Source organism: Janthinobacterium sp. UMAB-60, assembly GCF_900095235.1.
Lineage (GTDB): Bacteria > Pseudomonadota > Gammaproteobacteria > Burkholderiales > Burkholderiaceae_D > Janthinobacterium.
Map to the genome: position 1 here is coordinate 1 of NZ_LT607503.1, position 57,671 is coordinate 57,671.

The 57,671-nt window shown below is 62.0% G+C and carries 48 protein-coding genes (1 of these 48 running past the window's edge); 19 read left to right on the forward strand and 29 right to left on the reverse strand.

The genetic code is table 11. The features are described from left to right. Window positions 1-396: 396 nt before the first annotated feature. The 3 genes from K0F86_RS24990 (at window position 397) to K0F86_RS25000 (ending at window position 3,005) form a co-directional block, all read left to right on the forward strand. The gene (locus K0F86_RS24990) at window positions 397-669 is read left to right on the forward strand and encodes a hypothetical protein (RefSeq protein WP_219136831.1); all 273 of its coding nucleotides are present in this window, start codon (window positions 397-399) and stop codon (window positions 667-669) included. A 44-nt stretch (window positions 670-713) separates the two neighbouring features. Then, window positions 714-1,601 (forward strand): MurR/RpiR family transcriptional regulator, encoded by an 888-nt coding sequence (locus K0F86_RS24995; protein ID WP_219136832.1) that lies wholly within the window; start codon window positions 714-716, stop codon window positions 1,599-1,601. Between the two features lie 81 nt (window positions 1,602-1,682). After that, a complete protein-coding gene (locus K0F86_RS25000) occupies window positions 1,683-3,005 on the forward strand; it encodes an aspartate aminotransferase family protein (protein ID WP_219136833.1) in 1,323 nt (440 codons plus the stop codon). Here K0F86_RS25000 and K0F86_RS25005 read toward each other — a convergent pair. From K0F86_RS25005 to tssF, 6 genes are all read right to left on the reverse strand, one after another. After that, the gene (locus K0F86_RS25005; RefSeq protein WP_219136834.1) at window positions 3,002-3,265 is read right to left on the reverse strand and encodes a PAAR domain-containing protein; all 264 of its coding nucleotides are present in this window, start codon (window positions 3,263-3,265) and stop codon (window positions 3,002-3,004) included. The genes K0F86_RS25000 and K0F86_RS25005 overlap by 4 nt on opposite strands. A 28-nt stretch (window positions 3,266-3,293) precedes the next feature. Continuing rightward, window positions 3,294-4,637, reverse strand: coding sequence for a hypothetical protein (locus tag K0F86_RS25010; protein ID WP_257572355.1), 1,344 nt, complete (start codon window positions 4,635-4,637; stop codon window positions 3,294-3,296). Window positions 4,638-4,709: 72 nt separating this feature from the next. After that, entirely contained in the window at window positions 4,710-6,959 is a 2,250-nt protein-coding gene (locus tag K0F86_RS25015) for a DUF3274 domain-containing protein (protein ID WP_219136835.1), read from the reverse strand. 24 nt (window positions 6,960-6,983) lie between these two features. Further along, window positions 6,984-9,728 (reverse strand): type VI secretion system Vgr family protein, encoded by a 2,745-nt coding sequence (locus K0F86_RS25020; RefSeq protein ID WP_219136836.1) that lies wholly within the window; start codon window positions 9,726-9,728, stop codon window positions 6,984-6,986. A gap of 48 nt (window positions 9,729-9,776) precedes the next feature. Continuing rightward, window positions 9,777-10,805, reverse strand: coding sequence for a type VI secretion system baseplate subunit TssG (gene tssG / locus K0F86_RS25025; RefSeq protein ID WP_219136837.1), 1,029 nt, complete (start codon window positions 10,803-10,805; stop codon window positions 9,777-9,779). After that, window positions 10,766-12,607 carry a type VI secretion system baseplate subunit TssF gene (gene tssF, locus K0F86_RS25030; protein ID WP_219136838.1) on the reverse strand — a complete coding sequence of 614 codons (1,842 nt, stop codon included), beginning with the start codon at window positions 12,605-12,607 and terminating at the stop codon, window positions 10,766-10,768. The genes tssG and tssF overlap by 40 nt, the downstream gene beginning before the upstream one ends. Window positions 12,608-12,903: 296 nt before the next feature. On the opposite strand from tssF, the gene K0F86_RS25035 reads away from it, so the two are divergent. From K0F86_RS25035 to K0F86_RS25050, 4 genes are all read left to right on the forward strand, one after another. Next, a complete protein-coding gene (locus K0F86_RS25035; RefSeq protein WP_219136839.1) occupies window positions 12,904-15,144 on the forward strand; it encodes a serine/threonine-protein kinase in 2,241 nt (746 codons plus the stop codon). Continuing rightward, complete coding sequence (locus tag K0F86_RS25040) at window positions 15,141-15,698, forward strand: hypothetical protein (RefSeq protein ID WP_219136840.1); 558 nt, start codon at window positions 15,141-15,143, stop codon at window positions 15,696-15,698. The genes K0F86_RS25035 and K0F86_RS25040 overlap by 4 nt, the downstream gene beginning before the upstream one ends. Window positions 15,699-15,945: 247 nt before the next feature. Continuing rightward, window positions 15,946-18,639, forward strand: a complete 2,694-nt coding sequence (gene mutS / locus K0F86_RS25045; protein ID WP_219136841.1) for a DNA mismatch repair protein MutS — start codon at window positions 15,946-15,948, stop codon at window positions 18,637-18,639. After that, window positions 18,636-19,679 carry a hypothetical protein gene (locus K0F86_RS25050; protein WP_219136842.1) on the forward strand — a complete coding sequence of 348 codons (1,044 nt, stop codon included), beginning with the start codon at window positions 18,636-18,638 and terminating at the stop codon, window positions 19,677-19,679. Before mutS ends, K0F86_RS25050 begins: the two co-directional genes overlap by 4 nt. Before the next feature lie 54 nt (window positions 19,680-19,733). Here K0F86_RS25050 and K0F86_RS25055 read toward each other — a convergent pair whose 3' ends face one another. Further along, complete coding sequence (locus tag K0F86_RS25055; RefSeq protein ID WP_219136843.1) at window positions 19,734-20,279, reverse strand: peptidylprolyl isomerase; 546 nt, start codon at window positions 20,277-20,279, stop codon at window positions 19,734-19,736. Window positions 20,280-20,372: 93 nt separating this feature from the next. Here K0F86_RS25055 and K0F86_RS25060 point away from each other — a divergent pair, with 93 nt between their 5' ends. Further along, the gene (locus K0F86_RS25060; RefSeq protein WP_219136844.1) at window positions 20,373-21,494 is read left to right on the forward strand and encodes a cupin domain-containing protein; all 1,122 of its coding nucleotides are present in this window, start codon (window positions 20,373-20,375) and stop codon (window positions 21,492-21,494) included. Between the two features lie 354 nt (window positions 21,495-21,848). Next, window positions 21,849-22,106 (forward strand): hypothetical protein, encoded by a 258-nt coding sequence (locus K0F86_RS25065; protein ID WP_219136845.1) that lies wholly within the window; start codon window positions 21,849-21,851, stop codon window positions 22,104-22,106. A gap of 170 nt (window positions 22,107-22,276) precedes the next feature. Here K0F86_RS25065 and bamC read toward each other — a convergent pair whose 3' ends face one another. The 8 genes from bamC to K0F86_RS25105 all read right to left on the reverse strand — a co-directional run bounded on the left by bamC (window position 22,277) and on the right by K0F86_RS25105 (window position 29,363). Then, window positions 22,277-23,470 carry an outer membrane protein assembly factor BamC gene (bamC, locus tag K0F86_RS25070; RefSeq protein WP_219136846.1) on the reverse strand — a complete coding sequence of 398 codons (1,194 nt, stop codon included), beginning with the start codon at window positions 23,468-23,470 and terminating at the stop codon, window positions 22,277-22,279. 80 nt (window positions 23,471-23,550) lie between these two features. Further along, entirely contained in the window at window positions 23,551-24,429 is an 879-nt protein-coding gene (dapA, locus tag K0F86_RS25075; protein ID WP_219136847.1) for a 4-hydroxy-tetrahydrodipicolinate synthase, read from the reverse strand. Window positions 24,430-24,513: 84 nt separating this feature from the next. Then, a complete protein-coding gene (locus K0F86_RS25080) occupies window positions 24,514-25,086 on the reverse strand; it encodes a bifunctional 2-polyprenyl-6-hydroxyphenol methylase/3-demethylubiquinol 3-O-methyltransferase UbiG (protein ID WP_219136848.1) in 573 nt (190 codons plus the stop codon). A 43-nt stretch (window positions 25,087-25,129) separates the two neighbouring features. Continuing rightward, window positions 25,130-25,807: a site-2 protease family protein gene (locus tag K0F86_RS25085; protein ID WP_219136849.1), complete on the reverse strand. Its 678-nt coding sequence runs from the start codon at window positions 25,805-25,807 to the stop codon at window positions 25,130-25,132. A gap of 94 nt (window positions 25,808-25,901) precedes the next feature. After that, window positions 25,902-26,525 (reverse strand): L-threonylcarbamoyladenylate synthase, encoded by a 624-nt coding sequence (locus tag K0F86_RS25090; RefSeq protein WP_219136850.1) that lies wholly within the window; start codon window positions 26,523-26,525, stop codon window positions 25,902-25,904. A gap of 36 nt (window positions 26,526-26,561) precedes the next feature. Continuing rightward, window positions 26,562-27,446, reverse strand: a complete 885-nt coding sequence (htpX, locus tag K0F86_RS25095; RefSeq protein WP_219136851.1) for a protease HtpX — start codon at window positions 27,444-27,446, stop codon at window positions 26,562-26,564. 102 nt (window positions 27,447-27,548) lie between these two features. Then, on the reverse strand, window positions 27,549-28,382 hold the full coding sequence (locus K0F86_RS25100) for a 3',5'-nucleoside bisphosphate phosphatase (RefSeq protein ID WP_219136852.1): 834 nt from the start codon (window positions 28,380-28,382) through the stop codon (window positions 27,549-27,551). Between the two features lie 102 nt (window positions 28,383-28,484). Then, window positions 28,485-29,363 (reverse strand): alpha/beta fold hydrolase, encoded by an 879-nt coding sequence (locus K0F86_RS25105; protein ID WP_219136853.1) that lies wholly within the window; start codon window positions 29,361-29,363, stop codon window positions 28,485-28,487. A gap of 229 nt (window positions 29,364-29,592) precedes the next feature. Between K0F86_RS25105 and K0F86_RS25110 the strand changes: the two genes are divergently transcribed. The 5 genes from K0F86_RS25110 (at window position 29,593) to K0F86_RS25130 (ending at window position 35,244) form a co-directional block, all read left to right on the forward strand. Beyond that, window positions 29,593-30,117: a gamma carbonic anhydrase family protein gene (locus tag K0F86_RS25110; protein ID WP_219136854.1), complete on the forward strand. Its 525-nt coding sequence runs from the start codon at window positions 29,593-29,595 to the stop codon at window positions 30,115-30,117. Window positions 30,118-30,121: 4 nt separating this feature from the next. Next, a complete protein-coding gene (hslO, locus tag K0F86_RS25115) occupies window positions 30,122-31,102 on the forward strand; it encodes an Hsp33 family molecular chaperone HslO (RefSeq protein ID WP_219136855.1) in 981 nt (326 codons plus the stop codon). Between the two features lie 154 nt (window positions 31,103-31,256). Further along, window positions 31,257-33,668 (forward strand): TonB-dependent receptor, encoded by a 2,412-nt coding sequence (locus K0F86_RS25120; protein ID WP_219136856.1) that lies wholly within the window; start codon window positions 31,257-31,259, stop codon window positions 33,666-33,668. A gap of 23 nt (window positions 33,669-33,691) precedes the next feature. Then, the gene (locus K0F86_RS25125) at window positions 33,692-34,810 is read left to right on the forward strand and encodes a glycerophosphodiester phosphodiesterase (RefSeq protein WP_374197325.1); all 1,119 of its coding nucleotides are present in this window, start codon (window positions 33,692-33,694) and stop codon (window positions 34,808-34,810) included. Between the two features lie 152 nt (window positions 34,811-34,962). Continuing rightward, window positions 34,963-35,244 carry a hypothetical protein gene (locus K0F86_RS25130; protein ID WP_219136858.1) on the forward strand — a complete coding sequence of 94 codons (282 nt, stop codon included), beginning with the start codon at window positions 34,963-34,965 and terminating at the stop codon, window positions 35,242-35,244. A gap of 204 nt (window positions 35,245-35,448) precedes the next feature. Here K0F86_RS25130 and ftsB read toward each other — a convergent pair whose 3' ends face one another. From ftsB to K0F86_RS25145, 3 genes are all read right to left on the reverse strand, one after another. Then, window positions 35,449-35,772, reverse strand: coding sequence for a cell division protein FtsB (ftsB, locus tag K0F86_RS25135; RefSeq protein ID WP_219136859.1), 324 nt, complete (start codon window positions 35,770-35,772; stop codon window positions 35,449-35,451). A gap of 61 nt (window positions 35,773-35,833) precedes the next feature. Continuing rightward, window positions 35,834-37,117 carry a phosphopyruvate hydratase gene (gene eno / locus K0F86_RS25140; protein WP_102123247.1) on the reverse strand — a complete coding sequence of 428 codons (1,284 nt, stop codon included), beginning with the start codon at window positions 37,115-37,117 and terminating at the stop codon, window positions 35,834-35,836. Window positions 37,118-37,258: 141 nt separating this feature from the next. Then, entirely contained in the window at window positions 37,259-38,911 is a 1,653-nt protein-coding gene (locus K0F86_RS25145) for a CTP synthase (protein ID WP_219136860.1), read from the reverse strand. A 247-nt stretch (window positions 38,912-39,158) separates the two neighbouring features. Here K0F86_RS25145 and K0F86_RS25150 point away from each other — a divergent pair, with 247 nt between their 5' ends. Beyond that, a complete protein-coding gene (locus tag K0F86_RS25150; RefSeq protein ID WP_219136861.1) occupies window positions 39,159-39,566 on the forward strand; it encodes a PRC-barrel domain-containing protein in 408 nt (135 codons plus the stop codon). Between the two features lie 30 nt (window positions 39,567-39,596). Here K0F86_RS25150 and K0F86_RS25155 read toward each other — a convergent pair whose 3' ends face one another. From K0F86_RS25155 to K0F86_RS25175, 5 genes are all read right to left on the reverse strand, one after another. Continuing rightward, entirely contained in the window at window positions 39,597-41,852 is a 2,256-nt protein-coding gene (locus K0F86_RS25155) for a TonB-dependent receptor domain-containing protein (RefSeq protein WP_219136862.1), read from the reverse strand. A 40-nt stretch (window positions 41,853-41,892) separates the two neighbouring features. Continuing rightward, a complete protein-coding gene (locus tag K0F86_RS25160) occupies window positions 41,893-42,672 on the reverse strand; it encodes an energy transducer TonB (RefSeq protein WP_219136863.1) in 780 nt (259 codons plus the stop codon). Next, a complete protein-coding gene (gene exbD, locus K0F86_RS25165) occupies window positions 42,669-43,097 on the reverse strand; it encodes a TonB system transport protein ExbD (RefSeq protein WP_219136864.1) in 429 nt (142 codons plus the stop codon). Before exbD ends, K0F86_RS25160 begins: the two co-directional genes overlap by 4 nt. Window positions 43,098-43,100: 3 nt before the next feature. Next, window positions 43,101-43,847 carry a tonB-system energizer ExbB gene (exbB, locus tag K0F86_RS25170; RefSeq protein ID WP_219136865.1) on the reverse strand — a complete coding sequence of 249 codons (747 nt, stop codon included), beginning with the start codon at window positions 43,845-43,847 and terminating at the stop codon, window positions 43,101-43,103. A gap of 105 nt (window positions 43,848-43,952) precedes the next feature. Further along, entirely contained in the window at window positions 43,953-44,858 is a 906-nt protein-coding gene (locus tag K0F86_RS25175) for a ChaN family lipoprotein (RefSeq protein WP_219136866.1), read from the reverse strand. Between the two features lie 189 nt (window positions 44,859-45,047). Between K0F86_RS25175 and K0F86_RS25180 the strand changes: the two genes are divergently transcribed. Further along, a complete protein-coding gene (locus tag K0F86_RS25180; RefSeq protein ID WP_257572356.1) occupies window positions 45,048-46,457 on the forward strand; it encodes an FAD-binding oxidoreductase in 1,410 nt (469 codons plus the stop codon). Between the two features lie 75 nt (window positions 46,458-46,532). On the opposite strand, the gene K0F86_RS25185 is transcribed toward K0F86_RS25180, so the two are convergent. The 4 genes from K0F86_RS25185 to K0F86_RS25200 all read right to left on the reverse strand — a co-directional run bounded on the left by K0F86_RS25185 (window position 46,533) and on the right by K0F86_RS25200 (window position 51,070). After that, window positions 46,533-47,006 carry a GNAT family N-acetyltransferase gene (locus K0F86_RS25185; RefSeq protein WP_219136867.1) on the reverse strand — a complete coding sequence of 158 codons (474 nt, stop codon included), beginning with the start codon at window positions 47,004-47,006 and terminating at the stop codon, window positions 46,533-46,535. Between the two features lie 39 nt (window positions 47,007-47,045). Continuing rightward, window positions 47,046-50,192: an error-prone DNA polymerase gene (locus K0F86_RS25190; RefSeq protein WP_219136868.1), complete on the reverse strand. Its 3,147-nt coding sequence runs from the start codon at window positions 50,190-50,192 to the stop codon at window positions 47,046-47,048. A 165-nt stretch (window positions 50,193-50,357) separates the two neighbouring features. Further along, a complete protein-coding gene (locus K0F86_RS25195) occupies window positions 50,358-50,708 on the reverse strand; it encodes a transcriptional regulator (RefSeq protein WP_219136869.1) in 351 nt (116 codons plus the stop codon). After that, window positions 50,705-51,070, reverse strand: a complete 366-nt coding sequence (locus tag K0F86_RS25200) for a DUF6516 family protein (RefSeq protein ID WP_219136870.1) — start codon at window positions 51,068-51,070, stop codon at window positions 50,705-50,707. The genes K0F86_RS25195 and K0F86_RS25200 overlap by 4 nt, the downstream gene beginning before the upstream one ends. Before the next feature lie 142 nt (window positions 51,071-51,212). Here K0F86_RS25200 and K0F86_RS25205 point away from each other — a divergent pair, with 142 nt between their 5' ends. Next, window positions 51,213-51,998, forward strand: coding sequence for a PhzF family phenazine biosynthesis protein (locus K0F86_RS25205; RefSeq protein ID WP_219136871.1), 786 nt, complete (start codon window positions 51,213-51,215; stop codon window positions 51,996-51,998). Window positions 51,999-52,121: 123 nt separating this feature from the next. Continuing rightward, complete coding sequence (locus K0F86_RS25210) at window positions 52,122-54,566, forward strand: TonB-dependent receptor plug domain-containing protein (protein WP_374197326.1); 2,445 nt, start codon at window positions 52,122-52,124, stop codon at window positions 54,564-54,566. 73 nt (window positions 54,567-54,639) lie between these two features. Here K0F86_RS25210 and K0F86_RS25215 read toward each other — a convergent pair whose 3' ends face one another. Further along, a complete protein-coding gene (locus K0F86_RS25215) occupies window positions 54,640-55,029 on the reverse strand; it encodes a GNAT family N-acetyltransferase (protein WP_219136873.1) in 390 nt (129 codons plus the stop codon). Window positions 55,030-55,191: 162 nt separating this feature from the next. Here K0F86_RS25215 and K0F86_RS25220 point away from each other — a divergent pair, with 162 nt between their 5' ends. Further along, entirely contained in the window at window positions 55,192-57,390 is a 2,199-nt protein-coding gene (locus K0F86_RS25220) for an OsmC domain/YcaO domain-containing protein (protein WP_219136874.1), read from the forward strand. A 56-nt stretch (window positions 57,391-57,446) separates the two neighbouring features. Here the strand turns inward: K0F86_RS25220 and coaD are convergent, their stop codons facing one another. Next, on the reverse strand, window positions 57,447-57,671 hold the 3' end of the coding sequence (gene coaD / locus K0F86_RS25225; RefSeq protein ID WP_219136875.1) for a pantetheine-phosphate adenylyltransferase. It continues 924 nt past the right edge of the window; only the last 225 of its 1,149 coding nucleotides appear in the window; its start codon lies beyond the right edge, outside the window — the gene reads right to left on this strand; the stop codon is at window positions 57,447-57,449.

The following is a 57,671-nucleotide window of genomic DNA, read 5'->3' on the forward strand; positions in this document are numbered from 1 at the left end:
GGGGATCGACGGCGTACGCGTTCTGGATCAACAGCAGCAGAGTCAGGGGCAGGAGTTTGGTGCGCAAAAGAATCCTCTCGATTACGATAGGCGGGGCAATGAAATTGCCATATAGACATATATATTTATATATATTTAATAATTTTAACATTGCATATATAAAACCTGACTATCTTTATTTGCCTCAAGCCAAGAATTGTAGGAATGAATTATTTTGGCTCACACAAAATTAGCCGGCAACAGAGCGTGCCAGAGGGGCATAGGGGTGGCGCCCAATTCACCGTCCTTCTTTTGCCTTGTGGAATTTATCCGACACATGAATTGATTTCGCACAAAGTGCTGGCGCCGCAGCGCTTTTATTCTGCTAGCTTGACCAGCGAACCCGGCGGGGACAGCATGCGCGATGCACGGCAAGTCGATGCACAGTTATTTCAACCCGACATCCCGGTGCGGCTCGACATGCGCACGGCGGCGCTGGTCGAACATGCGCTGGCCTTGCAGGAAATGGCCGGCACGGGCGCCGCCGCGCTGTTTTTGCACTGCCACGACGTGCCGCTGCCCACCGCCTTGCGCGTGCTGACGACGGGTCCGCGCCGCAAACCGGCCGGGCCGCACCTGTTTGCCCGCCTGCGTCCACGCACGGCCGCCCTGCCGCTACCGGCGCGCTGACGAATCCTGTACCATCGCCGCACCCTATCAAAAGAGGCACGGCGATGCAGGCAGCGACACCCCACGACTCCTATGCGGCACTGATGGACCTGATCAAGGCGCGCCATGCGGAACTGAGCCCGCAATTCCAGGCCGGCGCCCGCTACCTGGCCGACCATCCGGACGAAGTGGCCGTGTCGTCGATGCGCAGCATCGCCGCGCGCGCGCAGGTGCAATCGGCCGCCCTTGTGCGCCTGGCGCAGCAACTGGGCTTTGCCGGCTGGCCGGAACTCAAAGCCATCTTCGTCGAGCGCCTGCGCGCGGGGCCAAGCGGCTACGCGGCAAAGGCGGGCGCGCTGGCTGGCAAGGAAGGGAATCTGGTCACCGAAATGTTCACGGTGCAGCAGCGCAACCTGGCCGCCACGGAAAGCGCCAACCACGCCGCCCTGGACGCGGCCGCCAGCCTGCTGCAGGCGGCGCCCCGCGTGCACGTGGCGGGCTTTCGCGCCGCCCACCCGATCGCCTACACCCTGCACTACCTGTACCGGCTGCTGCGCCCCAGCGTGCAACTGCTGAGCGGCCAGGGCGGCACGCTGGAAATGGATTTGCGCGCCCTGCAGGCCGGGGAGGCCGTCGTCGTCGTCAGCTTCGCGCCGTATTCGAGCGAAGCGCTGCTGGTGGCGCAGGCGGCGCGCCAGACCGGCTGCCGGGTGCTCGCCATCAGCGACAGCGCCATGTCGCCGCTGGCCCTGCAAGCCGACGCCAGCATCGTCATCGCCGTCGACAGCCCCTCGTTCTTCCCCTCCATCGTGGCCGGCGTCGCGGCCGTGGAAAGCCTGGTGGAATTGCTGGTGGCGCGCGCGGGACAGGACGCCGTGCAAGCCATCGGCGCGGCGGAAAGCCAGCTGCGGGCGCTGGGCGCCTACGCAAAAACATCGAATGATGTAAATTAAAAACAAATACATCAAACGTTGCAATACGGCGCGGTGCATCCTATAATCGGCCATCTCCCTTGCCGACAAGAAAGCGATGCCATGAGCCATGTCTTCCACCGCAGCCTGACCGCCAGCTATCCCGTCGCCACGGGCGGCGATGGCCCCTACCTGATCGATGCAGATGGCAAGCGTTATCTGGATGCCTGCGGCGGCGCGGCAGTGTCTTGCCTGGGCCATGCGGATGCGGCCGTCATCGCCGCCGTGCAGCAGCAGATTGCCAGCATGGCGTATGCCCACAGCTCCTTCTTTACCAGCGAGCCGATGGAGCAGCTGGCCGATTTTCTCGTCGCCCGTGCGCCTGCCGGCATCGACAGCGTGTATTTCGTCTCGGGTGGCTCGGAAGCGGTGGAAAGCGCGCTGAAAATGGCGCGCCAGTATTTCGTCGAGCGGGGCCAGCCGCAGCGCCGCCACGTCATCGCGCGCCGCCAGAGCTATCACGGCAACACCCTGGGCGCGCTGGCCACGGGCGGCAACGCCTGGCGGCGCCAGCAGTTCGAACCGCTGCTCATAGGCGTGACCCACGTATCGCCCTGCTATGCCTGGCGCGACCAGCAGGCGCATGAAACGGATGCCGACTACGTGGCGCGCCTGGGCCAGGAGCTGGAAGACAATATCGCCGAGCTGGGCGCGGACAACGTCATGGCCTTCATCGCCGAACCCGTCGTCGGCGCCACGGCCGGCGCCCTGCCCGCCGTCGCCGGCTATTTTGCGCGCATGCGCGCCATCTGCCAGCGTCACGGCATCCTCTTGATCCTCGACGAAGTCATGTGCGGCATGGGGCGCACGGGCAGCCTGTTCGCCTGCGAGCAGGAAGCCATCACGGCCGACCTGATCTGTATCGCCAAGGGCCTGGGCGCCGGCTACCAGCCCATCGGCGCCGTGATGGTATCGAAGGACATCCGCGAGACCATCCGCGCCGGCACGGGCTTCTTCCAGCATGGCCACACGTATATCGGCCACGCTACGGCCTGCGCCGCCGCCCTGGCCGTGCAGCGGCAGATCGAGGAACGCGATTTATTGGCCAACGTGCGCGCCATGGGCAGCTTGCTCAAGGAGCGCCTGCAGCAACGTTTCGATGGCCATGCGCACGTGGGCGACATCCGCGGACGCGGCCTGTTCCTGGGGCTGGAACTGGTGCAGGAGCGCGCCAGCAAGCAGCCGTTCGACCCGGCCCGCCGCCTGCACGCGCGCATCAAGGCACGAGCCATGCAAAACGGACTGATGTGCTACCCCATGGGCGGCACCATCGACGGCCTGCACGGCGACCACATCCTGCTGGCGCCGCCGTACATCATCGACGCCAGCCATGTCGATGAGATCGTCGACAAGCTGGGCACGGCCATCGACGCCAGTCTGGCCTAAGCCCGCCCGCTGTTGCCCACGGTGGATATCAGGCTGGCGCCGCAGCTGGTCTTGTGCCCGTCAAACGCCACGGGCACGCCATCGATCAGCACCTGCGGATCGCCCTCGGCGATCACGCAGCGCACGTGACCTTTTATCGGACACACGCAAGGGTCGCCCTTGCGCGCCACGGCCACGCCCAGCACCGTGCTGTTCGGCGCCGCCCCCACCACCTTGCCGCCGTGGCTGGTGGGGTCGTTCAAGCGGATCACGCCACGCATGCTCTTCTCCTTGAATAGGTAAAACGCCTCATTGCGAAAACCCCTGGTAATACTCGCGCGCATCGTGGCGCAAGCCCCACCAGGGCAGATACGCATGATTACCGCTGCGCGCGCGGAACCACGGTTTACCGGGCTGTATCGGCCGCACGACGGCCGGCGGCGCCACCACCAGCGCCACGGGGGCGGACAGGTCGCTGGTGCCGGCCACCAGCACGGGTTTCCCGAAATGGTGCGCGTAGGCGATGCCCAGCGCCACGTTCGTCAGCGCCGTGCCCGCGCCCGTCTCGCCCAGCACGGCCGTCAGATTGAAGCTTTGTTTGAGAAAATCGAATTCCGGCAATTGCAGGGTGAGCGTCTGCGCCAGCGCACCGAGCCGTGCGGACGAATCCTGATGTGTATTGCCGGCGTCGTGGATCAGATAGCCGATCTCGCTATCGCGCCTGTTCACCTTCGCCGCCGCTTCCTCGATGGCCGCCGTCCACGCCTGCACCAGGCGCGGCGGTTCGCCCTTCTTGACTTCGAAATCCGCCACAGCCTTGCTGCTTGGATACCCTAGCCACGCCAGCGGCGCCCGCTCCGTCTTGTAGTCGGGACCGGCCAGCACCAGCAGCACCAGGTTCTCGTTGATCTGCCGGTCCAGAGGACGGCTGGGCGCATCCCAGTTCATGGCCCAGACGGTTTCCTTGGGATGGCTTTGCAGGTAGTCGAGCGCGGCGGCCAAGGAGGTAAAACCGGCGTTGGGGCCGCCCGTGGTGATGCGGACGTCGGGTGGAGTGGAGCGGGTCCAGAGGGTGGGGAAGTTGGGATTGCCGATGTCAAAGGTATCACCAATGTACTCGCGCACAAAATCCGTCGCATCCGCAAGATCCAGCTTTCCTTCAGGAATCGCATACTCAACATGGATGCCGGCCAACTCACGCCAGCGCGACCTGTCCTTGGCTGAATGAACGTTATAGAAATACTCGGGATCTGAAAAATACGGGCTACGCAACAAATTCATTACCTTTCGAATATACTTGCGATGATAGCCACGAAACGTTTCCTCACCTTCATTTCCCCCGGCAACCGGTGAAACAGCTTGCAACTTGGAGTATTTCCCTGGATTTTCCTTGACCATGTCATCGGCAGGATTTGGCTGTACCAGTCCCAAGGCCCACAACAATTGCCATTGTGTAGGGTAATCCCGCCGTTGCAAAGGGTTAAGCCATTGAACGGCGACCACTTGTGCCATGTACGGTCGCTTGACCGTGTCAGGTGAGGCGGCAACGGCATTTTTTGGCGTAATAGGCGATGCACGAAGACGCGCGCAGGCCGTCAGAAAAATTAGCGCCAAAAACACAAGCAATGCATACAAAAAAATGGATTTCAACATGCGAGATTCTCCATGGTGGAAAAAACTTGTGTGCAACATTCTTCTTAATAAGGGGAATCAATCGACATGGAGTTACCCATGCGCCATTTCACCCGACGTCGGCCTCGGATCCGGTGGCGAATTTTCACGCCTATCGATGATTAAAGTCGGCATACCAGCCTCGCAGTCGGATCGCATCACCCAAGCAGCAATAGCTTCTCGACGAAATTCTCCTTTGTAAAAATATTCCAGGAATTCGATGGCAGAGTTATTGTCACCCACCCACTCCAACAACCGCCAATCCGCCGCCACCCTCAACTTGCGCAACTGGTCGGCCTTGATGCGGCACACGCCCACCGCCACGTCGTACGCGAGCGCCCGCTCTGAGTGCATGGGGTTGGTCAGGATGGTGGAATGGTCGGTGGCGTAGGCGCCCGCCTGGCTGGACATCATTTCCTCTATCCGCGTGCTGCGCCATGCTTGGTATTCGGCGTCAGGCGTGGTGTTGGGCATTTCCTGCTGCACTTTTTGGCCCGCGGGACTTTTCCCTTCCCGTACGGCCAGCGCGCGTATCACGGCGCGCTGCTCGAATCGCAGGCGCGCCTCGTCATCGGCCGTGCCCCTCGCGCTGTCCATGCGTTTGGCTTCGCTTTTCGCCGCCTGCCCCTGCAGGCCGCCGGGCGGAATCTCATGATTGGCAAGGTAATCGTCGCCGGGCGCGCGCTGCTTGCCGGCCTGGCGCGATTCGCCGGGCGGCTCGTAGCCTTCGTCGAATTCCTCGCTTGTCTGGCCAAAGCGCAAGGACTGCGGCTTGAAGGGCGGCAGCAGGTCAGGTGCGTTCAGTTCGATTTTCCAGTCTTTGTGGGGAGAGGCATTGCAAGGGCTTTGAACCAGGCCCGTTGCCACGATAAACAAGGGCGCAAACCCGACCGTCAGGATGGTGGAAAAGGAGCCTTCGCTGGCCTCGACGCCCTGCTTGATGGAATACGACGCATATTTCTGCGCCGGAAACCAGAAGTCCTTGCCGCCCGGCGCAGGCTTGCGCCAGTGATCGCTCCAGTAGTGATAGCTGCCCTGCTTGCCCACCTCAAAACCCTGGGCAAACACGCGCTGCACGCACACGCCTGCGGCCTCGGTGGCAGCCAGCTCGCCGCCGTCCTTGCTGTCCTTGGCCAGCGAACCCGACAGTCCGCGCCAGCCGATGCCCTCGATGGCCACGGACGACACCACCACGTCGTGCGGATTGCAATAGATAGTCACCCTGCCATACGATGATTTCTTGCCGCCCCGGGCGGCGCCGGCAATCCCGTATTGTTCACGATCTTTGGCGGCGGAAAAACCGTGCTGCGCGTTGGCCATGCAGCGGTCGATTTCCTCGTCTGTCTGCACCTCGCCCAGGCTGGCGCGCTGGCCGATGATGGCAAAGAAGTTTTTCAAGGTGGCGATGCGCGCCTGCACCGTCACCCTGCCCGTGCTGCCGTCCGCCGCACGCAGATTGCTGGCCACCCAGTTCTCGGCGCTATTGCTTTTCGCCAGGCTGTACGGCGAATTGCAAATGACATAGTTGTCGGCCACGCAGGGAAAATTGTCTTTCACCTTGGGCAGGTTTGCGCCCAGAAAGGCGGCCGCCATCGCCACCATCGTGCCCTGGCTGTGGCACACGATGGTGACGGGCACGTCGGCCTGCTGCTGGCGGATGGCTTCGACCAGCCTGGCCAGACGATAGGCGGCCAGCACGAAATACGCTCGCGGCGGGCAGCTGTACACTTGCCGTTCCGGGAAGGGATTCATGTGCTGGATGGTGTTCCACAAGAATAAACCCTCGCTCAGCCCATCCTTCCACAAGTCGGCCAGCGCGCTGCAGCCATTGGCAAACGGGCCGCCGCCCCAGTAATCCTGTTCGTTCAGGTAGATGCCCTTGCCGTATTGCTGCAGTTCCACGCCGCAAGCCTTGTAGCCCCAGCGAAAGCGGATCACGGGAGAAAAAGTGCCGGCATCGCGGATCAAGGTATCGGCCGACATCTCCGGATGGAGAAAGCCTTCGGCCGTGATCTCGGCGCCATAATTGACCGCCTTCAGTTCGCCGCCCTCCACGCCACGGTGCTGCATATGATGGCAGGAACGCTTGAGCCGCTCGTTCAGGCCGTTGCACAGTCCCTCTTCGGCTGCCGCGTACCACTCGCCATCGGAATTGACGCCGTGCACGAAGATCACGATGCCGGGCAGCGGCAACTGCTGCAGCGTGTCACGGTCGCTGCTCTGGAAATTGGCGTTGCAGGAAAACTGACCGAGGATATCGATTTCGGGGTCGTCGCACAGCGGCGGATGGGGATCGAACAGCATGGTGAGCTCTCCAGTGACGGGGGTTCAGGAACGGCGGCGGAAGAAGAAACCTTTCAGCCGCTGCAGGTGATCGGTCGCCACCTTCGGCCCGCGCCCGTCGGCGCCGCTAACGCCCGTCACGGGACCGTCGCCTTCGCGCTCGATATGCACTTCCACGCCTTCGACGGGCAAGCCGTCGGTGGGACGCAGCAATCGCGGCACGCGGCCCAGCTCGCCCTCGCCGAAGGTGGGCAGCTCGCCTTTCATGCTGGCCGGGCCGTTCCAGTGGTGGCCATCAGTCTTCACCGTCAGCGCGCCGGGACCGCCCAGTTCCACCGCACCGCCGGACAGTTTCAGGTAGGCGCCGCCCGCCGTCATGAAGGTGATTTCGTCCTGCGCCACGCCGACCAGGCGCGTGCCGGCTGTCAGGCGGATCTCCTTGGCGGCGTCCGCCTGCAGCAGGTCGTGCTGACTTTGCAGCAAAAACTTGCCGAAGTGGGCCACCTGCACGATGCCATCCTGGTGCGCGAACAGGGAAATGCCCTTGCCCGCGTTGACATTGCAGCGCTGGGCCGCGCTCAGTTGCAAATGCTGCTGGGCCACCAGGTCGATATTCGCGCCCGCGTTGCCGCTGATGGTTTTGGGGGTACTCAGCGCCACGCCCTCGGGCGCCGTGATGCTGACGGCGGGCTGGTCGGCGGCAATCGCGGCGCCCAGCGCCTTGCTGCCGGCCGCGTCCAACGCCAGCGCCTGGTGCTGGGCGGCAAACTCGCCCAGGGAGGTCAACAATTCCAGGCATTCCTGCATCACGGCGGCATGCTCGCTGCCATCGAGCTGCTTGCCGCTGGCGCCCAGCTGTTTCCAGGCCGAAATCAACAGCGAGCGGGCCGTGCGCACGCTGCCGCTGGCGTCGCTGCGCAATTCGAAGCCGTCACCGCGCTGCCGCCCTGCCCCGTCGCTGCGCGGTTCGGTCAGATAACCGAGGTTCAATTGCGTGGCCGCCTGGTCGCTGGCCAGTTGCGCGCTGATCTGCGACGGCGTGTCGTCAAAGCACAGCTGGTTGCCGCGCCCGCCCCGTACTTCGCGGCTGCGCATGCCGGACAGATAACGGTTGCCCGGCAAGGCGCCGCGGCTGCTCAGGCCGGGCGGCGCGCCCACGGCGTTGTACAGCTGGCCGACGATGATGGGCCGGTCCGGGTCGCCGCCGAGAAAATCGATCAGCACTTCCGCGCCGATGCGCGGCAAGCTCAAGGTGCCGCATTGTTTGCCGCTGCCCGGGCCATTGCCGCTCCAGCTCGATGCCACGCGCACCCAGCCCGAATCACGCTCCGTATCGGAAGCGCCGGAACCGTTGGCATGCGCGTGATCTTGCACGCGCGTCGCAACAAAACGCACATTGACACGTCCCAGCGCATCGCAATGCACTTCCTCGCCGGCAGGCCCGACGACCAGCGCGCTTTGCAGGCGCACCACCGGCAGGTCGCTGCGCGGGTCGAAGCCGGGCACGATGTCAACACCGCGCCGCACGCAGGTAAAACGATTGCAATAGCGCAAGATCGACGCGGGCTCGGCAGCGGCAACCTGCGCCAGGCCCGCGTCCGCCTGCCAGCCGCTGTGCGCGAACAAACGCTCTATGCGCGCATCGAGACCTTTCGGCAAGTTGTTGCTGGCCAACACGCTCACGGCTGTGAGCACGAACTGGCGCTCGGCCGCCGGGTGCGTGTCGATCTCCGCATGTCCTTGCAGACTGAACCATTGCCCCACACAGAAATCGCGCACGCAGCTTTCGCCCTGAAAACACTTGGTCTCCAGGTCGTGGTGCGCCATCGCCAACTGTCCCAGCTGGCGATGGTCGTCGTTGCTGGCGCCGGCAAGCGGCATTTCCACGATGTAGTCGTCCAGGCTGGCCGCCAGGCGATTGCCGTTACGGCCCTGGTCCGCCTTGCTGCCCGCTTGGGTGCGCATGAATTGCGGGCTGTGCGGGTGGCCGTCATCCCAGCTGTAGCGCTCCGACTTTCCGGGCTGCAAGCGACGCACGGCATTCCAGGCCGTGACCGTGTCGCGCTCTTCGGTGGCGTCATCGCGGTGATAGCGCACCGTGCCGGCCGCGCTTTGCGCCAGGCGGCTGGCGTCGTCGAACAGCAGCAGGGCATGCACGGGCATGGTGGTGGCGTTCGCGCTGGCGGTCGCTCCCGCCTGGAAACACCAGGCGATGCCGCGGCGCCTGAGCAGGCGGCGGATAAAGGCGGCATCGGATTCATTATGCTGCATCGTGAATTCGCGCACGGGCAAGCTGCGCGCCGCCAGCGCCGCATCGATGGCGAGATCCAGGCTGGCGGCGAGCACGCTATTGCCCTGCCGCCACTCCTCAAACAGGAGCTGCACGATCTGCAATTCGTGCTTGTTGCGAAACACGCGCGTATTGATGCGTTTTTCCATCAAGGCCAGACCATCGCGCAGCACCAGTTGATAGGTCGCCAGGCCACCATCGCTTTGCCCCGCGCTCGCTTCGGCGACGATGCCGCAGACCCTGCGCAGCTGCCCCTGATCGGTCACGATCTGCAATTCGGCCGGCACGGCGATGAACTGTTTCAGCGGCAGCTGCGCCTCGGTGGCCACGCACAGGATGCGGTACTCAATCCCGCCGCAGATGGCCTCACTGCCGCTGATGCGCTGCGGCAGCAAGACATCCTCATTGATGCCCTCCGGGTAAGCGAGGCGCAGCCTCAGAGCGCGGTTGTCGGCGGTCAAGGCCTTGTCCACGGCCAGCCATTGCGCGAAGTCTTCCATGGTTTTCTTCCTTCCAGCATTTATCGGGGCCCAGCATGCACGGCGGTCTCAGGCGGAACCATCGAATCGAATGTCGTAATGCATGTCGTCACGCTCACGGGCCAGCAACTTGTCGGCCAAAAAGGCATCCTCCGCCAGGCAGGCGCCCATGCCCAGCACGCAGGTGCGCACATCTTCCCGGCGCAGCACCAGGCGTATTTCAAAACTCATGCCAGGCAAGCCAAACAGGCCCAGCATCTGACGCAGGGCCAGCGCACCGGGGCGTCCAGGCAAGAAATCCTCATAGACATGGCGCGCCAGCGGCCCCAGCACGAGGCGCACGCGCAAGTCGGCGCGCCGGCAGCGCTCGCCCAGCATGGCGCCTTGTCCCAGCCGCGCGTTGGCGCTAGCGAGCAAGGTGCGCTCCTGCGGCGCGCGCCGGAACCAGGCGCCCACAAAACGTTGTATGCGCACGGGTACGCCGAAATACTCGGCCAGCAGCGCCTGCATCACGTCGGCCGCCACGGGCCGATGCCGCAACAAGGCCGCGTAATGGGCCAGCACATGCGCTGGCAAGCCATCCGTCAGCTTGGCCACCTCGGCAGGCCAGGCGCCCGCCAGGGCCAGTTGCAAGGGCAGGAAATCGCCGCCGTCGGCGTCGTGCTGGCATTCGATGCGGTAGCGGGCCCAGGCCTGGTAGAACAAGGCCAGCGCGCGTTGCGAGAGCGTGTCGAGCCAGGCACGGGGACCGCCATCGCCCGTTTGCCGCTCGTGGCGGGCGAGCGTTTCCGTGTAATGCAGCGGCAAGCTGCCATGCACGCCTAAAAAACCCAGCATGGCCGCCTGCACATGCACCTGCGTCTCGCCATCTGCTTCCTGCTCCAGCCACAGCTGTTCGATTTCGCCCGGCGCAAACGACAGCGATGCGCTGCCATGCAGGCGCAGGTAATCCTCAAACACCTGCTCCTGCGAAATGCCCTGCTGCATCAGCCAGGCAGACAGCAGGCGCACCGCCTGAAAGAAGCCGGTACCGGACGGATCGGCCAGCAGGCGCGCGACTACACCAGCGTCTGGTTTCCATTGCGTGGCAGGCAGCACAGCAACTCCTTTCCAGTCTTCTGCGACAAGACGATCAGGCGGGTAAACGAGGCCATGTGCACAAACAGCCCGAGAAAGCGTTCGATCACCTGGGCAAAGGCATGCAAACCGCTGCCGACAAAGGCTTCTTCATCGACGGACAGCAGGACGTCGATGCCGAAGACGAGACTGCCGCCCGCCTCGTCCTGCAGCCAGGTACTGGCGGCGCGCTGGCGCAGTCCCGTCAAGCCCGCGATCTGGCGCGCGGCGCTGGCCGAACCGGGCAAGTTGTGCAGCTCGAGTATTTGCTTAAAGAGCGGCAAGCCCTGTTCATTCAGCGACTGATGGTTCAAGGACAATTGCGCGATCAGCCGCCAATGCGACGCCGCGCCCGCAGGGAAGCGACACGGCGCGCCGGGTTTGCGCAGCAGGCGCACCGGCAAGGCGCTGGCCACGCCGTCATGGTGCAAATCGCCCGCGGCATTGCCGAACACCAGGCGGCTCGGCAAATCGCGGTTGCTGCAGGTCAGCATGATGGACACCGTTTGCGTCGCGTCGTGCAGCGGCTGCATGGCGCCGTCGACAAAGGCGATGCGCATGTCGTAGCCGGGATTGCTCAGTGCCATGTCTTCGTCGCGCCGCGTCACCCAGTAGCGTCCCCGGCGCCCGCCCGCTTCGCCATGGCGCATCGAATAGAACGGGTGAAACGCATCGAGTGCACCACCACTCTGCGTTTCACTGAGGACATGCACGCTATCGACGCTGTAAATATCGTAGCAATGCGCCTGCCGCACCGATGGCAGCAGCACATGCTCGGCGCTCGCATGCGTCAGGCGAATGGGATTGGCCGCCTGGCGAAACAGGTTGACGACGGGCGTGCATCCCGTCAGCAGATGCCTGGCGGACAGGGGCCGCAAGATGCGCGCGATATCTGCATCGGCCTGCACGTCGGCCAGCAGCAGGTGCACGGTGCAGCGCCGGCAGGCCGGAGGCAACTGCGGGCACAGCGCGGCCAGGTCCAGGTCGACGAAATTGAATTTATCCGGAAAGGCAAACCATTCGCCCAGCAAGCGGTAAGCGGGATGCGAGGATGCCATGGTCGGCATCAGGGCATCCTCGGCGGCAAAGCCGACCGGATGCAAGGGCACTGCATCCAGCCCATGCCATACACCGTCGGCTTCCACATAGGCACAGCGCGCACGCAGGAACAGGCTGTCGCGCAAGGTGGCGCAAAAGGAAGGCTCGCCATCGAGGAACAGGCGCAGCGCTGGCAGCGGCAGCCCGTCCAACGTGGACGTGGCGCCCGTCGCTTCGAGCGTGATGCTGATCGCCGCCCCCAGATCCAGTGGCAGGCGCACTGCGGGCGGCGCCGCCACGATGGACTGGAAACGCACCTTGGACAGGCGCAGCGGCGCCACGGCGACATCGTAGGTGGTGGTGAACTTGCAGGCAACGCTCTGATGCTCCGCTGCATGCATGAGCGTGCCGCGCGGGATCACGGCCAGCTCGCTCACCGCCGCAAGGTCGTTATCGATGCGTGCAATGGCGCAGGCAGGAAACGGGCGCAAATAATGGGGGAAATTGACTTCCAGCAAGGTGTCACTGAAGGTGCCGAAGCCATCGGCCAGCCGCTTCGCCGTGCGCGCATTGAACATGGCAAACGCCTGCAGCATGCGCGCCAGGTGCGGATCGTCGGTGGTGCCCAGGTCACCGCCCACGATGCCCAGCGCGCCGGCGATGGCCGGATAGCGCCGGGCAAACGCCTGATTGTGCGCATGCAAGGTGCCCAGTTCGCGCTCGTAATATTGCAGCAACTCATCCATGTCCGCTCCCATCGCCCGACCCGCACATGCCGGTACGGCCCCATCTGCATTATTGAAGAAGCGGGAAACTGGCAAATTGAGTTTGAACAAGATTGCAAACATGAATCGGAAAGCAATGCCGTCCGGCCTCCGCCTTGGCAACTTTTGTTCACTCCTTGCCAATATTAATTGACTTATTCGAAACAATCGTTTTAAATCAGGAAGTTACTCAAAATCAATCATCTTGGGCATTCAAACATCGCATTGACCCTCTCGATGCTTGACGTCCACGCTGATGCACTCTGAAGCCAAGGTATATGGAACTGCTCGACTCCCTGCGTCAGACCCCACTGCAAGACGACACGATCAGCGGGCACTATGAAGTGCGCCGCTTGCTGGGCGAAGGCGGTTTCGGCCATGTATTCGAAGCCTGGGATGCCAAGCTGTGCCGCAGCGTGGCGCTGAAGCGGCTGAAACCGCAAGCCGACGTGCTGCATCCCGAAAAACTCATCAATGAAGCGCGTCTGGCCGCCTCGCTGCGCCATGCCGCCTTCGTGCGCATTTTTGCCATCGAGGGCCAGGGCACAAGCCAGTCCATCGTCATGGAACTGGTCGAAGGCCAGACCCTGGGGCAATTCATGCACAGTGGCAAGGCCGACCTGCAGGCGGCGCTCGACATAGCCTACCAGATCGCCGACGCCATGGACGAGGCGCATGCGATGGACCTCGTGCACGGCGACCTGAAACCGTCGAACCTGATGCTGGAAGCGGACGGCAAGGTGCGCATCCTCGACTTCGGCCTGGCGCGCCACATCGACCCGCAAGCGACGCAAACGACCACCCTGTGCGACTTGCAGGGCACGATCGCCTACATGGCGCCCGAGCGCCTGATGGGCCGCCTGCCCGACACGCGCGGCGACGTCTACGCGCTGGGCGCCATGCTGTACGAAATGCTGGCCGGCCAGCGCCACTTCGCCCACCTGAACGGCCTGGCCCTGGCCGCCGCCCACATGCAGGCGACGCAGCCGTGGCCCGACCTACCGGAATCGGTGCCGCCCACCATCAACGCCCTGGTGCGCGCGATGACGGCGCACGACCCGGCCGAGCGGCCTCGCACCATGCGCGATGTGCGCGAGGCGCTAGGGGGGCAGCGCGGCGAACCGCTCACCTTGACCACGCCCCGTGCTGACGAGATGCCCGCGAAGGAAGAACCGCCCGCCGTCGTCTCCATCCGCCTGCCTATTCCCCGCAAGCGCACCCTGCAGTGGGGCGCGGGCATGGCGCTGCTGGCAGTACTGGCGGGTTGGCAGTTGCCCAAAATCGTCCCTGCCGTCAAATCGTTCGTCACGGGTGAAAAGGCGCCAGCGCCATATTCGGAAGTGGCCAGTATGGCGGCGGGAATGGAGGCGTTGCGCTCGTTTGACCAAGAAAGCGCACAGAAACAGGCAGTTGAATATTTCAGTACCGTACTTAAACACAATCCTGAACACGCTGCGGCAAATGCCGGCCTGTCCCTGGCTTTCACATTGCACTATTTTGGCAGTGGTCGTGATGAAACTTGGCTGAAACGCGCAGACATTGCCGCAAAACAAGCATTAGCAGCCGACGATCAACTGGCTCTTGCCCATGTAGCACAGGCCTGGGTTCTGGAATATCAAGGCAAACGTCCGCAAGCGATGCAGGAAGTCACTGCAGCCTTGAACCTTGAACCAAGCAATCTGCTGGGCATGTATGGTAAAGCGCGCCTACTCATTCATGCACAAAAATTTGACCTGGCTCAGGAAGTGCTTGGCAAGGCCATCACACTATACCCCAGCAATCGCCCTTTGATTTCTATCCTGGGCAAACTGCACTACAACCTAGGCAATTACACGGAAGCTGAAAAGCACTTTCGGAAAGCCATACAGATAGATCCGCATGTGGCCAATGCCTACGCCCAACTCAGCGGCACACTTGACCGTCTGAATCGCAGTGACGAAGCCTTGCAGGTCTTGCAGCAAGGTTTACAAGTGCATCCTGACTGGGAGCTGTATACCAACCTTGGCAATGCCCTGTTTAACCGGGGCGACTATCTGGGAGCAGTGCAGGCATTTAAGAAAGCCGTTTCAGACAATAAAGGCGGTCCCGGTAACTACCTGTTATGGGCGAACTTAGCGGATGCCCAACGGTGGGTACCCGGACAGCTTGAATTGTCACGCGACTCTTACCGGCGCGCAATTATGCTGATTCAAGTGATGCTACGCCACTCGCCAGAAGACCCAAAAATCAATTCTCGGCTGGCGCTGTATTCAGCCTATGCGGGCTCCCAAGACGATGCGTTGAAGCACGTAACACAAGCTGTCCATCTTGCTCCCACATTGCCGGACATCCAGTTCAGGGCGGCACTTACCTATGAACTGATAGGCAGGCGCAATGAAGCGATGGCGGCATTGAAACAAGCCATAGAACGCGGCTATCCCCTCAACATGATCGAATCTGCCCCCGATCTGTTGACACTACGGCGAGATGCTCGCTATCAGAAATTACTTATTGATATGGAAAGAAATCGGAAAACATGACCTATGAAAAACCCTGGATGAAGTTGTCTGTCCACTTTGATGCAGACCAGATCACCAACCAGCTTGACTATGCGTTTACTTCCTGCGACGGCACGGCAGATCCGCGCCACGGGCCATATATGGGCGGTGTGCATTTCCAGCAAGGCCAGCACGTCTATCTGGAGGTCAATTGCTGTGGCACAAAGGCGAGTGGTTTTACCTCCTTCCAAATCATCGATTGCTGCCTCATCAGCGTACCCCAGCTAACCCAAATCGGCCCCGATGTCCCCACCCGCTATTCGCTGCCGTCGCCCTTTCTGCAAGCGACCGGCGCCACCTATCAGGTGCCTCTGGATTTCGAGTCCCATGTGCTGCCACCAGACCCTGCCCTGCCCGATCTGCGCCGCATCCGCCAGGATTGGAAGCAAAACCTTGACGTTGGCCAGAGCAAGGGTCGCTGGGAACTCTCGTTCGTACTGACCGTGCGCATCATTCGAGGCGAGCAAGACTTGCCGGAATTGCGTGTCTTCAGTTTTGACCCGGAAGCATCAATAGGTGGCACTGTCGATACGTAATCCGTACAGCCACAGACAGACACTTTTCGCCAAACAACTAGTGCTACCGGATATCCAAGCCGCGCCCCCTCCATTCGCGCGGCTTTTTCACATCCGCACGCAATACGCCGCCCCGCCTGCCGAAAGCGGTAAAATGACGGCCTTGAACCCAAGCTGCGCCCACTGGCGCGGGCTGGCACGCACACAGCACCACCCACAGCCCGGCAGGCACGCGTTTTCCTGCCGCCGGACCAACGACAAAGAACACATGACCACCGTCCCAAAAGAAATCAACGCCGCCGCGGCAAAGAAAAATTCCGCTGAAAAACTCACGCCCATGATGGCCCAATATCTTGGCATCAAGGAAAACCACCCGACGATGTTGGTGTTCTACCGCATGGGCGATTTCTACGAGCTGTTTTTCGAGGACGCGGAAAAAGCCTCGCGCCTGCTGGGCATTACCCTGACGGCGCGCGGCGTTGCCAGCGGCAACCCCATTAAAATGTGCGGCGTGCCGTTTCACTCGCTCGACGGCTACCTGGCCAAGCTGGTCAAGCTGGGCGAGTCGGTGGCCATTTGCGAACAGATCGGCGATCCGGCCACCAGCAAGGGGCCGGTCGAGCGCAAGGTCATGCGCGTGGTCACGCCCGGTACTCTGACGGATGCGGATTTGCTGCCAGAAAAGGCCGAGCGTCCGCTGCTGGCCATGTGCAGCATCACGCAGCGCAAGACGGTCACCACGGGCCTGGCCTGGCTGTCGCTGGCCAGCGGCGCGCTGAAACTGATGGAGTTTTCCGGCGACAGCAGCACCGTGGCGGCGCGCTTGCAGCAGGAGCTGGAACGTATCGTGCCGGCCGAAATCTTGAGCGGCGACAATGGCAACCTGTTCGACGACTACGCGGGCACGCACATCAACCGCGTGCCGGACTGGCATTTCGACGTGGTGGGCGGCCACAAGGCCCTGCTCGATCAATTGGGCGTGGCGACACTGACGGGCTTTGGCGCCGATGGCCTCGGCGCCGCGTTCGGCGCGGCCGGCGCGCTGCTGCGCTATGCGCAGTCGACGCAGGGACGCGGTCTGCAGCACGTGCGCTCGCTGACGACGGAAACGGAAAGCGAATTCATCGGCCTGGACGCGGCCACGCGGCGCAATCTGGAATTGACGGAAACCATCCGCGGCCAGGAATCGCCGACCTTGTTCTCGCTGCTGGATCATTGCCGCACCGCCATGGGCTCGCGCATGCTGCGCCACTGGCTGCACCATGCGCGGCGCGACCAGAACGTGGCGCGCGCGCGCCATGAAGCCATCGCCGCGCTGGCGCAAAGCGAAGCGGCGGCGCCCTTGGCCGCCACCCTGGCGCAAGTGCCCGACATCGAACGCATCACCACGCGCATCGCCCTGCTGTCGGCGCGTCCGCGCGACCTGGCCGCCCTGCGCGACGGTTTATTGCAACTGCCGGCCCTGCGCGAACAAGTCGTGCGCTGTTACGGCCCTGGCCAGGGCGGCGAAACCGGTTTGCTGGCCGCCATCCACGCGGCCCTCGCCACGCCAACCGCCTGCCTGGACTTGCTGGTGCGCGCCGTGGCGCAGGAACCGGCCGCCATGGTGCGCGACGGCGGCGTGTTTGCCACCGGCTTCGACGCCGAACTCGACGAATTGCGCGCCCTGTCGGAAAACGCGGGCCAGTTCCTGCTCGACCTGGAAACGCGCGAACGCGCCCGCACGGGCATCGCCAACCTGCGCGTCGAATACAACAAGGTGCACGGCTTCTATATTGAAGTCACGCACGGCCAGACGGACAAGGTGCCGGACGATTACCGCCGCCGCCAGACCCTGAAAAACGCCGAGCGCTACATCACGCCGGAACTGAAAGTATTCGAAGACAAGGCCCTGTCGGCGCAAGACAAGGCCCTGGTGCGCGAAAAGCTGCTGTACGACCTGCTGCTGGCCGAGCTGGCGCCGCACATCGGCACCCTGCAGACCATTTCGCAGGGCCTGGCCCAGCTCGACACCCTGAACGCGCTGACGGAACATGCGCAGCAGCACAACTGGGCCGCACCGCAACTGGTCGACGAGCCGTGCATCAATATCGTCGAAGGCCGCCACCCCGTGGTGGAAAAGCAGATCGAACGCTTCATCGCCAACGATTGCCGCCTCGTCAACGAGCGCCGACTGCTCTTGATTACCGGTCCGAACATGGGCGGTAAATCGACCTTCATGCGCCAGGTAGCCCTGATTACCCTGCTGGCCTACGTGGGCAGCTACGTGCCGGCCGCGTCCGCCACCATCGGCCCCATCGACCGCATCTTCACGCGCATCGGCGCCACCGATGACCTGGCGGGCGGACGCTCGACCTTCATGGTGGAAATGACGGAATCGGCCGCCATCCTGAACGGCGCCACCGAACACTCGCTGGTGCTGATGGATGAAGTGGGCCGCGGCACCTCGACCTTCGACGGCCTGGCCCTGGCGTGGGCCATCGCGCGCCATCTGATCGACAGCAGCCGCAGTTTCACCCTGTTTGCCACGCACTACTTTGAGCTGACGCAACTGCCGGACAGCCACCCGAGCGCCGCCAACGTGCATTTGTCCGCCGTCGAACACAAGGACAGCATCGTCTTCCTGCACGCCGTGCAAGCCGGCCCCGCCTCGCAAAGCTACGGCTTGCAGGTGGCGCAGCTGGCCGGCGTGCCGCAGCCCGTGATCAAGGCCGCGCGCAAGCACCTGGCGCGCCTGGAAGCGCAAGCGCTCGACGCCACGCCGCAGCGCGACCTGTTCGCGCTGCCCTCCGCCGATCCGTATGCGCAAGAGGAAGAAGAGGAAGCGGCGGCGCCGCTGGCCGCGCTGAACGAAGCGCAACAAGCCTTGCTCGACGCCATCGCCGACCTCGATCCCGATGCACTCACGCCGCGCGACGCGCTGGAGCAGTTGTATCAGTTGAAACGGCTGGCCGCCGCATGACCATACGGCGCAGCATCGCTGGCTTGCGCCTGCTGGCTGCCGGCCTGCTGGTCGCCAGCCTGCCATGGCAAGCGGCGCTGGCCGCCCCGGGCGACCAGGCCGGCTTCGAGTTTGCCGTGCTGGGCCATTCCTTCAACGCGGGGCCGGACGATGGCCCCCTGAAAAAAGCCATCGCGGAAACGAGCGCCTTCAATGCCTCGTTCGTCGTGGCCACCGGCATCAAGGCCGCCAGCGAGTCCTGCAGCGACAAGCTGTACAGCCAGCGCAAGGATGTGCTCGACGCCAGCGGCCCGCCGCTGATCGTCTCGCTGTCGGCCAGCGACTGGGCCAACTGCCGCAATTCGCGCGGCCGCATCAACGCCATCGAACGCCTGAACCGCTTGCGCGACGTGTATTTTGCCGACGACCAGAGCCTGGGCCAGCGCAAGCTGACCCTGTCGCGGCTGTCATCGACGGCGAAGTTCCGCAGCTATGCGGAAAACGCCCACTGGGAATACGGTGGCGTGCTGTTTGCGACCGTCAACCTGCCCGCGAATAACAACCATTTCCTGCCAGAAGCGGGACGCAACAGCGAATTCGAAGACCGCCTGGTGGCCAACCGCTCCTGGCTGCAGCGCCTGTTCGCCATGGCACAGCGCAAGAAACTCGATGGCATCGTGCTGTTTTCCGATGGCGACGTGGGCGTACTGGACGAAGACGACCGTTCGCTGCTGCCCAGCTTCAGTTCGAAACAGGACGGCTTTGCCGGACCGCGCAAGCAGATCCGCACCCTGGCGAAGAAATTCAGCGGCAAGGTGTTACTGGTCGATACGCAGCGCGATGGCGATGCGGACGGCAAGGAGGGCAAGAGTAAAAAGGCCGCTGCCAGGGCTGGCGGGCCGACAATCAGCTGGAAAGGCAACCTGGGCCACGTCAGCATCGACAACGACTGGTCCGCCATCGCCGTACGGCCCGGCAAAACGCCATTCTTTGAGGTACGTCAACGCGCCACGCGGCCGTCGGCGCAAGCGAGGGCCAAAACCTCGACCGTACGCCGTTAGTAGTGGCGGCACAAATGAACAGGCCGGCATCTAGCCGGCCTGAAACAAGCGGTATTAATGAATTGGATGCGTGCGGAAGTGATCGCCCTCGTCGCCTTCATCATCTTCATCGCCATGGTCATGGCCGTGTGCGCCATGCACGTGGCCATGGGCGATTTCTTCGTCGGTGGCTTCGCGTACGTCAGCGACGGTCAGCGAGAAGCGCAGCGCGATGCCGGCCAGTGGATGGTTGCCGTCCAGTACGACTTTGTCGTCGGCGATATCGGTCACCGTGAAGATCATCGCTTCTTCGTCCGGCGAATCGCTTTCCGGCATGCCTTCGAACTGCATGCCCACTTCCAGCGGCTCAGGCAGGCGATTGCGCGGCTCGACCTTCACCAGGGCTGGATCGTACTCACCGAAAGCATCATCCGGTTCGATCTGGATCGTGTTGGCATAGCCAACTTCCTTGCCATCGAGTTCTTCTTCGATCTTCGGCAGGGTGTTTTCATAATCACCGTGCAGGTAGACCATCGGCTGACGGCCGTCTTCGATCAGATTGTCTTGCGCGTCCGACAGTTTGTAGTTGACAGTCACGACCGTATTTTTGGCAATCTTCATTATGCTTCCTTTCATTGTATAAGCTGGCAAATTATACCTTCACGCCGCCAACGGCAGGCGCATTCCTGCATTTCCGGTTGTTATAATGGGCGCATGAAAAAATTAACTCTCCTCGGCGATATCACGCCGGCGCAATTCCTGCGCGACTACTGGCATAAAAAGCCCTTGTTGATCCGTCAAGCCGTGCCCGGCTTCAAGGCCCTGTTCGATATCAAGGCCCTGGCCGAGCTGGCTACCCTCGACCACGTCGAATCGCGCCTGGTCAGCCATGCGGATGGCCACTGGAACATGCAGCAAGGTCCGTTGACCAGCCTGCCCTCGCTGAAACAGAAGGAATGGACCCTGCTGGTGCAGGGCGCCAACCTGCACAGCGCCAAGGCCGACGCCCTGCTGCGCCAGTTCCGTTTCCTGCCGGACGCGCGCCTGGACGACCTGATGGTCAGCTTCGCCACCGATGGCGGCGGCGTGGGTCCGCATTTCGATTCCTACGACGTGTTCCTGCTGCAAGGCCAGGGCAAGCGCCACTGGCGCATCGGCGCGCAGAAGGACCTGAGCCTGATCGACGGCTTGCCGCTGAAAATCCTCAGCAACTTCACGCCCGACGAAGAATTCACGCTGGAACCGGGCGACATGCTGTACCTGCCGCCCCACTACGCGCACGACGGCGTGGCCATCGGCGACTGCCAGACGTATTCGATCGGCTTCCGCTCGCCCACGTTCCAGGAACTGGGCGAAGCTTTCCTGCAATTCATGGCCGACTCGATCGACTTGCCGGGCATCTACAGCGACCCCGACTTGAAAGCGTCGGGCAAGCCGGCGGAAATCCCCCGTGAAATGCTCAGCACCATCACGGAAGAAATCAACAAGGTACGCTTCACGGAAGAAGACGTGACCATCTTCCTGGGCGAACACCTGTCGGAACCGAAGCACAATGTGTTTTTCACGCCGCTGTCGAAGCCGCTGACGGTGGGCCGTTTCGCGGACGCCGCACAGAAAAAAGGCGTCGTGTTGTCGCGCAAGACGCTGATGCTGTATCGTGGCAAGAATGTCTTTATCAATGGCGAATCGTTTGCCATTGGCAAGGCCGATAAAACGGCCCTGGAAACCCTGGCCAACGAACGCGCGCTCGACGGCGCCGCCGTGGCCCAGGCTTCCGATGACGTGATGGATGCCTTATATACCTGGTATCAGGATGGCTGGATCGAACTGGCTTGAATGACGGCGGTGTAGCAAAAGTGGTATTACAGTAGGTAAAATAGCAGCTTCTGCGCCAGCGCAATGAAACATATTATTTTTATATCGTTTTGTCGTGCTTTCGCAAAACACTTACACTTGCTTGCAATTTGCTTCGGCAAATATTGCGATATCACAAAATAGTTGCGAATTTGCCTCTTGCTCCTATTGCGACGCACCAAAAATCGCTATAATATTCGGTTAGGAAGTTTCCGTTGTCTGGCAGGCACCACCTGGTACGAAAAGCCTTCGAAGACGACCTAACGAGCGATAATTACCGGTAATTATTCATCGCAACAATATTGATTTATTTTTTGAAATAATTAAGGAAAACAAATGAAAAAATCCCTGCTGATCGCCTCCCTGATGGTTGTTGCTCTGGCTGCTTGCAGCAAAAAAGAAGAAGCTCCTGCACCAGCAGCAGTAGTTGTTGAAACCCCAGCTGCTGCACCAGCAGTTGAAGCTGCTCCAGCTGCTGCCGCTGACGCTGCTGCTTCGGCCGCTACCGACGCTGCTGCTGCTGCTTCGGCTGCCGCTTCGGCCGCTTCCGACGCTGCTTCGGCTGCTTCGGCTGCTGCATCGGCTGCTAAGTAATTTAGCACCCTGCACTAGAGAAAGCCGGCCCTCGGGCCGGCTTTTTTGCGTCCGGCGTTTTATCCGCAGGATATAACGCCGGACGCCGGCAATTAAAAAGGCTGGCCCGGTTTCCCGGGCCAGCCTTTTTAATGCGCGGCAGGTGCTGATGCCTGCCGCGAATGTGGCGTTTATTTCAACTGATCGTTCAGCAGACCCAGGATCTTCTCGGCCACTGGCGAGACAGCGGGCTGGCCTTCATTGCTGAGGACGCTGACCAGGCTGGTCGAGCCATTGCCGGCCTTGACCAGGACGCGGTAACGCTGCGCTTCCTTGTCCTTGTCGGACGACGAGCCCCAGCTGAACAGTTTCGAGAAGAAACCATCTTTCTTGACTACATCCGGATCGACGTAACGCACGAAATACGTGCCTTGCGTGCGGTCGCGGTCTTCCACGGTGAAGCCAACGCGGTCCAGCGCCAGGCCGACACGGCGCCAGGCGCGGTCGAAGCCTTCATCGACTTCGATGGCGCGCGCCGGCGTGGCGGCGTCGCCGACCAGCTTGGCGTGCAGCGGCTGCACGATGGCGGCGTCGACGGCCGTCTTCGCCTGCGCATCGTCGCTGGCCGCGCCCAGGCGCGTCATCAGCTTGGCCAGGAATTGCGCTTCCAGGCCCGGATCGTTGGGACGCGCGGTCCAGGTGGTGGTTTCCTTGTCGCGGCCAGTGACGACCTCTTCCACGCCACGGTGGCTGATGTAGATCTCGGTCGAACCGTCGGCCAGGCGCTCCACGCGGGTGCGGAACTTGTCTTTTTCACCGGTCGAGTACAGCGAGTCGAAGGCCTTGCCGATGGTGTTACGGATAAAGTCTTGCGGCACCTTGGCGCGGTTTTCGTTCCACTCGGTTTCCATGATGCCAGCCGTCGGCTGGTCGATGGCGACGGTAAAGCCGGAATCTTCCCAGAACTGCTTGAGTTGCGGCCACAGCACCTCAGGCGACTGCTTGACGACCAGCCAGCGCTGGTTGCCCGCGCGCTCGACCTTCACGCCACCGGCCGTGACAGGCACGACGCCCACCACGCCGTCGGCGCCCACGACGACAGGCGCACCTGCCGTGGCGTTGCGCTGCGCGTTGTAGCCGGAAGCCGTGGCCACGCCGTTTTTCGCATCCGGCAGCGAGTAGCGGTTGTCCTGCTGCAATTGCGTCAGGTCAGGCGGCACGTCCAGGGTGCCGGCTTTCTTGACCGACTTGTAGTCGACCTTGTCGCCGCCGACTACCGAACTGATCATGCCGCAGCCCGCGAGGCTGGCTGCGACGGCGCCGATGACGATGCCGCGGACGGCGATGGTGGCAGGCGCCGGTTTGGTTTTCTTGCAATTAGTCATGTCGTAACTGGATAAGAAGCTAAGTAGCAGCTGGAATCAGGGAAGGTCCGGACTGGTCAAGCCCGGGCTTGAAGTTCGGCTTAAGACAGGATGCCAGCGTCGCGCAAGGCCTCGCGCACGGTGGCATGGCAATTTTCAGCCAGGGGCACCAGCGGCAAGCGTATGCCAGCTGGCATCATGCCCATTTCGGCCAGCGCCCATTTGACGGGCACCGGGTTGGGCTCGACAAACAATTTCTGGTGCAGGGGGAAAACTTTGTTATTGATGGCGATCGCCGTGGCGCGCTCGCCCGCCATGGCTGCGACGCACAGTTCGTGCATGGCGCGCGGCGCCACGTTGGCCGTCACGGAGATGTTGCCGTGGCCGCCGCAGAACATCAGCGCCATGGCCGTCGGATCATCGCCCGAGTACACGGCGAAGTCGGCTGGCACCAGGCGCAGCAGGTCGATACCGCGGCCGATGTTGCCGGTTGCATCTTTCACACCAACAATATTCGGGATGGCGGACAGGCGCACGATGGTTTCGTTGCTCATGTCGGCAACGGTGCGGCCAGGCACGTTGTACAGGATGACGGGAATGTCGACGGCTTCGGCGATGGCCTTGAAGTGCTGGTACATGCCTTCCTGGGTAGGACGGTTGTAGTACGGCACCACTTGCAAGACAGCATCGGCGCCCGCTTCTTTCGCATAGCGCGTCAGTTTGATGGCCTCGGCCGTGGAGTTGCCTCCGGCACCGGCGATGATGGGAATGCGTCCCTTGGCATGTTCGACGGTCAACTTGATCAGTTCGCAGTGTTCTTCCACGCTGACTGTTGCCGATTCGCCCGTCGTGCCAACGATGACGATGCTGTCCGTACCCTCGGCGATATGCCAGTCGATCAGCTTGCGCAGACCTGGAAAGTCCAGACTGCCGTCAGCGTGCATCGGGGTGACGATTGCTACAATGCTGCCCTTGATCATAGTAAGTTTATAGCGCCGATAAATAAAACAACGATTGTAGCGGATAGCCCGCGCCTGTGGTGCATTCTGACATAGTATGGCCGCTCAAAACGTCGGCAGCAAGGCTGCCAACCGTGGAAAATCCGGCCTGACGGCACAAATTCGTTGCACCAGAGCAGCTTTTGGCTGTTCCACGCGCCCATCCTCGTACGCTACCACACGCAAACCGTGCTGCACCGCCCAGGTCAGCATTTCGCCTTCCTTCAGCAGGAATTTCGGATTCGACGGCTTGCCGAACTGCTCGTTACCCTCGGCAAACGTTTCATACAGCAGCACGCCATCGGGCGCCAGGCTGGCCACCATCGCTTCGAGCAAAGGCCGGTGCAGATAATTGGTGACGACGATGCCGGCAAAGCGGCCGGGGGCGAAGGGCCATACGGCGCCCGGCGCTTCCAGGTCCACCAGCGAGGTGGTGATGCCCGTGCCGGCCGCCTTTTCCAGCATTTCCGGATCGTGGTCGAGCGCGATCACGGGGTGGCCCAGGCTGACCAGGTGGCGCGCATGGCGGCCGGTGCCACAGGCCAGGTCCAGCACTTCGCCGCCCGGAATCAGGGGCGCCCAGCGGCGCAGCCAGCCCGAAATCGCTTCAGTTTCTATTGTTGGTTCAGTTGCTTGCATCGGTACTTCCATCAGTTAATTGCGTGCATCAGCTTGCGCGGCATCAAGTCAAGATGGCCGTCAGGGGCGTGACCAGGGTGACAAAAATGCCAATGACAAATTCGATCGCCGCCAGCAAGGCGCGGTTCAAGATGCCCGTGTACATCAGCAGCACCAGGGCGCCGAAGACATACAGGCTGTAGCGCTCAATGCTGGCGTAAGGACGCGCCAGGCTCATCGGCAGCAAGCCCGTCATGATGCGCCCGCCATCGAGCGGTGGCACGGGGATCAGGTTAAAGACAAACATGGCCGCATTCACGCTGACGCCGGCGCCCGCCATCTTGCGGAAAAACATGCCCATTTCCGTCGGCGGCAGGACGCTGAGGACGACAAAGGCGATCATCCAGCCGAAGCCCATGACGAAATTGGCGCCAGGACCGGCAAACGCCACCCACGCCATCTGCTTCTTCGGATTGCGCAGGCGGCTGAAATCGACGGGCACCGGCTTGGCATAGCCAAACGGTACCTGGATCGTGAAATACAGTATCAAGGGCAGCAATATCGTGCCGAAAGGATCGATATGCCGGATGGGATTGAGGCTCAGCCTGCCCTCGTTCGAGGCCGTGGGGTCGCCGAAATAGCGGGCGGCATAGCCGTGCGCCGCCTCGTGCAGGGAAATGGCAAACAGCACCGGCACCAGGTACACCGCAACGGTCTGGACTATCGTATTGAAATCGCTCATGACCGCGATTCTACCAGAGCCGATCCAGGCCCTTTCTTACGTTGTCATTAAGAACAGATGAAGAGCGGCGCCAGAACGGGTGCGCGATGCCCCTCTACAAGCCCAGCACGGCCGGGTCGCCGCGTCCCACGCGCACCACTTCCGGCTCCGGTCCCGTCAGGTCGATCACGGTACTGGGGCCATGCGCGCAGACGCCGCCATCGATGATCAGGTCGACCAGCTTTTCCAGCCGTTCGCGGATCGTGTCGGCATCCGTCAGGCTGTCTTCATCGCCAGGCAGGGTCAGGGTCGCACCCAGCAGGGGCTGGCCCAGTTCTTCCAGCAGGCTTTGCACGATGCGGTGCTGCGGCACGCGCAGGCCGATGGTCTTGCGCGAAGGATGGCTGAGGCGGCGCGGCACTTCCTTGGTCGCCTCCAGGATGAAGGTGTAGGCGCCCGGCGTGCCCGCCTTGAGCAGGCGGAACTGGCGGTTGTCGACGCGGGCATACAAGCCCAGTTCGCTCAAGTCGCGGCACAGCAAGGTCAGATGATGCTTTTCATCCACGCCACGGATGCGGCGCAGGCGCTCGACGGCGCCCTTGTCGTCGAGCTGGCACACCAGCGCGTAGCAGGAATCGGTGGGCAAGGCCACCACGCCGCCGGACTGGATGATCTGCGCCGCCTGTTTGATCAGGCGCAATTGCGGATTCTCGGGGTGAATCTGGAAAAATTGACTCATGGTCTACGTATTCTTAGTTATTGGCATTAATTATCATTATTGCACGCCACGCAGGGCGGCGATGCGTTGCTCGATCGGTGGATGGGTGGCGAACAGCGCGCCCCAGCCGCCATTGCCGCCGCTGATGCCCAGCGCCTGCATCGATTGGGGCAGTTCGCCCGGCGGCACGCCGCCCAGGCGGGCCAGTGCATGCATCATCGGCGTCGGGCTGCCCAGCAGCTTGGCGGAACCGGCATCGGCACGGAATTCGCGCTGGCGCGAGAACCAGGCGACGATGATGGAAGCGAGCAAGCCGAAGATGACTTCGCACACCATCACGGTCACAAAGTAACCGATGCCGCGTCCGCCGCCTTCGCGATTGTTATTTTTCAACAGCACATTGTCGACAAAGAAACCCACGACGCGGGCCATGAAGACGACAAAGGTATTCACCACGCCCTGGATCAGGGTCAAGGTCACCATGTCGCCGTTGGCGACGTGGGCGATTTCATGGCCCAGCACGGCTTCGACTTCATCGCGGTTCATGCTCTGCAGCAAGCCGGTGGAGACGGCCACCAGCGCCGAATTCTTGAACGCGCCCGTGGCAAACGCATTCGCGTCGCCTTCGTACACGGCCACTTCCGGCATGCCGATGCCGGCCCGCTCGGACAGGGCGCGCACGGTATTGACCAGCCACAATTCCGTCGACGAGGTGGGGTTGTCGATGACGCGCGCGCCCGTGCTCCACTTGGCCATCGGTTTGCTGATCAACAGCGAAAAGATCGACCCTGTAAAACCCACCACCAGCGAAAACATCAGCAGGCTGCCCAGGTTCAGGGTGCTGCCCCGCGCCGGATTGCCCACGCCCAACAAGCTGAGGACGAGCGACAGCACCAGCATCACGGCCAGGTTGGTTGCAATAAAAAGGACGATACGTTTCATGGGCGATGGCTCCAGATGATTATATATGACAAGAATAACTAAAAGATAAGAACGAAGGGGCGTATTTTCAAGCCCGCGCCGCAGGCGCAGGCCGGCCGCGCCCTAGAACCAGTCGTGCCAGATGGGCGTGACGTTGGCAGGCAAAGGCGGCAGCATGGCAAAATCCACGCGCGATTCGCCCGGCGCATGGAAATCCGTGCCGCGCGAGGCGAGGAAGCCGTAGGCGTTGGCCAGCTGCGCGTATTCGGGATATTGGTCCGGACTGTGGCTGCCCGTGACGACTTCGATGGCCACGCCGCCGAGTTGCTTGAATTCATCGAACAGCACGCCTTGCGCCATGTCGCTGAAGCGGTAGCGGCCCGGATGGGCGATGACGGCCACGCCGCCCGCGCCACGTATCCAGCCCACGGCCTCGGCCAGGGTGGCCCAGCGGTGCTCGACATAGCCCGGCTTGCCTTCCGACAGGTATTTCTTGAACACGTCAGGGATGTTCGCGCATTTCCCCGTTTCCACGATGTAGCGGGCAAAGTGCGTGCGCGACATCAGGTCCGGGTTGCCGACAAATTTCAAGGCCCCTTCATAGGCGTCGGGGATGCCGGCCAGGTCCAGCTGGCGGGCGATTTCGCGGCCGCGCGCGTCGCGCCCCGAACGTGTCTGGTGCAAGCCCTGCACCAGACCCGGATTGTTTTCATCGACTTGCAAGCCCACGATGTGCACGGTCTGGCCGGCCCAGGTGATGGAAATTTCCACGCCGGCCACGAAGCGCATGCCCAGATCCAGCGCGGCCGCGCGCGCGGCGGCGACGCCGGACACTTCATCGTGGTCTGTCAGCGCCCACACGTCGACGCCAGCCTTGCGCGCGTGCGCGGCCACGGCGGCGGGTGACAACACGCCGTCGGAGATATTCGAATGACAATGCAGGTCGACTTTAAGCATGTGAAAACAATACCCTGCACGGGCTCAGCATGGAAGAAGTTTTCATTGTACGCTGCTTGCCCGATAAGGAAGTCGCGTTAGCGACACAGTTGCGCCAGCACATTACTGCGCCAGGAAGGTTTCCACCAGGCGCGCCAACTCCGCCGGCTGGTCATGGTGCAGCATGTGGCCCGCGTCCGCCATCATCTCGCAGCGCACATCCTTGATGCAGGCCAAACGCCGGTCGATTTCAATGCGCGCCTCTTCCTTCGGCCCCATCCATTGCCACATATTCGTGTCATCGGCTTCCACCCACAGCACGGGCGCCGTGATGCGACGCCAGCACGCCATCACTTCGTCCACCTGGTACAGGATGGGATTGACCCGCTTGTGCCGCGGGTCGCCCAGGATGTCCCATTCGCCCGCCTCGTTCTGCGCCGACCAGTGCTCGGCCAGGAAGGCCGCGCGGTCGTCGGGCAGGCGCGGATTGGTCTTTTGCAGGCGCTCGGCCACGGCCTGTTGGCTCGGATAGCTGCGCATGACGGGCGGCTCGCGCAATTCGGCCAGCCACTTGGCGTAGCGGCCCGGCGCCTGCTCGGGCTTCGTCGCCATCATGCCGAAGCCTTCCAGGTTGATGAAGCGGCTGATGCGCTCGGGCCGCACGCCCGCGTACAGGCCGGCCACGTTGGCGCCCATGCTGTGGCCGAGCAGCTTGACGGGCGCGTCCGGCGAATAATGCAGCAGCATGGCGTCCAGGTCGGCCAGGTAGTCGGGGAACCAGTAGGTGTCCGACTGCGTGTAGTCGCTCAGGCCAAAGCCGCGCCAGTCGGGCGCGATCACATGCCAGTCGCCTTGCAATTCGTCGACGACGAACTGGAACGAGGCGGCCACGTCCATCCAGCCGTGCACCATGAACAGGATGGGCGCGCCTTCGCGGCCCCAGTGGCGCACATGCGTGCGGGCACCGCGGATGTTGATGAATTCGGAACGGGAAAGTTTCATGGGTTTCATCTGATTGCCTGCCTTGAAAGTAGCGCGGATGGCGCCACATGCTGTGTCTGTAAATAGTGCGAGTATAAAAGTACGACCGTTCGATTATTATACCGGATTGGCGGTCGGCGCCAGGACTTGCCCTGCAACAGCGTAAAATAGCGTACACAGTAGGTAAGCAAATCAGTAAAACTTCCGCGTCCGGCCAGCCCGGCGCTTCCACCACCGCCACAGGCTAACGATGACACTCTACCAATTGGGCGCCGATGCGCCACAGATTGACGCTTCCGCTTTTGTTGCCGACACGGCCAACGTGATCGGCAAGGTGACGCTGGAAGCGAATACCTCCGTATGGTTCGGCGCGACGCTTCGCGGCGACAATGAACGCATCACCGTGGGCGCCAACAGCAATGTGCAGGAAGGCGCCGTACTGCACACGGACCCCGGCTACCCGCTGGACATCGGCCAGAACGTGACCATCGGCCACCAGGCGATGCTGCATGGGTGCACGATTGGCGATGGCGCCCTGATCGGCATCCAGGCCGTGATCCTGAACGGCGCGAAGATCGGCAAAGGGTGCCTGGTCGGCGCGGGCGCACTGGTCACGGAAGGCAAGGAATTTCCCGACAATATGCTGATCATCGGCTCGCCGGCGAAAGCCGTGCGGACCCTGACGGCAGACGATATCACCAGGCTACAAGGCAACGCCGTGAACTATGTGCAACGCGGCCAGCTATTTAATACGCAACTCAAGAAGATTGGATAAGAGAATGACGACTGAAACCACAGGCGCGGTCAGCGCAGCTGTTAGCGGCCAGGATACCCTGCAAAAATTTATTTTCGACAACGCCGCCGTGCGCGGCCAGTTCATCGACGTTTCCCACACCTGGCAGGAAGTGGTATCGCGCCACGCCTATCCGGCGGCCGTGAAAAAAGTGCTGGGCGAAATGGTGGCCGCCGCCGCCCTGCTGTCGGCCAACCTGAAATTCAACGGCTCCATCATCATGCAAATCCACGGTGACGGTCCCGTGCGCCTGATGGTCGTCGAATGCGATTCCGACCTGCGCCTGCGCGCCACGGCCAAGCTGGACCCGGACGCCACCATCCCCGACGTCGCCAGCGTGCCGCAATTGCTCAACGCCACGGGCAAGGGCCGCTTCATCATCACCCTGGACCCGGCCGACAAGGTGCCGGGCCAGCAACCGTACCAGGGCATCGTGCCGCTGGACGGCGACGACATGGCCACCGTGATCGAAAACTACATGTTGCGTTCGGAACAGCTCGACACGCGCCTGTGGCTGGCCACGGACGACAGCGTCTCGCGCGGCCTGCTGCTGCAAAAGCTGCCCCACCATGGCGGCAAGGCCGAAGCGACGCCTGTCTCGGAAGAAATTGCACTGGATACATGGCACCGCGCCGTGATGCTGGCGTCGACCCTGAAAGAGGAAGAAATCCTCGCCACCGACATCGAGACCCTGATGCAGCGCTTGTTCTGGGAAGAAACCATCCGCGTCTTCGACCCGCTGCACCCAAGCTTCCATTGCAGCTGCACGCGCGAAAAAGTGGGCAATATGCTCAAGATGCTGGGCGAGGAAGAAGTCAACGGCACCCTCGACGAAGTGGGGAAAGTAGGCGTGAACTGCGATTTCTGCGGCCAGCACTACGAGTTCGACAAGGTCGATTGCGCGCAGCTGTTCATCACGGATGCGCCAGCCGAAGTCTTGATTCCGCCAGCCGCGAGCATCAACTAAGCATTACAGTTTCGCAATGAATCTGCCGCGCCGCCCTTGAGGCGGCGCCATTGTTTCCACTGTCATCGTTCCGTCATCAGTTCGTCATCAGCCCGTCACGCGCCGCCGTTACGCTGCGCAGCTTGTATTACTTCCCACTTTCCACAGGCTGATGATGACCACCCACTTGACGCTGGCCCTGCGCCGCCATTCCTTTCACGTTTTGCTGGGCGCCTGCGCCGCTGGCTTGAGTTTGCCTGCCCTGGCGCAAACGGCCGTGGCCGCCGCCGTGGCGTCCGCCACTACCGACATGGGAGCCTCTGCTGCCCCGGCTGCCGACGACAACGCACCGATAGCCACCGTGGAGATTTCCTCACGCAAGACGCGTTCTTCGGTCGCCCTGAGCAAGAATGAAATCCAGAAGATCCTGCCCGGCACGAATCCCCTGAAAGCCTTGCAAACCTTGCCTGGCGTCAGCTTCCAGACGGCCGATCCATGGGGCAACAACGAACAAAACCTGTCGCTGTTCGTGCATGGCTTTTCCGGCCAGCAACTCGGCTACACCATGGATGGCGTGCCGCTGGGTGACCAGCAGTACGGCAACTACAACGGTCTGTCGCCGCAGCGCGCCGTGATCAGCGAAAACGTGCGCAGCGTCGTGCTGTCCTCGGGCGCGGGCGACCTGGCGACGGCCTCGACCAGCAACCTGGGCGGCACCATCGAAACCTATTCCAGCGACCCGCTGGCCACGCAAGGCGCCAGCGTGCAGCAAACGGTGGGCAGCCACCGCACCTCGCGCACGTTTGCCCGCTATGACACGGGCGCCTTCGGCGACGGCAGCAGCGCTTATTTTTCCATCCTGCACCACGAAGCGCGCGCCTGGGACTTCGATGCGCGCCAGGGCGGCGACCAGTTCAACGCCAAGTACGTCAACCGCAGCGAAGCGGGCAAGCTGACCCTGTTCTTCAATTACTCGGACAAGATCGAGCCGAACGAAGACAGCACCGTGCACGTGAAGGGCGAGACGAGCGCACCGTACACGCGCCCCTTCCTGTATCCCGACTTCAAGGCGGCCCTGAATTACCTGTCGCCGACGGGCGCGACGCCGGCCGCCGACGGCAACAATTACCGCAATTACTACAGCGACGCACAGCGCACCGATTACCTGGCGTATGCCAAGTTCGACGCCAACTTGTCCGATGGCATGACGTGGTCGAACCAGGTGTACTACCACAAGGATGACGGCGCGGGCGTGGTGGCCGGCCCCATCGGCGTGGCCGGCTTGCCGGGCCTGTTCAGCGTGTACTACCCGAAACAGAACCTGAAACAGGTGTTCGGCAACTCGGGCTACGCCGTGCGCACGACGGAATACGACATCAAGCGCGGCGGCTTCCTTTCCACCTTGCGCAAGGAAATCGGCAATCACCAGCTGGAAGCGGGCCTGTGGCTGGAACACAACCGCTCGTCCGCCTACCGCCGCTGGTATGCGCTGGACGTCAACAACCCGACCTCGCCGTATGACCGCCCCAGCAATCCTCTGATCACGCAGTACGGCAGCGAGATCGACAACAAGGTGGTGCAGCTGCATTTACAGGATGAATGGCGCATCCGTCCCGATATCGCGCTGCAGGCGGGCTTCAAGTCCAGCCTGCAGTTTGCCGACGGCCAATTCCCCGTGCAGCCAGCCAATGGCGCCATTGCCGGCGGCTCGACGGCCTTGCCGGTCGGCACCATCAACACGAAAAAATGGTTCCTGCCGCAAGTGGGCGCGCGCTGGGACTTCACGCCGCAAGACCAGCTGTACTTCAATATTCAGAAAAACATGCGCCAGTTCGTCACCTATGGCGGCGGCGGCGCCTCGCCATGGAGCTTGTCGAGCCAGGCCGCGTTCGACCTGTTCAAGCGCGATGCCAAGCCGGAAACGGCCCTCACCTATGAAGTGGGCGTGCGCGGCAGCCACCCATTGAACCTGGGCGCCATCACGGCCATCGATGGCCAGGTCAATGTGTACCACGTCGATTTCAGCAACCGTTTGCTGCAGATCAGCCCCACGCCCGTGATTTCCTCCATCATCGGCGGCAACCCCGTGCTGGCCAACGTGGGCAGCGTGCGCACGGACGGCATCGACATCGCCGGTACCGTGCACTTTGGCAACAATTTCTCGTTCTACAATGCCCTGTCGTACAACCGCTCACAGTACGCGGACAACTACAACAATGGCGCCGCGCTGGTGCTGACGGCCGGCAAGAACGTGCCCGGTTCGCCGGAATGGCTGAACAAGTTCGTGGCCTCGGCTACGTTTGGCGATATCGAAGTGCAACTGACGGGGGACTATGTGGGCAAGCGCTACGCGACGTACACCAACGATTTATCGGTCCCCAGCTATTTCCTGATGGGCCTGGGCGTGTCGGGCAAGCTGCCGGCCATGGCCAGCTGGCTGAAAAACCCGCGCTGGCGCGTCAACGTCAGCAACCTGGCCAACCGCGAAGGCTCGCTGAACGTGGTGGTGGGCGCGGCCGACAAGACGTACAACACCTTCCCCATCGCCCCGCGCCAGGGCTTTTTGACCTTGACGGCGGACTTCTGATGCGCGCGCCGCATCTCGCCCCTGTGCTGCCCCAGCGTCACTTTTCGCGCCGCAGCTTCGTCCAGGCAGCGGCCGGCGGCCTGGCCCTGGCCGCCGCACCGGGCTTTGCCGCCGGCTTGCTGGAGACAAAACCGGCGCGTCCGCTGGTATTCGCCCACCGGGGCGCCAGCGCCCTGCGCCCCGAGCACACGCTGGCGTCGTACGCCAAGGCCATCCTCGACGGCGCCGATTACGTCGAGCCGGACCTGGTCGCCACGCGCGACGGCATCCTCGTGGCGCGCCACGAAAGCAACCTGATCGACACCACCGACGTGGCGCGCCGGCCTGAATTTGCCAGCCGGCGCGGCAAGAAGATGGTCGACGGCGAATGGCATGACGGCTGGTTCGTCGACGACTTTACGCTGGCGGAACTGAAAACCCTGCGTGCCATCGAACGGCTGCCGAAAGTACGCACCGGCAACACCTTGTACGATGGCCAATTCCAGATCCCCACGTGGGAAGAAATCATCGATTTTGTTGCAGCGCAATCTGCCGCCAGCGGCCGCGTCATCGGCCTCGTGCCGGAGCTGAAAAGTTCCACCTATTTCCGCGATGCGGGCCTGGCGCTGGAAGACCGTTTCCTGTCGACCATGCTGGCACACGAATACACGCGCCGCGCGCCGATCGAAATCCAGTCCTTCGAAGTGGCCAATTTGAAGTACCTGCGCGAGAAGCTGGGACGGCGCGCCAACGTGCGCCTGATGCAGCTGGTGGTGGGCGGCGAGGTGCGCCCCATGGATGTCGTCAAGGCCGGTGGAAAGTTAACATTTGGACAAATGACCACACCGGCCGGCTTGCGCGACATCGCCGCCTACGCGGACGTGGTGGCGCCGCCCACGCGAGGCGTCATCCCGTTGGGCGCCGACCAGCGCCTGGCTGCGCCCACGACCATCGTCGACGATGCGCACCAGGCGGGCTTGCTGCTGCACACGTGGACCTTCCGCCCGGAAAACCGTTTCCTGGCGGCCGACTTCCGCGATGGCAATGGTGAGAATGCGCGCAACGAAGCGGGATCCGTGGCGGAAATGCGGCGCTATATCGAAACGGGACTGGACGGCTTTTTCAGCGACGATCCGGGCCTGGGACGCATCGCCGCAGGATAAACATTTCGTAACAATTTTAATTTCAGGGCGTGGCTGGCAGCTACGCCCTTATTATTCGTTTCTTGAATTTCTGAAATTGGAATTTGAAATTGGACGCATATCGCAAACTCCATTATTGTGCAATGCAACAACAGACCATTCATGGAGGGCATATGTCCACTTTTACCAACACCTACAGCAACGACAACGACAACTACTTCAGCAACCTGGGCCGCGCCACGCGCGCCTTCCTGGGCGCCCTGCTCGCTTCCAAGCCGTACAGCGAACTGGCACAGAAGGAAGTCATCACCACGAACGCCAGCAGCGCCGAAGAACAGCGCTATGTGCGCCCAAGCAAGCGCGACATCGCCCTGCTGAACTCGGAAGCGGCCCGTTACGAGCACCTGATGCCGAATCTGGCCTCCGAATTGCGTTTCCTGGCCTCGCGCGGCTAACTCAATACACGAAAGGATTTTTATATGATGATTCTCGAAACCGCACTGATCGCCGTAGCCGTCGTCGTTACCGGCATCCATTTTTACCTGATCTCGACCGGCAAAGCCCGTTTCTAATCAGCAAGCAGCAAGGTAGTAGCAGTTATAAAGTGATATGTCAGCCTGGCAATCGGTCCAGGCTGGCAAGCGGGAAGTCGTACTATCTTAATGTGGCGCAGCAGCGTCCACCGGTGTTTCCAGCAGTGGCGGGGTCTGGCCCTTGCGCACGATCTGCACGAAAATCTCATTCTGTTTGACCATGCCCAGCTCATAGCGGGCACGCTCCTCGACGGCACCCGTACCATCTTTCAGGTCGCGCACTTCGGATTCGAGCTTGGCGTTTCTCGCCTTCAATTCCATATTCTTCTTGTTGGCCTGCGCCACTTGGGCTTCCATGTCGGCAACACGCAGCCAGCCGCCTTTACCCAGCCAGAGGGGAAATTGGATCAGCAGCAGCAGGGCTGCCAGGGCGAGCGTAATCAGGCGCATGGGACATTCAGTTAACAAACCGGCCGGATATCTCCGGCCGGCCAGTGGGTTTTACATCAGCTTACTTCAGATTATAGAACGCATCGCGGCCAGGGTAGCTGGCGATGTCGCCCAGGTCTTCCTCGATACGCAGCAGCTGGTTGTACTTGGCCATGCGGTCCGAACGCGACATCGAGCCGGTCTTGATCTGCAGGGCGTTGGTGGCAACGGCGATATCGGCGATGGTCGAGTCTTCCGTTTCGCCCGAGCGGTGCGAAATGACGGCCGTATAGCCGGCGCGCTTGGCCATTTCGATGGCGGCGAAGGTTTCCGTCAGGGTGCCGATCTGGTTGATCTTGATCAGGATCGAGTTGGCGATGCCCTTCTGGATGCCTTCTTTCAGGATCTTGGTGTTGGTGACATACAGGTCGTCGCCGACCAGTTGCACCTTCTTGCCCAGTTCCGCCGTCAGGATTGCCCAGCCGTCCCAGTCGCCTTCATGCATCGCGTCTTCGATCGAGATGATCGGGTACTTGTCGCACCAGGTCGCCAGCAGGTTGGTGAACTCGGTGGCCGTCAGGCTCAGGCCTTCGCCTTCCATTTCGTACTTGCCGTTCTTGTAGAACTCGGACGCGGCGCAATCGAGACCGATGGCGATCTGCGTGCCTGGCTCGTAGCCCGCTTCTTCGATGGCCTGGATGATCAGCTTGATCGCTTCTTCGTGGTTGGCCAAGGATGGCGCGAAACCGCCTTCGTCGCCCACGTTGGTGTTCAGGCCCTTCTTGTGCAGGATCTTTTTCAGCGTGTGGAATACTTCCGCGCCGTAGCGGACGGCTTCCTTGAACGACGGGGCGCCCACGGGAATGATCATGAATTCCTGGATATCCAGGTTGTTGTCGGCGTGCGCGCCGCCGTTGATGACGTTCATCATCGGCACTGGCATCTGCATGGCGCCCGAACCGCCGAAATAGCGGTACAGCGGCAAGCCCGCTTCTTCGGCGGCAGCCTTGGCCACGGCCATGGAGACGGCCAGGATGGCGTTGGCGCCCAGGCGCGATTTGTTTTCCGTGCCGTCCAGGTCGATCAAGGTACGGTCCAGGAAAGCCTGTTCATTGGCGTCCAGGCCCATGATGGCTTCGGAGATTTCGGTATTGATGTTTTCGCATGCTTGCAGCACGCCCTTGCCGAAGTAGCGCTTGGCGTCGCCATCGCGCAATTCCACGGCTTCGCGCGAACCGGTCGAGGCACCCGACGGCACGGCCGCACGGCCCATCACGCCCGATTCCAGCAACACATCGCATTCGACGGTCGGATTGCCGCGCGAGTCCAGGATTTCGCGACCGATAATATCAACAATAGCACTCATGTCATTCTCCAAAGTTAAGCGTAACAGGGGCTGCACACTGCGTTCTGATGCGCAATTGCACAAAGGGGGCAAAGAAACTCCCGGCGGGAACCATCTGGCCGGGAGCTGTCTTACGGGTAATACTGTCGCAAGCGACCCGCGTTATTCCGCGGCGGCGTTGGCTTCCTTGTGCGCCAGCGCTGCCTTGATGAACGAGGTAAACAGCGGATGGCCGGTGCGTGGCGTCGACTTGAACTCGGGATGGTATTGCACGCCCATATACCATGGGTGGGCATTTTCACCCGTGCGTGGCAATTCCATGATTTCGCACAAATCTTCGCTTGGCGTGCGGGCCGAGACGATCATGCCAGCCGCTTCGACACGGGCCAGGTAGTGATTGTTGGCTTCGTAGCGATGACGGTGACGCTCGGTCACCACGCTGCCGTAGATCTCGGCAGCGAGGGTGCCCGGATTGACGGCGCAGGTCTGCGCGCCCAGGCGCATGGTACCGCCCAGGTCCGAGTTTTCATCGCGCAACTCGACTTTACCATCGTGGTTTTGCCACTCATTGATCAGTGCAACGACAGGTTGATCCGTATCAAGGTCGAACTCGGTCGAATTCGCGTTCGGCATGCCTGCCTTGTTGCGCGCGTATTCGATCAGGGCCACTTGCATGCCCAGGCAGATGCCCAGGTAAGGGATCTTGTGCTCACGGGCGAACTGGGCCGCTTTGATCTTGCCTTCCACGCCGCGCTTGCCGAAGCCGCCCGGTACCAGGATGGCATCGTACTTGGCCAGGTTCTCGCAACCGGTCGTTTCGATTTCTTCCGAATCGATGTACTCGATGTTGACGCGGCTTTCCGTGTGGATGCCGGCGTGGCGCAACGCTTCGATCAGCGACTTGTACGACTCGGTCAGCTCGACATACTTGCCGACCATGCCGACGGTCACTTCCGCCTTCGGGTGCTCCATCGTGTAGATCAGCTTGCTCCAGATCGACAGGTCGGCCGGTGCCGGATCGAGGTCCAGCGCTTCACAGATGATCTTGTCGAGGCCCTGGTCGTGCAGCATTTGCGGCACTTTGTAGATGGTGTCGACGTCCCACACGGAAATGACGGCATGCTCTTCGATATTCGAGAACAGCGAGATCTTCGCGCGCTCGTCTTCCGGGATGGCGCGGTCGGCGCGGCACAGCAGCGCGTTCGGCATGATGCCGATTTCGCGCAGCTTTTGCACCGAGTGCTGGGTCGGCTTGGTCTTCAGTTCACCGGCCGAGGCGATGTAAGGCACCAGGGTCAGGTGGACGAAGGCCGTGTTCTTGCGGCCGGCGCGCAGGCTCAGCTGACGCGCCGCTTCCAGGAAGGGCAACGATTCGATATCGCCGACGGTGCCGCCGATTTCGCACAGGGCCACGTCGTAGCCTTCGGCGCCACGGCGGATGTAATCCTGGATTTCATTGGTGATATGCGGAATCACCTGCACGGTCTTGCCCAGATACTCGCCCCGGCGTTCCTTGCGGATCACCGATTCATAGATCTGGCCAGTGGTGAAGTTATTCACCTTTTTCATGCGGGTGGAGATGAAGCGCTCGTAGTGACCGAGGTCGAGGTCGGTTTCGGCCCCGTCGTCGGTGACGAATACTTCACCGTGTTGCATAGGGCTCATCGTGCCAGGATCGACGTTGATATACGGGTCGAGCTTGAGCATGGTGACTTTAAGGCCGCGCGATTCGAGGATCGCGGCGAGGGAGGCGGCGGCAATCCCTTTTCCAAGGGAAGACACAACGCCACCAGTGACGAAGACAAATTTGGTCATTGCAGATGGTGCCGAACGGCACGTGCGGGAAATTGAAATTATACACTAAAGCCCGCCTGCGTCGCCCCCCGCGCGTGGAAATTTGCGCCAAATGCCGACGATCACCCCCGCTCCTGCGGTCTACGCACAACAAAATTACTCAATAGTAATAATTAAAATATTTTCAATTCCTTAATTTGTGTGGGCGAGCGAACAGACCCTGCCGCGCCCTGGCCGCAGACTGGGATTTTTCAACAGGAGGTCCACCATGAGCTACGAAGAACGCGACGCCTACGGCATGTATGTCAACCGCGGCCACAAAGGCCCCGGCCCTGAATTGATGGGTGCCGACACCCTGATCGGCGACCATGTGCACAACGCCAAGGATGAACACCTGGGCGAAATCAAGGAAATCATGATCGACATGCGCAGCGGCAAAATTGCCTACGCCGTCATGTCGCACGGTGGCGTCTTCACCATCGGCGAAAAGCTGTTCGCCGTGCCGTGGGAAGCGCTGCTGCTCGACACCGTCAACAAGCGCTTCACGCTCAACGTCGACAAGGAACGCATCGAAAACGCGCCCGGCTTCGACACGGATAACTGGCCGAACATGGCGGACCAGGCGTGGGCCAATTCGATCCATAGCTACTACGGCACCACGCCGCGTGAGTATTAATTAAGCAAAAGCGCGGGGCTGAGGTCTGCTCTAAAACCGGTACTCCAGCCCCGCCACATACGTCCTGCCCCGCGCCGTGCTCAGCGGCGTGTTGTCCTGCGACTGCGACGGCATCGAGTTCAGCCGGTTCAGCGCTTCCGAGAAATCCTTGTTCATGGCGTTCTGCACGGACAGGCGCAGGAACAGGTTCTTGCTGACCTGGTAACTCGCATACAAGTCGATCACGGCCGGGATCTTCGGATTCTCGGCCTTGAGCACTTCGCCCGTCGCTTCGTCGGCCTCATTGTCGGGCGACAGGCGGCGGTTCGAGCCCGTGTGCTTGAGGATGGCGCCCACTTCCAGCTTGTTGTCCAGCAGGCGCGTGCCCACGTCGAGGTTGTAATACGTGCTGGGCAAGTCGCCGATGTCGGCCGCGCCAAACCACGCGCTGGCGATCGAGGTGGGCTGGCTGGTCTTGTCGCGCGTGTACGACAGGCGCGCATACGTGGCCCCCAGCTGGTACTGCGCTTCCAGTTCCCATCCGCGCGCGTGCACGGGAGTGGACGAGTTGATGTAAATATACATATTCGTCACGTATTCATCCACATTCTTCCAGTCATTGGCGAGCACTTCCGCGATATTGCACTTGCGGCCGCTGTCGCACACAAGAAAGGACTGGCTGGTGATATAGCCGTCGATCTTGCTCTTGAAATACAGGGCCTTGAAGTTCAGCACGTCATTCTTGCTCAGCAAGCCATGCAGGCTGGAATTGAAGCCCAGCTGGTAGGTGCTGGCCCGCTCGCCTTTCAAAAACGGGTTCATCGAGGCGCCGCCATCGTTGGAAAAGAATACTTCCTGCGGATTCGGTCCGCGCATGGCGCGCTCGGCGCTGGCAAACGGCTGGAACCACGGCGTCACTTGCGCGGAAACGAGCAGCGATGGGTTGATGCCATGCTCCTTCAGCGCAATGTGCGACGCCCCCTGCGGGAAACACTGCACGCGCGGATCGCAGGCGGGTTTGTAGCCGGTCAAATCAAAGTGCGTGGTGTTCAGGCCCGCATTGACCTGAACAATGCCGCGGTTGTATTGCAAGCCTGCATACAGGCTGCTGATCTTTTGCACGCCTTCGGGGCCGAACGTGTTGTTTTCAATCGATTGCTGGTTCGCGTCCCGGTTGTCCGGGTCGTCCACCAGGCTTTCCACGTGCTTGCTGTACTTGTTGCGCATCAGCTTGCCGCCGATGGTCACCAGCGCATCGCCACCGGCCAGCTTGAAACTGCTGGTGTTGTTGATATCGAAGGCGTCGGCGCGGTTGGCCGCATTTGTATTGATGAAATTGGTCAGCGCTTCGGGCATGTATTTCTGGTTGCCACGGCTGCTGCTGGCCACCACATTGAGGTCGATCAACTCCGAAAACGGCGTGTAGTGATATTTGACGTAGTAGTCATCGCTGCGGATATCGCGGCGCGTAAACGTGCTGCGGTAGTCGCGCGCCGACAGCTCCAGAGAGTGGAAGTCGCTCAATTTGAGGTCCAGCTTGAGCAGCTGCGACTTGGGCTTTTGCTTGTAATAGCGGTTGTAGCCGAAACCGAATTCCTCGCTGTTGACGCCCTTGGCATTCTTGTAGTTGTTGCCGATCACACTCGCGCTGGTGGCCGCCATGAAGCCTACGCTGCCGCCATCGAAGGCCGGGTTTTTCATGGCCACGGCCAGCATGGCGCTGCGTCCCACGCCGTTATTTCCGGCCGACATCTTCGTGCGTGCCCCCGTTTTTTCGCCGGCGAAGACCACGTCATCGACGCCGATGGTGCGGAAATTGGCGCTGCCGGCCAGCGCATTGACGCCGTCGCCACCGACGACATTGCCGCGCGACACATCCACGCCGATGATGAAATTCGGGTCGATCAGGGCGCCGAACTGGCTGCTGGGCACGCCGCCATGCGAGACCGACGAGGGCGCGCTGCCATAGTAATTCTGGCTCACGCCATCGACCATCATGTTGACGCGGCCCAGCCCCGACAGGCCGCGGATGTTGACGCTGACGGCGCCCTGCGCCGGATCGATCTGGGTAAACGTGCCCGGCATGCTGCGCACGATCTGGTCCACGCTCTGCAAGCGCGTGTCCGCGCCGCGCGCGCTGACGGCGCCCGGTTTTTCCAGCGCCTGCTGTTCCGCCGGGACAGTTTCACCCGATACATTCAGCGGCGAAAACGCGACCTTGCCGTCGCTACTCTCTTGCGCCCATGCCTGCTGCGCCAGCAACGCCATGCAAACGCCCACGGCCCGCGTCATTGTCTTGATATGCATACACCCTCGATTTGTTATGTGATTGAAAAAATGCGAAAAATCAGCTGGCGCCGTGGCCGCTCTCGGCATCGAGCTTGAACGACACGGGCAAGGTCACCGTCACCGTGCCCTGGCGCAATACGCTGGCGGGCGGCGCCGGCAACGGTTGCGCGCGCTCAAGCACTTGCAGCGCTTCGCGGTCGAGCAGCACCGTGCCCGATGACGTGACCAGTTCGCTGGCCAGCAGCTTGCCGTCGCGGTCCACCTGGAAGCGCACCCAGGCGGCGCCGGCCCGCTTGCGCTGGCGCGCGTCGCCCGGATAGCGCTTGAAATGGGCCAGGTGGCCGAGCACCCGGCTTTGCCAGCTGGCCGGCGCCGCGCTGGCGGGCGGCGTGTCGCTGTCGAACGGCGCCGCCTGCGGACCGCGCACCGAACTTGGCGCCGGCGTGGCGCTGCTGCTGGCCTGCGCGGGCAATGACGCTTCCTTGGCGGCATCCTTGCCGGGATCAAGCGACGGGCTGGCTTCTGCCTTCGTCTCTTTTTCCGCCGCGACGATCTGCGGCGCGGCGGCACGCGCCAGCACGGGCAGCGCCTCTTGCCGGATGGTGCTCTTTGGCGGCCGGGCGGCGCTGGAGACGGCCGACTGGCGCGCCCCGACCGCTGCCGCCTGTTGTGTCTCCGGCGACAGCGCCTGCGCGGCAAACACCAGCATCACGCTGGCGGCCGGATTAGCGGGCGCGACGGTGACGGACTGCCAGGCCGCCCACAGCAGCAGGGCCAGCGTGGCGGTCACCACCAGCGACGTGGCGATGCCCCAGCTCAATATCGGACGCGGACTCACCCGCCCCCCTCCCTGCCCACCAGGCCCACTTTCAGGTAGCCGGCCTGGCGCAGGGCATCCATCACGCCCAGCACGTCTTCATACGCGGCTTGCTTGTCGGCCTGGAAAAACAGCGTGCGCTGGCGGTCGCCGCCCGTCTCGGCATCGAGCAGACGGCCCAGTTGCTCGCGCGCCACGGGAGCTACGCCCAGGTACAGGCTGTGGTCCGCTTTCAGGGAAACGAACAGGGGCTTGTCGGGACGCGGCTCGGGCTTGGCCGTGGCGGCCGGCAAGTCGATCTTCAGGTCGACGGTGGCCAGCGGCGAGACCACCATGAAGATGATCAACAACACCAGCATCACGTCGATGAAGGGCGTGACATTGATCTCACTCAATTCCGGCATGTCGGCCATATCGTCGTCCTGCGATGGAAAAAGGCTGGCCATGGCTCAGGCCTGCTTGCGCGTGTCGAGGTCGCGACTCAGCATCAGCAGCACTTGCGCGGAAGCGGCGCGCAGCTGCGCCTTGTACTGATTGATGCCACGGCTCAAGACGTTATAGATGACGACGGCGGGAATCGCCGCCACCAGGCCCAGCGCTGTCGCCAGCAAGGCTTCCGCGATACCGGGTGCCACGGTCGCCAGGTTCGTGCTCTGGCTGACGGCGATGCCGATAAAGCTGTTCATGATGCCCCACACGGTGCCGAACAGGCCGACGAAGGGCGCCACGGCGCCGATGCTGGCCAGCAGACCGATGCCTTGCGTCATGGCACGCACCTGGTGGGCGATCCACTGTTCCTGGCGAAAGCCGGCCCGCTCCTTCAGGGCCGCCGCCGATGCGCTGGCGTGCGACAGATGCAGTTCCTGCTGCACATCATCGAGCAACTGTTGCGCCAGCACAGACGCCCCGCTCTTTGCGGCAGCGTCCGGCAAGGACGTGGCCGTCTTCAGCACGGCGACGGCCAGCGCCGCTTCGCGCCGCGCTTGCAGCAAGCTGGCGCCCTTCACCAGCAAGACCACCCAGGTGGCCAGCGCGGCGATCAACAGGCCGATGAGCACGCTTTTGACGACCTGGTCGGCGGCGAAAAACATGCCCAGCGGCGACATGTCATGCTGCAAGGCGGACGCTTGTGCGCCGGAATGAAAGATGGAAAGAAACACGCCGCCGGCAGCGGCTTTGAGACAGGAAATACGCATGGAAGCTTCAACAGGTAAGAAAAAATCGGACGGACTACCTGGCTGCTGCGAAGAAGCTTGCTGGGGAAGAGTGCCGGGCTGAACGCCCGGCGGAGATACAAAGAATTACTTTACGCTGGCGATGGCGGGCGCCGCCACCGGCGTGTACCACACAAAATCCGCCTGCGGCGCCTGCACCGTGGCACCCTGCGGCGCCAGTACGAGCACCAGCGGCGCCGGGCCGCCCGTCAAGTCTTGCACGTGCAGCGGCACGCCCAGGTCCTTGTGCGCATGATAGGCGCCGGCGATCAGCACGGCCGGCGCGGGCGCGGCCAGCAGGCGCTCGGCCATGCGGCGGTCGCGCTGCTGCTGCACCGACAGCATGGCGGCCAGGCGCGGCGCGTCGATCTGGTTGTCGTGCATGACGCGGATGATGTCTTTCAATTTGTCATGCACCTTGCCATCGTTGGCCAGGTTCGAATGCTTGCCCTGCACGGCCGGCTGGTCGATAAACAGTTGCTTGATTTCGCTGCGGTCCAGGTTGGCCGACCAGACGGGATATGGCGCGCGCATCACCGTCATGACCAGGTCGCCATATTGCGCCCACTTCCAGCTCGGTTGCCAGGCCAGCAGTTCGGCCACGTGTTCGGGACGCACGACGGGATCCGTCTGCAGCCACGGCTTGACCTTGTCCACCTTGGCTTGCTGGTCCGGGTTCAGCATTTCCAGCAGCACGCTGCCTTGCGGACGCTGGCCCTGCAATTGCTGCAGCAGCCATTGCTCGATCTGGTGATGGCTGAGCTGGTCATGCTGCTCGCCGACGATCACGCGCGGGGCGGCGGCCAGCCGGGCCAGCAATTGCTCGGCAGTCACGCGCTGGCCGCTGCGCAGGTCGACGATCTCGCCCAGCTGGCGCACGTCCTGCGCCGTGGCGGCGGAGGCCGTGCCAGTGGCGGGCGCGACACTGCTGCAGGCGCTCAGCGCCAGCACGCAGGCGGGCAGGACGGCGGCGAGGGACAAGGGGGATTTCATGGCAGGGCCTTTCGGGTGGAAGCACGCATTGCAAAATAACTACTGGCGGGCATTTTAATGGAAATGATTCTCATTTACAACCAGTGCACGGCAAACCTTGCGGATTTTTTTACAAGCGGCAAAAAATCAACATGGTGCTTCGGTGAAATCCCCGGTCGCGGAGTAGAATAAAAAAAACGGAGGATTCGCGTGAATCAAACTGACCAGTTGGCGGTACTGAAAAAACCGCTGCCAGACTCTCTTGCTGCCGTACTTTCCCTGATCTTTGCCGACCGCTTTTCCATGACGCAAGCCATGCGCGCACACCATGGCCGCGACGAGTCGAGCTATCCCCCCATGCTGCCCGATGCCGTCATCTTCGCCCATTCCACCGAGGAAGTGGCGGCCGCCGTGAAGCTGTGCAGCGCACACGACGTGCCCGTCATCGCCTATGGCAGCGGCACCTCGCTCGAAGGCCATGTGCTGGCCCTGCATGGCGGCGTGACGATTGATCTGTCGCAAATGAATCAGATGGTAGCCGTGCATAGTGAAGACTTGACGGCCACCGTGCAGGCAGGCGTGACGCGCAAGCAGCTGAACGAGGAAGTCCGCGACACGGGCCTGTTCTTCCCCATCGACCCGGGCGCCAATGCGTCGCTGGGCGGCATGGCGGCCACGCGCGCCTCTGGCACGAATGCCGTGCGCTACGGCACCATGCGCGAAAACGTGCTGGCCCTGACGGTGGTAACGGCCGATGGCCGCATCATCAAGACGGGGACCAGGGCGAAAAAATCGTCGGCCGGCTACGACCTGACGCGTTTATTTGTCGGCAGCGAGGGCACCCTGGGCATCATCACGGAAGTGACCGTAAAACTGTATCCGCTGCCGGAGGCGATCTCGGCCGCCGTGTGCTCATTCCCCGGCACGGGCGAAGCCGTCAGCGCCGTGATCCAGACCATCCAGATGGGCATTCCCGTGGCGCGGGTCGAGTTTCTCGATGAAAATGGCGTCAAAGCCATCAACGCCTACGACAAGATGGCGCTGCCAGAGAAGCCGCTGCTGCTGTTTGAATTCCACGGCACGCCGGCCAGCGTGGCCGAGCAGGCGCAGCTGGTACAAGCCATCACGGCGGAACACGGCGCCAGCGATTTCGCATGGGCCAGCCGTCCCGAAGACCGCTCGCGCCTGTGGGCCGCGCGCCACAATGCGTATTTCGCCCTGCTGCAGATGCGTCCCGGCAGCCGCGCCATTTCCACCGATTGCTGCGTGCCCATTTCGCGCCTGGCCGAATGCATCCTCGCCACCAAGGCCGATTGCGAGGCGCAGGGCCTGGTCTACGCCATCATCGGCCACGTCGGCGACGGCAATTTCCACGTGCAGATGCTGGTCGACCCTGACGATCCGGCCGACATCGCCCGCGCGGAAAAGGTCAACAGCGACATGGTCACGCGCGCCATCGGCATGGACGGCACCTGCACGGGAGAACATGGCGTGGGCATGCACAAGATGGCTTTCCTGGTGGAAGAACATGGAGAGGGCGCCATCGACACCATGCGCGCCGTGAAACACGCGCTGGACCCGAAGAACCTCATGAATCCGGGCAAGATCGTGCGCTGGTAATCACTATCACCCAAAAGCAAATGCCGGGGTCGTACCCTCAGGGTACGACCCCAGTCCTTGCCGTTGGGTTAATTTTTACAATTCCATGCGCATCGGCACAAACGCGATGCCGCCCGTCTCCACCTTCGGTCCCGTGGCGACAAAGCCCAGGCTTTCATACAGGGGCAAGGCGTAGGCCGAGGAGTTGACGGTAAACGCCGTCACGCCGCCCCTGGCCAGCGACGCATCGCGGGCTGCCTGCCACAAACGGCGTGCCATGCCGCGCCGGTGCAGGGCACGCGGCACGAACATGTGGAACAGATGCGTGTTGTCGCGCATGGCCACCACGCCGGCCAGTTCGCCGTCGATATGCGCGAGCTGGTAGGCGTAATTGGGCAGCGACAGATAGTTTTCGATGGCCGGCTGGCGGCAGTGTTCGATAAACTTTTCCGCCCCCGCGCCATCGGGGTGCAGGGTCAGAAAGGGTATCAGGTCGTCGATCAGGGCGACGATGGCGGGCGCGTCGGCGACCAGGGCAGGACGCAGTGTCGGTTCGGGTAATGTTGTCATATTCAAATAATGCCATGCCCTCCTCCCCGCCGGCAACTCTCAACAAAAATCGCGGCTGCTGGTGCGCAAGCGCCCCAGCAGATGCGACATGTCGACCAGGCGCTTGGCCACCAGGTTGCGCACGATGCCCTCCCTTTGCCACACGCCGTACACGCCCAGCAGCGGCGCGCTCAGCACTTCGCGCCGCTGGCTTTCCACCAGGTCGGGCCAGACGATGACGTTGACGGTGCCCGTCTCGTCTTCCAGGGTCATGAAGATGACGCCCTTGGCCGTGCCCGGCCGCTGGCGCACGGTGACGATGCCGCAGGCGCGCGCCAGCTGGCCATGCGTGTAGCTGGCCAGCGTCGCGGCGGGCAGAAAGCGTTCCTCCAGCAACTGTGCGCGCAGCAGCGCCAGCGGGTGGCGGCCCAGGGTCAGGCCTTGCGCGCGGTAATCGCTGACGATGCCCTCCCCTTCCGTGGGCGCGGCCAGCACGGGCAAGTCTTCCTCTGGCGTGGTGGCGCGCAATAAATCCCTGTCGGGCACGGCGCCGGCCGCCTGCCACAGCGCCGCGCGCCGGTGGCCGGCCAGCGCATGCAGGGCATTGCCGGCGGCCAGCACCTGCAAATCATGGCGGTCCAGGCCGCCACGCCGGGCCAGGTCGGCCACGTCGACGAAGGCGGCGATGGCGCGCGCATCCTCGATGCGTTGGGCCGCTTCCGCGCGCATGCCGAACAGGCTGTTCAAGCCCAGGCGCACGGCCGGTGCATCACCCTGCCCGTCCTGTTCCTCCAGTCCCGCCTCCCAGCCGCTGACGGCCACGTCGACGGGCAGCACTTGCACGCCATGCCGGCGGCCATCCTGCACCAGTTGCGAGGGACTGTAAAAGCCCATGGGCTGGCTGTTGAGCAAGGCGCACAGGAAGGCGGCCGGTTCGTGGCATTTCAGCCAGGAACTGGCATACGTCAGCAGCGCGAAACTGGCCGCGTGCGACTCGGGAAAACCATATTCGCCAAAGCCTTCGATCTGGCTGAAGATGGCCTCGGCAAATACTTTCTCGTAGCCATTGTCGACCATGGCATCGACGATGCGGTCATGGTAATTGTTCATGCCGCCCTTGCGCTTCCAGGCCGCCATGGCGCGCCGCAACTGATCCGCTTCGCCAGGCGTGAAATCGGCGGCGATGATGGCCACCTGCATCACTTGCTCCTGGAAAATCGGAATGCCCAGGGTACGCCCCAGCGCCTTTTCCAGGCCCTTCGGATACTCGACCGGTTCTTTCTGCTGGCGCCGCTGCAGATACGGATGCACCATGCCGCCCTGGATGGGACCGGGACGCACCAGCGCCACTTCGATGACGAGGTCGTAGAATTCACGGGGACGCAGCCGGGGCAGCATGCTCATCTGCGCGCGCGACTCGATCTGGAACACGCCGATGGTGTCGGCCTGGCACATCATGTCGTAGGTGGCGGGATCTTCGGCGGGAATATCCTGCAAACGAAATTCCTCGCCGCGCCGTCCACTCACCAGTTCCAGGGCGCGGCGCAAGGCCGACAACATGCCCAGCGCCAGCACGTCGACCTTCATCAAGCCCAGCTCTTCAAGATCGTTCTTGTCCCACTCGATGACGCTGCGCTCGGCCATGCTGGCGTTTTCAATCGGCACCAGGCGCGACAATTTCCCCTGCGCGATGACAAAGCCGCCCGGATGCTGCGACAGGTGGCGGGGAAAGCCCAGCAACTGCTGCGCCAGGCCGGCCCACTGCTGCGACAATGCCGCTTCCGGGTCGAGCCCGCATTCGGCCAGGCGGCTCAATAAGTCGTGCTTGCCGTCGAACCAGCGATGCGTCTTGGCCACTTTTTCCACGATGGCCAGGTCGATCCCCAGCGCCCGGCCGCTGTCGCGCAAGGCGCTCTTGGGCCGGTAGCTGATCACCACGGCCGCCAGCGCGGCCCGCTCGCGGCCGTATTTGCCGTAGATATATTGGATGACCTCTTCGCGCCGCTGGTGTTCGAAATCGACGTCGATGTCGGGCGGCTCGTTGCGCTCGCGCGACATGAAGCGCCCGACCAGACAATTGCCCCGTGCCGGGTCCACTTCCGTGATGTGCAGGCAATAACAGACGGCCGAATTGGCGGCCGAGCCCCTGCCCTGGCACAAGATGTTTTGCGAACGCGCAAAGCGCACGATGTCGTACACGGTCAGAAAGTACGCTTCATACGACAGCTCGGCGATCAGCTCCAGCTCCTGCTCGATCTGCTGCTGCACGTTGGCCGGAATACCCAGCGGAAAGCGCATGCGCGCGCCCGCATACGTTTCCTCGCGCAGATAGGTCGCCGGCGTGTGGCCGTGCGGCACCAGCTCGTCGGGATAGTCATAACGCAGGCTGTCGAGGGAAAATTTACACAGTTTGGCGATGCGCACGGTTTCCGCCAGCGCTTGCGGCGGATACACATTGGCCAGGCGCAAGCGCGCGCGCAGATGCTGCTCCGCATTTTGCGCCAGCGCATAGCCGCACTCGCCCACGGGTTTACCCACGCGTATCGCGCACAAGGTGTCGAGCAAGGGCTTGCGTGAACGCACGTGCATGCACACATGGCCGACGGCCACCACGGGCAAGCCCAGCGCCTGCCCCGCGTCCTGCACGGCACTGCGGTGCGCGTCGTCCTGTGCCCGCTGCAGCAGGCTCAGGCCGATCCAGCTGCGTTCGCTGCCAAAGGTGGACGCCATCCACTTTCCCTGCGCGCGCACGCTTTCCGGCTGGGCCGGATAGCTGGGCAGCAAGATCATCAGGCAGCCGGGCAGCCCCCGCAAATGGGCAAACTGCGCCGATGGCGCGCTGAAATCATCGGGCGTCAGCAGATAGCGCCCCTTGGCCGCCCGCGTGCGCGCCATGGTGATCAGTTCCGACAAGTTGCCGTAACCATCGATATCGCGCACCAGCGCCAGCAGGGACATGGCCGCGCCGCCGTCGGCCTGCGTCAAGTGAAAATGCGCGCCGATAATCAGGGGAAAGCCGGCCCGCTTGGCCACCGCATGGGCACGCACGACGCCGGCCAGCGAACACTCGTCGGTGATGGCCAGCGCCTTGTAACCGAGCTGGACAGAGCGCGCCACCAGCTCTTCCGCATGCGAGGCGCCATGCAGGAAGCTGAAATTACTCAGGCAATACAACTCAGCATACTCGGGTAAGACTGCGCCCCACATGATCTACCTCAATACTGTATATAAACACAGTATAATATACTCATCCTGAGTCAAGTAGCCGGTTCCAGTCGGATAGTGTTCATTTTGAAGGGCGCACGGAGCGTCTGCCGGCCAGCGCGGGGCTTTGGCCTGTCGCATGACGGACCACATTGATAGTCCGGCAAATCAATTAGCAACTATGCGAAACTCCGTCGCTGTGGCTACGGGGCGAACTTGATTTCGCTCCCGTTTCAATTCCACGATGCCGTAATTGGACATTGTTTTCAAGGTGCGTGACAGGTTGCTCGGTTTGCGGCCCGTTATCTCAGCCAATGCAGAAATGGATTCCGGTTGCGTTTCCAGAATCACGTGCAACAACGCCCGGTTTTCGTCGCTCAGGACTTCCGCCAGCGATTTGATCGAAGTGAACCAGACCTTGGGCTCATCCGCCTTCGGTTTATATATGCCGCGAGCGATGGCGAGCACGCGTTCGCGGATTTTCTCTTGCGGCATGATGCCAATAAAAATCGGTTTCATTGCTTTTTTACCTCCAGCAAAACGCGGTCCACGTCAGCAAAGAAATCATTGATGAGATGCTGTGCATCCTTGAATTCGTATGGCACTCCCTGATCTGACGGATGCCGGTGTTTATGGTCGTATGCCACGATACGTCCCGCATATTTGAATTTCTTTGGCGGCTTTACCATGTGCGCATTGTCGTAACCGAGGATGCGTTTGCCATACGGTTCGTGCAGCGTCAGCGAGTAGCGTATGCCGTGAGGAATCTCATCCGACACTTCCGTCCGCCTGGCTTCTATCTTGATCCAATAACCGCCATCCTGGTCGAGGATGGAGCCATCCAGGTCCAGCAATGTATCAATGGCAGGATCGATCCGCATGCGGGAAGTATATCATCTGTTGATATGTCATTTCCACGAAAGCGTCAATAGGCGGAGCCTTTGACTCCATTCGGCCAAGACATCGAGAAGCTTTGCACCTATTTTCGTTTATGCTGGTGTTTTACCTTTTGCATCGACCGCCATGATCGTCCACTTATTAAAATGTTTCGGCGCCGCCCCCGGTGGCGGCAATGCGGCGCTGGTCGTGGAAAACGACGACAACGGCGAAACGGCGCGCCAGACCTTCGCCCGCGAGCGGCAAGTGAGCGCCTGCGTCTTCATCGACCGGCAAGCGGACGGCAGCGTCGTGCTCGACTATTTTTATCCGCACACGCGCAGCCCCCTGTGCCTGCACGCCACCCTGGCGGCCGCGCATGTGCTGCTGACAGCGCCCGGCGACCCGGTAACCTTGACGGTGACGACGGCCATGCGCGGACAAGCCTTGCAGCTGGTGCGCCGCGCAACCGGTCTGTTCATCGGCCTGGCGCCGCAGCCGGCGCCTGCCGTCATGCTGGAAAAATATGTGCCGTCGGAACTCATGGGCCAGCACATGCACTTGCTGTCGCCGCCCGTCATCGCCTCCGTCGGCAGCCCGAAGCTGCTGCTGGAAGTGGCCGACCGCACCACCCTGCGCGCGCTGCGGCCGAACCTGGAACTGATCGCCGACTGGAGCGCCTTGCATCAGGTCAACGGCTGCTATGCATATTGCCGCACGGGCGAGAGCGAATACGAGGGGCGCAACTTCAACCACCGCGACCCGGCCCTGGAAGACAGCGCCACGGGCGTGGCGGCGGGCGCCCTGTCAGCGCATCTGCAACAGTCGCTGCGCCTGCATCAGGGCCACGTGACGCAGCAGCCGTGTCTGATCGAGGTGCAATACAGCGCGCAGGCAATCTGGGTGGGCGGCATGGTGCAACGCAGCACCTGAATAGGGCATCGCGCACCAGTACAAGGCAAGCCGGGCAACGGCCAAAAGATAATCAACCAGGAAACAACAGTTACAACAAATTTGTAATAACAAAACAAAGTATCGCTGGTGAATGCTGAAATGATGGCACTAAAATCAAGTCACAATACCACTTGGAGATACTGCGTGCCGACTCTCACCACCTTGCGTAAAGCAGTCCTCATCAGCCTGTACGGCAGCGCCGCCCTGGCCGCCTTCAGTCCCGCTGCCATGGCCCAGACCACGGAAGCGGGCGTCACGGACGGTCCCGTGCAAACGGTCAGCGTGGTCGGCTCGCGCCGCGTCACCAGTTCCGCCACCGACACCATGGTGCCGGTCGATATCATCCCGATTTCCAGAGTCGCCGAGCAAGGCGGTCAGTTTGACCTGGCGCAATCGCTGCAATACATCTCGCCCTCGTTCAACTCCACGCGCCAGACGGGCGCCGACGGGGCCGACCTCGTCGATTCAGCCGCCTTGCGCGGTCTCGGTTCCGACCAGACCCTGGTGCTGGTCAATGGCAAGCGGCGCCACACGACGGCCCTCGTCAACCTGTTCGGCGCGCGCAACCGCGGCAACACGGGCACGGACATGAATGCGATTCCTTTGCTGGCGATCAAGAACGTGCAAGTGCTGCGCGATGGCGCCGCCGCCCAGTACGGCTCGGACGCCATTGCCGGCGTGATCGACATCGAACTGAAGAAAAGCCTGGGCTGCGAAGCGGTGGCCGGCTACAGCCAGTATTCCGCAGGCGACGGCAAGAATTACATGACCTCCGCGTATTGCGGCATCGCGCTGGGCGACAAGGGCACGCTGGCCATCACGGGCGAATACCTGGACCGGGGCCGCTCGAACCGGGCCGACGCGGACAGCATGCGCATCATCGGCGACACCAAGGCCAAGAACAAGACCCTGTACGTGAATGGCGACTACGCCACCAGCGGCACGGGCAAGCTGTACTTCACGGCCGGCGCGCAAACGCGCGATGCGTCGAGCGCCGCGTTTGGCCGGGGCGGCATCGGCAGCGACGACATTCCGTCGCGCAATTCAGCCGCCATGTATCCGAATGGTTTCGTACCCTTCATTAACGGCAAGATCGACGACCAGTACGCCACCATCGGCCACCGCAGCCAGATCGGCGAATGGCATGCTGACTTTTCGCAAACTTATGGCTACAACAAGATGCGCTACGACATCAGCCATACCCTGAATGCCTCGATCGCCAACCTCGACTTGATGAACGGCGGCAAGGGCGTCAGCGCCAGCAGCTACGATGCGGGCGGCTTCTCTTTCCAGCAGCTGACCAGCAACGCCGATTTCAGCCGCTTTTACGACACGGTAATGAGCGGCATGAACGTGGCCTTCGGCGCCGAATATCGCAGCGAGGAATACAAGATCATGGCCGGCGAACCGGGCTCCTACATCGACGCCGACGGCGTGGGCATGGGCGGCAATGCGGGCAGCCAGGGCTTTCCCGGCTTCCAGCCCGGCGACGTCACCAAGGCCAAACGCCACAGCATCGCCGCGTATGGCGACGTGGAGCTGGACTGGACGGAGCGCCTGAAAACCCAGGCCGCGCTGCGCTATGAAAAATTCAGCGATTTCGGCTCCACCGTGACGGGCAAGCTGGCCGCCAGCTATAAAGTGGCGCCCAACGTGCTGCTGCGCGGCTCGGCCAGCACGGGCTTCCGCGCACCGTCGTTGCAGCAAGTGTATTTCTCGTCCACCTTCACCGACTTCATTGGCGGCGTGCCCACCGACGTGGTGCTGGCGCCGAACGGCGGCGCCGTCGCCAACGCGGCCGGCATTCCCAAGCTGAAAGAGGAAAAATCCACCAGCTTCACGTTCGGCACCACCTGGACGCCGACGCAAGCCATTTCCGTGACGGCCGACTTGTACAACATCAAGATCAAGGACCGCATCGTGCTGTCGGGCCGCTTCAATGCCGACAATTACCCGGACCTGGCCGCGCGCCTGGCCCTGCTGGGCGTGGGCGAAGCGCAATTCTTCGTCAACTCCATCGACACGCGCACGCGCGGGCTGGACCTGACGGCTTCGCACAAGGGCGAGCTGGCCGGCAACCGCCTGAACACCTTCCTGGCCTTGAATTTGAGCAAAACGGAAGTGACGAAAGTCAAGACGCCTGACTCGCTGAAAGGCTATGAAGACGTGCTGCTGTCCGAGCGCGAACGCCTGTTCATCGAACAGGGCGGCCCGCGCGCGAAAGCCACCCTGGGCTTCGACTACATCACGGGCAAGCTGGAATCGGACCTGCGCATCATTTATTTCGGCCCGCAAACCCTGGGCACCTTCAGCGGCACGGCCGCCGGCGTGCCCAACGCCCACTACGCGGCCAAGACCTCGGCCGACCTGAGCTTTACCTACAGCATCAACAAAAATACCAAGCTGACCTTTGGCGGCAACAACATCTTCAACGTCAAGCCGACCACGCAAAACGCGGACGAAACGGACAACGGCTTCAAGTACGACAGCGTGCAGTTCGGCCTGAACGGCGCTTCGTATTTCGGACGGCTGTGGGTGAAATTCTGATCGCGCTATGCACATAAAAACAGCGGCTGCGCCAGTACGGGCAGCCGCTGTTTTTTTATGTCGGCATCACCATTCAGTGCTCATCGCCTGCATAGATCCACATGGGTTCTGTTTTCCCTGCGCGCACGAAGCCCATGGATTCGTAGAACGCGATGGCCTTGCCGTCCGCTGTCAGCATTTGCTGGTGAAACCCCGCGTATTTTTCCAGCATGGCAGCCATCATCCTCCTGCCCACGCCCTGGCCTTGCGCCAGTGGATCGACGAGCATATGCGGGAAGTAAACAACCAGATAGCCATCGGAAATGGCATTGCCGATGCCAATCAATTTGCCATCTGCGCGGGCCGTCACCAGGCTGTGGGAATTGCGCAGCGCGGCCATCAATTCTTTTGGTTTTTCTGCGGACGACCAGTGATTGGCCTTGTAGAGATCAATCACTTCTTGCTCAGCGATCACATCATTCATGGAAATTTGCATGGGCACGGCCTTCTTTCCTTCTTTGGTTGATAACGCTTATCTTCGCAATGGGATTGCTCAGCTAGCACGGCCGCAGTGAACAATCTTTGCCCTGCGGCAGAAAGCACGGATAATAGCGCCTAACTCATAAGCACAGTATTGGATTACCTCATGGAAATTAAAGTCAACTTTCTCGACAAGCTGCGTCTCGAAGCCAAGTTCGACGATTTTACCGTCATCGCCGACCAGCCCATCCGCTACAAAGGCGATGGCTCGGCGCCTGGCCCGTTCGATTATTTTTTGGCATCATCGGCACTCTGCGCGGCGTACTTCGTGAAGCTGTATTGCGATACGCGCAATATTTCCACCGAGAATATCCGCCTGTCGCAAAACAATATTGTCGATCCGGAAAACCGTTACCAGCAGATTTTCAAGATCCAGGTCGAGTTGCCGGCCGATATCTCGGCCAAGGATCGCCAGGGCATCCTGCGCTCGATCGACCGTTGCACGGTGAAAAAAGTGGTGCAAGCGGGGCCAGAATTCGTCATTGAAGAAGTCGCGAACCTGGACGCCGATGCGCAATCCTTGCTGATGCTCAATCCGGCCGGCGAAGCCAGCACCTATATCGTCGGCAAGGATTTGCCGCTGGAACAGACCATCGCCAATATGTCGGGCCTGCTGGCGGGCCTGGGCATCAAGATTGAAATCGCCTCGTGGCGCAACATCATTCCGAACGTGTGGTCGCTGCATATCCGCGATGCGCACTCGCCCATGTGCTTTACCAACGGCAAGGGCGCGACCAAGGAAAGCGCGCTGGCGTCGGCCCTGGGCGAGTATATCGAGCGCCTCAGCAACAACCATTTCTACGCCGGATCGTTCTGGGGCGAGGACATCGCCAACGCGCCATTCGTGCATTATCCGAACGAGCGCTGGTTCAAGCCGGGCCGCAAAGATGCGCTGCCGAAGGAAATCCTCGATGCGTACAGCCTGGAGATCTACAACCCCGATGGCGAGCTGCGCGGCTCGCACCTGATCGACACCAACTCCGGCAATGCGGAGCGCGGCATCTGCTCGCTGCCGTATGTGCGCCAGTCCGATGGCGAGGTCGTGTATTTCCCATCGAACCTGATCGAAAACCTGTACGTCAGCAATGGCATGAGCGCCGGCAATACCCTGGTCGAAGCGCAGGTGCAATGTCTGTCTGAAATTTTTGAGCGGGCCGTCAAGCGCGAAATCCTCGAAGGCGAAATCGCCCTGCCCGACGTGCCGCAGGACGTGCTGGCGAAATACCCGGGTATCCTGGCCGGCATCCGAGGTCTGGAAGAGCAAGGCTTTCCCGTGCTGGTCAAAGATGCGTCGCTGGGCGGCGTGTACCCGGTGATGTGCGTCACCCTGATGAACCCGCGCACGGGCGGCGTGTTTGCCTCGTTCGGCGCGCACCCGAGCCTGGAAGTGGCGCTCGAGCGCAGCCTGACGGAATTGCTGCAGGGCCGCAGCTTTGAAGGCTTGAACGACTTGCCGCAACCGACGTTTGCCAGCGAAGCCGTCACCGAGCCAAACAACTTCGTCGAGCACTTCATCGATTCCAGCGGCATCGTCTCGTGGCGCTTCTTCAGCGCCAAGGCCGATTACGATTTTGTCGAGTGGGATTTTTCCGGCCACGGCGAAAACTCGAATGCCGAGGAAGCGGCGACCCTGTTCGGCATCCTCGCCGAGATGGGCAAGGAAGTCTACACGGCCGAGTACGACCAGCTGGGCGCCACCGCCTGCCGCATTCTCGTGCCAGGCTATTCGGAAGTATATCCGGTCGAAGATTTAATCTGGGACAACACCAACAAGGCGCTGCTGTTCCGCGCCGACATCCTGAACCTGCATCAGCTCGACGATGCCAGCCTGGAAGACCTGCTCGAGCGCCTGGAAAACAGCGAGCTCGACGAGTACGGCGACATCGCCACCCTGATCGGCATCGAGTTTGACGAAAACACGGCGTGGGGCCAGCTGACGACGCTGGAATTGAAGCTGCTGATTCATCTCGCCTTGCAGCAATTCGAGGAAGCGAAAGAGCTGGTGGAAACCTTCCTGCAGTACAACGACAACACGCTCGAGCGCAAACTGTTCTATCAAGCCTTGAACGTGGTGCTGGAAGTGGAACTCGATGACGCGCTGGAACCGGACGACTACGTCGTCAATTTCCGCCGCATGTTTGGCGACGCCCGCATGGACGCGGTGCTCGGTTCGGTGGACGGCAGCGTGCGCTTCTTCGGCCTGACCCCGACCAGCATGCAACTGGAAGGCCTCGACCGGCACCAGCGCCTGATCGACAGCTTCAAGAAATTGCACGCGGCGCGCGCCAAGGTTGCCGCCCGCTAGGGCGGCAAGCCCGCTAGGGCGGCAAGCACGGGCTGCTGGCAAGCGGCTGACGAGAGTCAGCCGCGCGCCATCGCCGCGATCTCCTTCTGCATGTTTTCAATGGCCCGCGCGTTGTACTGGTCGGCGAAATACGCATCGCCAAACAGCTGGCCCGCCTGCGCCTTGCCGCATAAATGCTGCAGGGCCAGGCCCCGCTGCTCGTTGAAGCGCACGGGGTCCACGTGTGCGTATTCTCTTCCGATGGCTTGCGTGTAGGCTTGGTACACCTCTTCATCCTGGCC

Coding starts and splice junctions, on each gene's coding strand:
- K0F86_RS24990 (WP_219136831.1), top strand. CDS start 397: ATGCGCGATGCACGGCAAGTCGATGCACAGTTATTTCAACCCGACATC.
- K0F86_RS24995 (WP_219136832.1), top strand. CDS start 714: ATGCAGGCAGCGACACCCCACGACTCCTATGCGGCACTGATGGACCTG.
- K0F86_RS25000 (WP_219136833.1), top strand. CDS start 1,683: ATGAGCCATGTCTTCCACCGCAGCCTGACCGCCAGCTATCCCGTCGCC.
- K0F86_RS25005 (WP_219136834.1), bottom strand. CDS start 3,265: ATGCGTGGCGTGATCCGCTTGAACGACCCCACCAGCCACGGCGGCAAG.
- K0F86_RS25010 (WP_257572355.1), bottom strand. CDS start 4,637: ATGTTGAAATCCATTTTTTTGTATGCATTGCTTGTGTTTTTGGCGCTA.
- K0F86_RS25015 (WP_219136835.1), bottom strand. CDS start 6,959: ATGCTGTTCGATCCCCATCCGCCGCTGTGCGACGACCCCGAAATCGAT.
- K0F86_RS25020 (WP_219136836.1), bottom strand. CDS start 9,728: ATGGAAGACTTCGCGCAATGGCTGGCCGTGGACAAGGCCTTGACCGCC.
- tssF (WP_219136838.1), bottom strand. CDS start 12,607: ATGGATGAGTTGCTGCAATATTACGAGCGCGAACTGGGCACCTTGCAT.
- K0F86_RS25035 (WP_219136839.1), top strand. CDS start 12,904: ATGGAACTGCTCGACTCCCTGCGTCAGACCCCACTGCAAGACGACACG.
- K0F86_RS25040 (WP_219136840.1), top strand. CDS start 15,141: ATGACCTATGAAAAACCCTGGATGAAGTTGTCTGTCCACTTTGATGCA.
- mutS (WP_219136841.1), top strand. CDS start 15,946: ATGACCACCGTCCCAAAAGAAATCAACGCCGCCGCGGCAAAGAAAAAT.
- K0F86_RS25050 (WP_219136842.1), top strand. CDS start 18,636: ATGACCATACGGCGCAGCATCGCTGGCTTGCGCCTGCTGGCTGCCGGC.
- K0F86_RS25055 (WP_219136843.1), bottom strand. CDS start 20,279: ATGAAGATTGCCAAAAATACGGTCGTGACTGTCAACTACAAACTGTCG.
- K0F86_RS25060 (WP_219136844.1), top strand. CDS start 20,373: ATGAAAAAATTAACTCTCCTCGGCGATATCACGCCGGCGCAATTCCTG.
- K0F86_RS25065 (WP_219136845.1), top strand. CDS start 21,849: ATGAAAAAATCCCTGCTGATCGCCTCCCTGATGGTTGTTGCTCTGGCT.
- bamC (WP_219136846.1), bottom strand. CDS start 23,470: ATGACTAATTGCAAGAAAACCAAACCGGCGCCTGCCACCATCGCCGTC.
- dapA (WP_219136847.1), bottom strand. CDS start 24,429: ATGATCAAGGGCAGCATTGTAGCAATCGTCACCCCGATGCACGCTGAC.
- K0F86_RS25080 (WP_219136848.1), bottom strand. CDS start 25,086: ATGCAAGCAACTGAACCAACAATAGAAACTGAAGCGATTTCGGGCTGG.
- K0F86_RS25085 (WP_219136849.1), bottom strand. CDS start 25,807: ATGAGCGATTTCAATACGATAGTCCAGACCGTTGCGGTGTACCTGGTG.
- K0F86_RS25090 (WP_219136850.1), bottom strand. CDS start 26,525: ATGAGTCAATTTTTCCAGATTCACCCCGAGAATCCGCAATTGCGCCTG.
- htpX (WP_219136851.1), bottom strand. CDS start 27,446: ATGAAACGTATCGTCCTTTTTATTGCAACCAACCTGGCCGTGATGCTG.
- K0F86_RS25100 (WP_219136852.1), bottom strand. CDS start 28,382: ATGCTTAAAGTCGACCTGCATTGTCATTCGAATATCTCCGACGGCGTG.
- K0F86_RS25105 (WP_219136853.1), bottom strand. CDS start 29,363: ATGAAACTTTCCCGTTCCGAATTCATCAACATCCGCGGTGCCCGCACG.
- K0F86_RS25110 (WP_219136854.1), top strand. CDS start 29,593: ATGACACTCTACCAATTGGGCGCCGATGCGCCACAGATTGACGCTTCC.
- hslO (WP_219136855.1), top strand. CDS start 30,122: ATGACGACTGAAACCACAGGCGCGGTCAGCGCAGCTGTTAGCGGCCAG.
- K0F86_RS25120 (WP_219136856.1), top strand. CDS start 31,257: ATGACCACCCACTTGACGCTGGCCCTGCGCCGCCATTCCTTTCACGTT.
- K0F86_RS25130 (WP_219136858.1), top strand. CDS start 34,963: ATGTCCACTTTTACCAACACCTACAGCAACGACAACGACAACTACTTC.
- ftsB (WP_219136859.1), bottom strand. CDS start 35,772: ATGCGCCTGATTACGCTCGCCCTGGCAGCCCTGCTGCTGCTGATCCAA.
- eno (WP_102123247.1), bottom strand. CDS start 37,117: ATGAGTGCTATTGTTGATATTATCGGTCGCGAAATCCTGGACTCGCGC.
- K0F86_RS25145 (WP_219136860.1), bottom strand. CDS start 38,911: ATGACCAAATTTGTCTTCGTCACTGGTGGCGTTGTGTCTTCCCTTGGA.
- K0F86_RS25150 (WP_219136861.1), top strand. CDS start 39,159: ATGAGCTACGAAGAACGCGACGCCTACGGCATGTATGTCAACCGCGGC.
- K0F86_RS25155 (WP_219136862.1), bottom strand. CDS start 41,852: ATGCATATCAAGACAATGACGCGGGCCGTGGGCGTTTGCATGGCGTTG.
- exbD (WP_219136864.1), bottom strand. CDS start 43,097: ATGGCCAGCCTTTTTCCATCGCAGGACGACGATATGGCCGACATGCCG.
- exbB (WP_219136865.1), bottom strand. CDS start 43,847: ATGCGTATTTCCTGTCTCAAAGCCGCTGCCGGCGGCGTGTTTCTTTCC.
- K0F86_RS25175 (WP_219136866.1), bottom strand. CDS start 44,858: ATGAAATCCCCCTTGTCCCTCGCCGCCGTCCTGCCCGCCTGCGTGCTG.
- K0F86_RS25185 (WP_219136867.1), bottom strand. CDS start 47,006: ATGACAACATTACCCGAACCGACACTGCGTCCTGCCCTGGTCGCCGAC.
- K0F86_RS25190 (WP_219136868.1), bottom strand. CDS start 50,192: ATGTGGGGCGCAGTCTTACCCGAGTATGCTGAGTTGTATTGCCTGAGT.
- K0F86_RS25195 (WP_219136869.1), bottom strand. CDS start 50,708: ATGAAACCGATTTTTATTGGCATCATGCCGCAAGAGAAAATCCGCGAA.
- K0F86_RS25200 (WP_219136870.1), bottom strand. CDS start 51,070: ATGCGGATCGATCCTGCCATTGATACATTGCTGGACCTGGATGGCTCC.
- K0F86_RS25205 (WP_219136871.1), top strand. CDS start 51,213: ATGATCGTCCACTTATTAAAATGTTTCGGCGCCGCCCCCGGTGGCGGC.
- K0F86_RS25210 (WP_374197326.1), top strand. CDS start 52,122: ATGGCACTAAAATCAAGTCACAATACCACTTGGAGATACTGCGTGCCG.
- K0F86_RS25215 (WP_219136873.1), bottom strand. CDS start 55,029: ATGAATGATGTGATCGCTGAGCAAGAAGTGATTGATCTCTACAAGGCC.
- K0F86_RS25220 (WP_219136874.1), top strand. CDS start 55,192: ATGGAAATTAAAGTCAACTTTCTCGACAAGCTGCGTCTCGAAGCCAAG.